At 73.7% G+C, this 57,671-nt stretch carries 36 protein-coding genes (2 of these 36 cut by a window edge); 21 read left to right on the top strand and 15 right to left on the bottom strand.

Going from position 1 to position 57,671, the window contains the following annotated elements; genetic code table 11:
- The 8 genes from BJ999_RS27415 to BJ999_RS27380 all read right to left on the bottom strand — a co-directional run.
- Positions 1-905, bottom strand: the beginning of a protein-coding gene (locus tag BJ999_RS27415; protein ID WP_179835939.1) for an FAD-dependent oxidoreductase. The gene continues 1,543 nt to the left of window position 1, outside the view; 905 of the gene's 2,448 nt are visible here — the first part of the coding sequence; it begins with the start codon at positions 903-905; its stop codon lies beyond the left edge, outside the window.
- 3 nt (positions 906-908) lie between these two features.
- Positions 909-2,003, bottom strand: a complete 1,095-nt coding sequence (locus tag BJ999_RS27410; protein ID WP_179835938.1) for an alpha/beta hydrolase — start codon at positions 2,001-2,003, stop codon at positions 909-911.
- A 134-nt stretch (positions 2,004-2,137) separates the two neighbouring features.
- On the bottom strand, positions 2,138-5,071 hold the full coding sequence (locus BJ999_RS27405) for a helix-turn-helix transcriptional regulator (RefSeq protein WP_179835937.1): 2,934 nt from the start codon (positions 5,069-5,071) through the stop codon (positions 2,138-2,140).
- A 252-nt stretch (positions 5,072-5,323) separates the two neighbouring features.
- Positions 5,324-6,757: a rhamnulokinase gene (locus BJ999_RS27400; protein WP_179835936.1), complete on the bottom strand. Its 1,434-nt coding sequence runs from the start codon at positions 6,755-6,757 to the stop codon at positions 5,324-5,326.
- A 157-nt stretch (positions 6,758-6,914) separates the two neighbouring features.
- Entirely contained in the window at positions 6,915-7,535 is a 621-nt protein-coding gene (locus tag BJ999_RS27395; protein ID WP_179835935.1) for a LutC/YkgG family protein, read from the bottom strand.
- A complete protein-coding gene (locus BJ999_RS27390; RefSeq protein WP_179835934.1) occupies positions 7,532-8,986 on the bottom strand; it encodes a LutB/LldF family L-lactate oxidation iron-sulfur protein in 1,455 nt (484 codons plus the stop codon). The genes BJ999_RS27395 and BJ999_RS27390 overlap by 4 nt, the downstream gene beginning before the upstream one ends.
- A complete protein-coding gene (locus BJ999_RS27385; RefSeq protein ID WP_179835933.1) occupies positions 8,983-9,696 on the bottom strand; it encodes a (Fe-S)-binding protein in 714 nt (237 codons plus the stop codon). Before BJ999_RS27385 ends, BJ999_RS27390 begins: the two co-directional genes overlap by 4 nt.
- A complete protein-coding gene (locus tag BJ999_RS27380; RefSeq protein ID WP_179835932.1) occupies positions 9,693-10,775 on the bottom strand; it encodes a LacI family DNA-binding transcriptional regulator in 1,083 nt (360 codons plus the stop codon). Before BJ999_RS27380 ends, BJ999_RS27385 begins: the two co-directional genes overlap by 4 nt.
- A gap of 301 nt (positions 10,776-11,076) precedes the next feature.
- Between BJ999_RS27380 and BJ999_RS27375 the strand changes: the two genes are divergently transcribed.
- The 17 genes from BJ999_RS27375 to BJ999_RS27295 all read left to right on the top strand — a co-directional run bounded on the left by BJ999_RS27375 (position 11,077) and on the right by BJ999_RS27295 (position 44,918).
- Positions 11,077-12,615, top strand: coding sequence for a sugar ABC transporter ATP-binding protein (locus BJ999_RS27375; RefSeq protein ID WP_179835931.1), 1,539 nt, complete (start codon positions 11,077-11,079; stop codon positions 12,613-12,615).
- 4 nt (positions 12,616-12,619) lie between these two features.
- The gene (locus BJ999_RS27370; protein ID WP_179835930.1) at positions 12,620-13,708 is read left to right on the top strand and encodes an ABC transporter permease; all 1,089 of its coding nucleotides are present in this window, start codon (positions 12,620-12,622) and stop codon (positions 13,706-13,708) included.
- Positions 13,705-14,694 carry an ABC transporter permease gene (locus tag BJ999_RS27365; RefSeq protein ID WP_179835929.1) on the top strand — a complete coding sequence of 330 codons (990 nt, stop codon included), beginning with the start codon at positions 13,705-13,707 and terminating at the stop codon, positions 14,692-14,694. Before BJ999_RS27370 ends, BJ999_RS27365 begins: the two co-directional genes overlap by 4 nt.
- Positions 14,695-14,798: 104 nt before the next feature.
- Entirely contained in the window at positions 14,799-15,884 is a 1,086-nt protein-coding gene (gene rhaS, locus BJ999_RS27360) for a rhamnose ABC transporter substrate-binding protein (RefSeq protein WP_179835928.1), read from the top strand.
- A gap of 61 nt (positions 15,885-15,945) precedes the next feature.
- On the top strand, positions 15,946-16,275 hold the full coding sequence (locus tag BJ999_RS27355; RefSeq protein ID WP_179835927.1) for an L-rhamnose mutarotase: 330 nt from the start codon (positions 15,946-15,948) through the stop codon (positions 16,273-16,275).
- Positions 16,276-16,303: 28 nt separating this feature from the next.
- Positions 16,304-17,470 (top strand): L-rhamnose isomerase, encoded by a 1,167-nt coding sequence (gene rhaI / locus BJ999_RS27350; RefSeq protein ID WP_179835926.1) that lies wholly within the window; start codon positions 16,304-16,306, stop codon positions 17,468-17,470.
- Positions 17,471-17,524: 54 nt separating this feature from the next.
- On the top strand, positions 17,525-19,576 hold the full coding sequence (locus tag BJ999_RS27345; RefSeq protein ID WP_179835925.1) for a bifunctional aldolase/short-chain dehydrogenase: 2,052 nt from the start codon (positions 17,525-17,527) through the stop codon (positions 19,574-19,576).
- 308 nt (positions 19,577-19,884) lie between these two features.
- Positions 19,885-21,300: an L-fucose/L-arabinose isomerase family protein gene (locus BJ999_RS27340; protein WP_179835924.1), complete on the top strand. Its 1,416-nt coding sequence runs from the start codon at positions 19,885-19,887 to the stop codon at positions 21,298-21,300.
- Positions 21,301-21,366: 66 nt separating this feature from the next.
- The gene (locus BJ999_RS27335; RefSeq protein ID WP_179835923.1) at positions 21,367-25,329 is read left to right on the top strand and encodes a family 78 glycoside hydrolase catalytic domain; all 3,963 of its coding nucleotides are present in this window, start codon (positions 21,367-21,369) and stop codon (positions 25,327-25,329) included.
- Positions 25,326-29,048, top strand: coding sequence for a glycosyl hydrolase (locus tag BJ999_RS27330; protein WP_179835922.1), 3,723 nt, complete (start codon positions 25,326-25,328; stop codon positions 29,046-29,048). Before BJ999_RS27335 ends, BJ999_RS27330 begins: the two co-directional genes overlap by 4 nt.
- Positions 29,049-29,151: 103 nt before the next feature.
- A complete protein-coding gene (locus BJ999_RS27325; RefSeq protein ID WP_179835921.1) occupies positions 29,152-31,890 on the top strand; it encodes a family 78 glycoside hydrolase catalytic domain in 2,739 nt (912 codons plus the stop codon).
- 11 nt (positions 31,891-31,901) lie between these two features.
- Positions 31,902-35,081: a family 78 glycoside hydrolase catalytic domain gene (locus BJ999_RS27320; protein ID WP_179835920.1), complete on the top strand. Its 3,180-nt coding sequence runs from the start codon at positions 31,902-31,904 to the stop codon at positions 35,079-35,081.
- Entirely contained in the window at positions 35,078-38,032 is a 2,955-nt protein-coding gene (locus tag BJ999_RS27315) for a glycosyl hydrolase (protein WP_179835919.1), read from the top strand. Before BJ999_RS27320 ends, BJ999_RS27315 begins: the two co-directional genes overlap by 4 nt.
- 91 nt (positions 38,033-38,123) lie before the next feature.
- Positions 38,124-40,166, top strand: a complete 2,043-nt coding sequence (locus BJ999_RS27310) for an alpha-L-rhamnosidase-related protein (RefSeq protein WP_179835918.1) — start codon at positions 38,124-38,126, stop codon at positions 40,164-40,166.
- A gap of 75 nt (positions 40,167-40,241) precedes the next feature.
- Entirely contained in the window at positions 40,242-43,436 is a 3,195-nt protein-coding gene (locus tag BJ999_RS27305) for a family 78 glycoside hydrolase catalytic domain (RefSeq protein ID WP_179835917.1), read from the top strand.
- Positions 43,437-43,534: 98 nt separating this feature from the next.
- Positions 43,535-43,987, top strand: a complete 453-nt coding sequence (locus BJ999_RS27300; RefSeq protein WP_179835916.1) for a MarR family winged helix-turn-helix transcriptional regulator — start codon at positions 43,535-43,537, stop codon at positions 43,985-43,987.
- Between the two features lie 139 nt (positions 43,988-44,126).
- Complete coding sequence (locus BJ999_RS27295) at positions 44,127-44,918, top strand: aldo/keto reductase (protein ID WP_179838851.1); 792 nt, start codon at positions 44,127-44,129, stop codon at positions 44,916-44,918.
- 12 nt (positions 44,919-44,930) lie between these two features.
- On the opposite strand, the gene BJ999_RS27290 is transcribed toward BJ999_RS27295, so the two are convergent.
- Positions 44,931-45,734 (bottom strand): SAM-dependent methyltransferase, encoded by an 804-nt coding sequence (locus BJ999_RS27290; RefSeq protein WP_218935258.1) that lies wholly within the window; start codon positions 45,732-45,734, stop codon positions 44,931-44,933.
- A 116-nt stretch (positions 45,735-45,850) separates the two neighbouring features.
- On the opposite strand from BJ999_RS27290, the gene BJ999_RS27285 reads away from it, so the two are divergent.
- Together BJ999_RS27285 and BJ999_RS27280 are read left to right on the top strand one after the other, a co-directional pair.
- Entirely contained in the window at positions 45,851-46,069 is a 219-nt protein-coding gene (locus BJ999_RS27285) for a hypothetical protein (protein WP_179835915.1), read from the top strand.
- Positions 46,070-46,108: 39 nt separating this feature from the next.
- Positions 46,109-47,014, top strand: coding sequence for a ribokinase (locus BJ999_RS27280; protein WP_229810512.1), 906 nt, complete (start codon positions 46,109-46,111; stop codon positions 47,012-47,014).
- Position 47,015: 1 nt separating this feature from the next.
- Here the strand turns inward: BJ999_RS27280 and BJ999_RS27275 are convergent, their stop codons facing one another.
- Complete coding sequence (locus tag BJ999_RS27275; protein ID WP_179835914.1) at positions 47,016-47,444, bottom strand: PH domain-containing protein; 429 nt, start codon at positions 47,442-47,444, stop codon at positions 47,016-47,018.
- A gap of 64 nt (positions 47,445-47,508) precedes the next feature.
- Between BJ999_RS27275 and BJ999_RS27270 the strand changes: the two genes are divergently transcribed.
- A complete protein-coding gene (locus BJ999_RS27270) occupies positions 47,509-48,435 on the top strand; it encodes a Ppx/GppA family phosphatase (protein WP_179835913.1) in 927 nt (308 codons plus the stop codon).
- Positions 48,436-48,456: 21 nt separating this feature from the next.
- On the opposite strand, the gene BJ999_RS27265 is transcribed toward BJ999_RS27270, so the two are convergent.
- The 4 genes from BJ999_RS27265 to BJ999_RS42410 form a co-directional block, all read right to left on the bottom strand.
- A complete protein-coding gene (locus BJ999_RS27265; protein WP_179835912.1) occupies positions 48,457-50,487 on the bottom strand; it encodes a protein kinase domain-containing protein in 2,031 nt (676 codons plus the stop codon).
- Between the two features lie 128 nt (positions 50,488-50,615).
- Complete coding sequence (locus tag BJ999_RS27260; RefSeq protein ID WP_179835911.1) at positions 50,616-53,885, bottom strand: error-prone DNA polymerase; 3,270 nt, start codon at positions 53,883-53,885, stop codon at positions 50,616-50,618.
- 33 nt (positions 53,886-53,918) lie between these two features.
- The gene (locus BJ999_RS27255; protein WP_179835910.1) at positions 53,919-55,442 is read right to left on the bottom strand and encodes a DNA polymerase Y family protein; all 1,524 of its coding nucleotides are present in this window, start codon (positions 55,440-55,442) and stop codon (positions 53,919-53,921) included.
- Complete coding sequence (locus BJ999_RS42410; RefSeq protein ID WP_179835909.1) at positions 55,439-56,245, bottom strand: hypothetical protein; 807 nt, start codon at positions 56,243-56,245, stop codon at positions 55,439-55,441. The genes BJ999_RS27255 and BJ999_RS42410 overlap by 4 nt, the downstream gene beginning before the upstream one ends.
- Before the next feature lie 144 nt (positions 56,246-56,389).
- Between BJ999_RS42410 and mtnA the strand changes: the two genes are divergently transcribed.
- Positions 56,390-57,442 (top strand): S-methyl-5-thioribose-1-phosphate isomerase, encoded by a 1,053-nt coding sequence (gene mtnA, locus BJ999_RS27245; RefSeq protein WP_179835908.1) that lies wholly within the window; start codon positions 56,390-56,392, stop codon positions 57,440-57,442.
- 13 nt (positions 57,443-57,455) lie between these two features.
- Here the strand turns inward: mtnA and BJ999_RS27240 are convergent, their stop codons facing one another.
- On the bottom strand, positions 57,456-57,671 hold the final stretch of the coding sequence (locus tag BJ999_RS27240; RefSeq protein ID WP_229810511.1) for a serine hydrolase domain-containing protein. Its footprint extends 1,083 nt past the window's final position; the window shows 216 of its 1,299 coding nt (coding positions 1,084-1,299); its start codon lies off the right edge, out of view; the stop codon is at positions 57,456-57,458.

The following is a 57,671-nucleotide window of genomic DNA, read 5'->3' as shown; positions in this document are numbered from 1 at the left end:
TTCAGCAGCAGGTACGTGGTGCCGTACGTGCCGGCGCCCAGCACCAGCCGGTCGCAGGTGATCGTCCGGATCGGCAGGCGGCGCTTCCTGGCGGTCAGATCCGTGTGGTGGACGTAGTCGACCTCGTATCCGCCGCCCCGCCGGGGCCGGATCGCCTTCACCTCGTGGGAGGTGCGGATGTCGGCGCCGTGGTGCGCCGCCGCCGACAGGTAGTTGTGGTCGAGGCTGTTCTTGGAGCCCTCGTTGCAGCCGATGTCGCACTCGCCGCACAGCTTGCACGTCCGGCGGGGGGCGCCGTGCAGGTTGCCGTACGCGGGGTCGGCGATCGGCAGGCTCACCCCGGGCGCGCCGCCCGGCTCGGAGGCGAAGCTGACCGCGAGCGGCGGCAGCGTGCTGTGCAGGCCGAGCTCGGCCGCCGCGTCCTGCATCGCGTGGGTCTTCGGGGTGTCGTCGTAGGGGACCTGGTCCAGCGGGTACGGCGTCGCGCCCATCATCCGCTCGACGGCGTCGTAGTGCGGGTCCAGGTCGTCGCGCGAGACCGGCCACGGCTCGTGCCCCCCGCCGGGCACCGGCCGGTCGTGCACGAACCAGCGCTCGTCCTTGCGCAGCAGCACGTTCGCGTAGATCAGGGAACCGCCGCCGAGGCCGGCGGACACGACGGAGTCGCAGCCCTTGAACCCCCACACGTCGTACATCCCGTACAGGCCGGCGGCCGGGTCCCAGAACGCCCGGCCCATCTCGGCGGGGGAGCGCGGGAAGCTGCCGGGCGGGTACGGCTGCCCGCGCTCCAGCAGGACGACCCGCCGCCCGGCCTCCGCCAGCCGGTACGCGGTGACGGATCCGCCGAATCCGGATCCGATCACGACCGCGTCGGCGTGCTCGGCCGCGCCGATGCCTCCGGTCATCGCTCAGCCCGCCTTCCGCTTGAGGAAGTCCACGACCTGCGGGAACACCTCGGTGTCGGAGGCGGCGCCCATGAACGGGTCCTGATGGCCGTAGCCGGGCAGGACCGCCAGCTCGTGCAGCCCGGGAGTGACCTTCTCCAGGGTGCGGTGGCAGACGATGTTGGAATCGGTGAACACGTGGTTGCGGTCTCCGGTGAGGAACAGGATCGGCGTCGTGACCGAGGCGGCGCGCGAGAGGTAGTCGTCCGGCAGCGCGGCGGAGCGGGGATCGCGCGGGTGGCGCTTCACCGCGCGGCCGGCCTTCACCATCGCGTGGAGGTGCCGGTAGTAGTTGACGTTGCAGGCCCCGAACAGGTCGGGCAGCCGGCCGTGCGTGACCGGCGACATCTTGGCGTGCGTGAAGATCGGTTTCCCGCCGCCCCACATGAAGCTGAGCATGTGGCAGGCGGGCTCGCCGCACTCGCGGTGGAACGGCGCGACGGCCTTGGCGAGCATCCAGCCGCGCGTCAGCAGCGGAGCGTTCGCGTACCGGGGGTCCAGATGGCAGGGCCCGAGGACGTACTCCATGAGGGCCGGCCCGTACCCGAGCTTGATCTTCGACCAGCGCGGGGTCCGCGGGGTGAGCGAGACGCTGTTGCAGACCAGGCTGGTGACGCCGGTGACGGTGGCGGCGAACAGCGCCATCGAGAACGAGATCGCGCCCACGCAGTGGGAGATCACGTGGACCCGCCGGTCCCCGATGTGGCGCCGCAGCTCGGCGAGCATCGCCGGGTGGTCGTGGAGCGCGATGGCGTCCAGATCGTGGCGCGTGGCCTCGGAGTTGTAGGGGAACCGGCCGCTGATCCGCAGGTCGACCGCCCACACGTCGCCGAACCCGGCGTCGTGCAGGTGGTTCACCAGGTTGGTGTGCTCCGGCATGATGTACATGTCGCTGGACGTGGTCAGCCCGTGCACGAGGAGGACGACGTCGTCGCAGTCGTTCCGGCGGAACCGGGTCAGGTTCAGGCCGAGGCCGTCACCGGTCGCGAAGGGGTGCACGGACACCTCGGCGTCCGCGACGCCCGCGTGCGTGAAGCGCGCGATCCGCTGCTGCTCCATGTCCATCTCCTCCGCTTCCTGACGGTCCAACCCTGCCAAACGCGGATATCGGCGCGGCATCGTGGAGAACCCGTACTTACGGGTGCGGGCTCGCCCGCCCGACGTACGGGACGTACGTGAAGTAAGAGTCGGATCTACTCGGAACGGTTCATCGCGGTCGCGACGCCGACCCGGGAGGAGACACCGATCTTGCCGAAGACGCGGGAGAGGTGGGTCTCGACCGTCCGGACGCTGAGGTACAGCCGCTCGGCGATCTGCTGGTTGCTGTTGCCCTCGGCGACCAGCAGCGCGATCTCGTGCTCGCGCGGGGAGAGCCCGAACGGCAGGTCCTTCCTGCCCTTGGCGCCCCTGGCGGGCGTCCCGGGGGAGGGCACCCGGACGCCGAGCCGGCGCTGCTCGCGGACGACCTGCGCCAGCAGCCCCTTCATGCCGCACGACTCGAAGACCTCCGCGGCGGCCCGCAGCCGGTCCCGGGCCCGGGACCGGTCGCCGGCGGCGGCGTGCGCGAGCCCGGCGGCCAGTTCCGCGCGGCCGGCCTCGGGCCGCCGTCCCGCCTTGGCGAGCAGGTCGGCGGCCTCCGCCGCCAGCGCCGCGGACCCGGCGGGGTCGGCGGGGCGGAGCGCGTGCGCGCGGGTCAGCCGGGCCAGGCCCGCGTCACCGGTCAGCAGCGGGTCGGCGATCGCTTCGGCGATGTCGGCCCAGTTCGCGGCGTCGGCGGAGTCCAGCTGCGCGGCGCGGACCGACGCCAGCGCCTCCGCACAGATCACCAGCGTGCTGAAGTCCAGGCCGGAGGTGCCGTCGCCGCAGGCGGCGATCAGCGCGGTGGCGCCCTCCTCCAGCCGGCCCTCGTTGATCACCGCGACGGAGCGGGCGACGTGCGCCATGTGCGTCCACCACTCGCCCGACCCGGTGTCGTTGGCGACGGCCTCGTCCCCGGCCCGCAGCGCCCGCTCGTGGTCGCCCATCCAGGACGCGATCAGGCACTGCTGGATCAGCCCGTAGGCCAGCACCTCCTGCGAGCGCAGGTCGCGGCCGACGGCGGTGGCCTCGTCGGCGACGGCGGCGGCCTCCTCCAGCCGCCCCAGCTGGGCCAGGACGCGCGACTGCCCGGCCAGCATGTAGCCGAGCACGAACGTCTGCCCGGTCGTGCGGGTGATCGACACCAGCCGCTCGGCGTGCCGCAGCGCCTCGTCGTACATGCCGAGGAACGACTCGGCGAACACCAGCCAGGCGAAGCAGTCCAGGCAGTCGGCGAAGTCGTTGTCGGACGCCGTGGAGAACAGCCGGTCGGCGGTCTGGGCGTGGGCGATCGCCTCCGCGACCTCGCCGCGCCCGTAGGCGACCATCGGGCGCATCGCCGCGACCGCCGCCGTCAGGCCGAGGCCCCACCCGGGGGCGCTGTCGGGGATGGTCTCCAGGATGGCGTGCGAGCCGCGGGTGTCGATCCGCTGGATCCGGTCGGCGACGAGCCGGATCCGCAGCAGCACCGCCTCGGGGGTCTGCCGGTCGGTGCTGCGGCGCAACTCGTCCAGGACCAGCGCGCGGGCCTCGTGGATCCGGCCGAGCTGCCGCTCCATGATCGCGCACATGTGCACGGTGCGGGCGCGGCGGACGGTGTCGTCCGGGGGCAGCAGCCCCAGCAGCGTGCGGGCGGTCTCGCGGCCCTCCTCGGCGTGGCCGCTGACGGCCTGCACCTGGGCCAGCTCGACCAGCAGCTCCACCCGGCCGGGATAGGCGTCGTCGGCGGCGCCGGGCATCAGGTCCAGCGCGGCCTGCAGCCAGTACGCGGCGGTGGCGGGCGCCTGCTGCGCGACGGCACGGGCGGCCTCCACCAGCGTCCGGATCGCCTCGGCGTCGCCGAAACGCGCCGACCGCACCACGTGGTGGGCGCGCACGGCCGCCGGGGCGCCCAGCTCGGCGAGCCGCTCCGACACCCGCGAGTGCGCGGCGATCCGCCAGCCCGCCGCCGTCGAGGCGTAGGCGACGTGCCGCACCAGGGGGTGCCGGAACCGGAACCGGCCGCCCGGCGCGGGACGCACCACGTCGTGGCCGGTCAGCACGTCCAGGGCGGTGAGCGCGGCGTTCTGCTCCATCTCCGCCGCGACCGACGCGAGCGCGGGCTCGAACACGTCCGCGGCCACCGCCGCCGCCTGCGCCATCAGCAGCGCCTGCGGCGGCAGCGCGCTCAGTTCGACCTGCAGCGCCGCCCGCACCGCCGCCGGAACCTCGGTCAGGTTCGCGACGCCCTTCTCCCAGTGCCGGTCCAGGCCGGTACCGGCCGCGGGCGCGGTCCCGCCCGCCATCCTGGCCAGCGCCTCCAGGTAGAACGGGTTGCCGCCGCTGGCCTTGAACAGCGCCTCGCACCGCGCGCGTCCGACGTCCGGGCCGAGGAACTCGCGGACCTCACTCTGGGTGAGCGGATCGACCGTCACCCGCGCGCCCTGCGGGCCCGCCGCGTCCACCAGCGCCGCCAGCCGCGGCGACGCCTGCGCGGGACGGTAGGCGACCGCCAGCAGCACCCGGGCCCGCGGCGGATGCCGGACCAGGTGGTCCAGCAGCTCGATCGTCGCGTCGTCGGCCCAGTGCAGGTCGTCCAGGATCAGCACCAGCCCGGACGGCTCGGCCAGCGCCTCCAGCAGGTGCCGGACGGTGCGGTGCAGCTGGTAGCGCGCCACCCGCGACTCGGGCGAGGCGGCGGGCGGGTCGCCGGACAGGTCGGCGAGCGCGGGGAACACGGTGCCGAGCAGGCGCAGCGCCGCCGGCGGCAGTTCGAGGGCGTGCTCTTCGAGGCGGTCGTCGAGCGCGTCGACCACGGCGCCGAACGGCATCTCCTGCTCGAACTCGGCCGCGCGCCCCGCGACGAACGGCAGCTTGCGGGAGATCGCGCCGTCGGCGAGCTCGTTCAGCAGCCGCGTCTTGCCGGCACCGGGCTCGCCGACCAGCGCGACGAGGCCGTAGCCGCCCTCGACCGCGTCGAGAGCGCGGTCGATCCGCTGCAGCGCGTCCCGGCGCCCCACCAGCGGAGCGTTGCCGGGACTCCCGGCGGCGTGGGCCGCACGACCCTCCATGTCCACACCCCAACAGCGACAGGCGGCCGATACGCCGTGACCATGCTTCTTGTTGTGGTACCTCTGAACGAGCGGGATTTACCTTATCGGGTGGAACGTCAATAAGGCGGAACAACACACCCTGCCTGCGCCTAGCCCACCCGCGACGGCGTCCTCTGGACCGTATGTACATAGCTATGAACGGCCCTGGCGGGTCCCATGTCAACCTCGGGAGGGTAAACCGTCCCGCGACCGTGACATCCCGTCGCCGGGTCAGCCGTCCAGGCCGATCCGCCGTGCGGCCTCGCTCCAGCGGGCCTCGTCGCCCGACGGGGTGTAGCGGCGGAGGTCCTGCGTGGCGGCGACCAGGGCGCGGGACTCGCCCAGGTCCGCGACGGCGCCGTGCGCGCGGGCCTGCGCCAGGACGTTGCCGAGGGCGGTCGCCTCGACGGGCCCGGCCACCACCGGCAGCCCGCTGGCGTCGGCGGTCAGCCGGCACAGCAGGTCGTTGCGGCTGCCGCCGCCCACCAGGTGGACGACGTCGATCTCCCGTCCCGACAGCCGCGCCGCCTGGCGGAGCGTGGCGCGGTGCGCGAGGGCGAGGCTGTCGAGGATGCAGCGCACGGTTTCGGCGCGGGTGGACGGCTCGGGCAGCCCCCGGCGGCGGCAGTGCGCGGCGATGCGGGCCGGCATGTCGCCGGGCGGCAGGAACTCGGGGTCGTCGGGGTCGATGAGGCAGCGCAGGCCGGGCACTTCCGCGGCCGCGGCGAGCAGGGCCGGCAGGTCCGCCTCGCCCCAGGTCCGCAGGGACTCCTGGAGAAGCCACAGGCCCATCACGTTGCGCAGGTAGCGGACGGTCCCGTCGACGCCGCCCTCGTTGGTGAAGTTGGCCTTGCGGCTCTCCTCGGTCAGCACGGGGGCGTCGAGTTCCACGCCGACCAGCGACCACGTACCGCAGGAGATGTAGGCGAAGCGGTCCGTGGCGGCGGGGACGGCGGCGACGGCGGAGGCCGTGTCGTGCGAGCCGACGGCCGTGACGCGCAGGGCGCCGTGGCCGGTCTCGGCCCCCACGTCCGCGCGGAGGGTCCCGATGTCCGCGCCGGGGTCGTGCAGCGGCGGGAAGATCCGCGCGGGAAGGCCCAGCCGGGCGACGAGGTCCGCCGACCAGGTGCCGCCGCGGACGTCCAGCAGCCCGGTGGTGGAGGCGTTGGTGCGCTCGGCGCCGATCTCCCCGGTGAGCCAGTAGGCCAGCAGGTCGGGGATCAGCAGGAGCGTCGCGGCCCGGGACAGGTCGTCGGCCGCGAGCTGGTAGATCGTGTTGAACGGGAGGAACTGCAGGCCCGAGGACTGGTAGAGGACGTCCTCGCCCAGTTCGGCGCGGACCCGGTCCATCACGCCGTCGGTGCGGGCGTCGCGGTAGTGGACGGGGTTGCCGAGCAGGGCGCCGCCGGCGTCCAGCAGCCCGTAGTCGACCGCCCAGGAGTCGATGCCGACCGAGGACAGGCCGCGCGGGGCGGAGCGCAGCCCGTCCAGGACGTTGCCGTAGAGGCCGAGGATGTCCCAGTGCAGGGTGCCGTTGACCCGGACGGGACGGTTGGGGAAGCGGCGGATCTCCTCCAGGGCGAGGGTGCCCGGCCCGACGCGCCCGGCCATCACCCGCCCGCTGGACGCCCCGAGATCGACGGCCGCGAACATCGCTTCGCTCATGCTGTGTCCTCGTGGGGGACGACCCCCCACGCCCCCCGGTTCGCTCCGCTCATGCTGTGTCCTTGTGGGGGGGCGACTCCCCACGCCCCCCGGTTCGCTCCGCTCATGCTGTGTCCTTGTGGGGGGGCGACCCCCCACGCCCCCCGGTTCGCTCCGCTCATGTGAGGATCAGCACCTCCAGAGTCCTGGGCCCGTGCACGCCCTCCACACGCGACAGCTCGATGTCGCTGGTCGCGGACGGGCCCGACACGAACGTCAGCGGGCGCCGCGGATCGAGCCGTTCGAGCGCCTCCGGCACATCGGCGGCGACCTGGCCGGCGTGGACGACGATCAGGTGGTAGTCGGGCACGAGCGACAGGGCGCGCGGCCCCTGGGCGGCGCCGTGGTCCAGCACGATCGTGCCCGTCTCCGCGACCGCGGCCGCGCAGGCGGTGACCGCCCCGGCGAGACCGTCGAGGGAGGCGACCGACGGGTCGCGCACGAGCGCCGCGCCGGTCGCGGACGTCCACTCCTCCGGGAGGCCGGAGGGGACGCCGTAGGTGCCGGGACGGGCCGCGAGCCGTTCGGCGACGGTCGAGGCGACCTCGGACGCGGCGGCGCGCAGGACGGTCGCGCGGTAGTCGGCGACCCGTTCCGCGAACAGGTCGAGGATCGCGTCCTCGTGGTGGCGGCGCAGGTAGCCGCGGTCGATCCTTTCGTAGGAGGCCGCGACCTCGGCGGCGGGGCGGGCGGGCGCGGCCCGCTCGATCCGGCGCAGGATCTCCTCGCGCGCGTTCACCGTTCCCCCTCCTCGTGCCCGCCGCCGGTCCGGGCCCACCAGGCGCGGAACGACTCGGGCGGCGGCGCGGGCGCGTCCCGCGTCTCGGTCCAGGCGCCCAGCGGCCCGGGCAGCCGCCGGATCCGGCCGCCGCGCGCCACGACGCGGCGGCTCGCGGACGCGGCGCGCTGCGCGAGCGCGAGCCGGGTGGGGGAGCGCAGCGTCCACCCGGCCGCCGTCATCGCCACCCGCTCCAGCGGATGGCGGGGCCCCTTCTCCACGGCGCGGGCCCGCAGGTGCACGAGCACCTCCGGGATGTCGATGGCGACCGGGCACGCCTCGAAGCAGGCCCCGCACAGCGTCGACGCGTACGGCAGCGACGCGTCCACCTCCGACCCGATGCCCCTGATCTGCGGGGACAGGATCGCGCCGATCGGGCCGGGGTAGGGCGAGCCGTAGGCGTGGCCGCCCGCGCGCTGGTAGACCGGGCACACGTTCAGGCACGCCGAGCAGCGGATGCAGCGCAGCGCCTGCCGGCCCACCTCGTCGGCCAGGGTGGCGGTGCGGCCGTTGTCCAGCAGGACGAGGTGGAACTCGCGCGGGCCGTCGCCGGGGGACACGCCCGTCCAGGCCGAGGTGTAGGGGTTCATCCGCTCGGCGGTGGACGAGCGGGGCAGCAGCTGAAGGAACACCTCCAGGTCCCGCCAGCTCGGCACGATCTTCTCCACGCCCATCACCGAGATGAGCGTCTCGGGGAGCGTCAGGCACATCCGGCCGTTGCCCTCCGACTCCAGCACGACGAGCGTGCCGGTGTCGGCCACGGCGAAGTTCACGCCCGACACCCCGACCTTCGCCGACAGGAACTTGGCGCGCAGGTGCCGCCGGGCCGCCTCGGCCAGCTCGGCGGGCGCGTCGGTCAGCCCCTCCGGCGCGTCCTCCATCGCGCGCAGGAAGATGTCGCGGATGTCGGAGCGGTTGCGGTGGATGGCCGGGACGAGGATGTGCGACGGCCGGTCGTCCCCGAGCTGGACGATCAGCTCCGCCAGGTCGGTCTCGTAGGCGGTGATCCCCTCCTCGGCGAGGAACTCGTTGAGGCCGATCTCCTGCGTCGCCATCGACTTGACCTTGACGACCTCGGTCTCGCCGGTCGCCTTCACCAGGTCCGCGACGATCCGGTTCGCCTCGGCCGCGTCGCGGGCCCAGTGCACCGTCCCGCCGGCCTCGGTGACCTTCTCCTCCAGCAGCCGCAGGTAGTGGCCGAGGTTCGCCAGGACGTGGTCCTTGATCTGCTTGCCCGCCTCGCGGAGCGCGGGCCAGTCGTCCAGCTCGGCCACCGCGGCGGCGCGGCGCCCCCGGATCGTGGTGGTGGCGTGCGCGAGGTTCCCGCGCAGCCGCGGGTCCGCCACCGCGCGGCGCGCGGCGTCCGGGAACGACGGCATTCCGAGATAGGTCGGCATCGCGGGCGAGGTCATGCGGGCTCCTCCTCCGTCGAGGCGAGGATCTCGGCCAGGTGGACGGTCCGCACTCCGGCGCGGGTGCGGGTGAGGGCGCCGCCGATGTGCATCAGGCAGGAGTTGTCCGCCGCGCACAGCGTCTCGGCCCCGGTCTCCCGGACGGCGGTGACCTTGTCCGCGCACATCGCGGCCGACACCTCGGCGTTCTTCAGCGCGAACGTCCCGCCGAACCCGCAGCACTCGGCCGCGTCCGGGAGCTCGACCAGGTCGATGCCGCGGACCTCGCGCAGCAGCCGCAGCGGGCGGTCGCCGACGTGCAGCATCCGCAGCGAGTGGCACGTCGGGTGGTAGGTGACGCGGTGCGGGTAGTAGGCGCCGACGTCGGTGACGCCGAGGACGTCCACCAGGAACTCCGTCAGCTCGTACACGCGGGAGGCGACCCCGGCGGCGCGCGGCGCCAGCCGGGGGTGCCAGTCGCGGATCATCGCCCCGCAGGACGCGGACGGCGTCACGACCGCGTCGTAGGGCTCGAACGTCTCCGCGAACCCCTTCACCAGGGGCAGTGCCTGCCGCCGGTAGCCGGTGTTGAGGTGCATCTGCCCGCAGCAGGTCTGCGACTCGGGGAACTCGACGTCGTGGCCGAGGCGCCGCAGCAGCCGCACCACCGCCTTGCCCGTCCCCGGAAACAGCGTGTCGTTGACGCAGGTGAGGAACAGCGCAACTCTCACAGTGCGTGCCTCCCGAGGGCGGGGCCGCCCAACGCGGAGCGGCTGGACTCGCGGACGACCAGCTCGGGCTGGAACATCACCTGCTGGTGGGCGTGCCCGCCCGTCTCGTCGCACTCCTCCAGCAGCAGCTCGGTCGCGATCCGGCCGAGCTGGTAGGTGGGCTGCCGCACCGAGCTGAGCGGGACGGCGGCCGCGGCCGAGAACTCGATGTCGTCGTACCCGATCAGCGCGACGTCATCCGGCACCTTGATCCCGGCCTGCAGCAGGACGCGCAGCACGCCGAGCGCGAGCAGGTCGTTCGCGCAGAAGATCGCGTCCGGCAGCGGCGGGCCGGCCTCCAGCAGCCGCCGGGCCGCCTCCTGCCCGGCCCGGGCGTTCATCGCCCCGACGGCGACCTCGCGCATCGCGTCGCGGCCGAGCCCGGCGGCGCGCACCGCCCGCAGCGCGCCCTTGCGCCGGTCGGCGCACTGGCGCAGCACAGTCGGCCCGGTGACCAGCGCCAGCGTCCGGGCCCCCGCGTCCAGCAGCTCGGCGGCCGCGAGCTCGCCGCCCGCGACGTCGTCAACGGCGACCGAGCACTGGTTGGCGCGGGGCGTCGGGTGGTCGAGCAGCACCACCGGGACGCCCCGCTCGCGCAGCCGGTCGGTGGCCTCGCCGTCGTCGCCGACCGGGGTCAGCAGGACCCCCCGGACGCGCTGCTCGGCGAACACCCGCAGGTTGCGCCGCTCCCGCTCGTCCGACTCGCCCGAGGAGGACAGGATCACCGAGTAGCCGCGCTCGCTCGCGATGTCCTCCACGCCGCGCGCCACGTCGGTGAAGAACGGGTTGGCGAGGTCGAGGACCATCAGCCCGATCGTGCTGCTGTGGCCGGCGCGCAGCGTGGACGCCGAGCCGTTGCGGACGAAGCCGAGATCGCGGATCGCCTGCTCGACGCGGGCGCGGGTGGCCTCGGCGACGCGCTCGGGCCGGTTGAGCACGTTGGACACGGTGCCCGGCGAGACGCCGGCGTGCGCCGCGACCTGCTTGATGCCGACCGTCCGGCCCGGCGGCGCGGAGCGGCCGGTCTCGTCTGCGCCCAATCTGTGTGCCCCCGAGTCGTCCGCTGGTGTGTCGCCGCTCACTTTGGGTCATCCGATTAAAACGTGTCAACCCGGGATCGGGATCAACCGGGCGCGAAACCCGAGCGGCCGGTCCCGGCCGCGATCGACTTCTGAACGTCGCCGACCCTTGTGCGTACGGGCTTTCCGCAGCGTCGGCCGGGGACCGCGGCACATTCCCCTCTTGACGGGTGCTCCGGGTCACATCTAGCGTCCTCCGCAACATCCTGTTAAAACGTTTTTCATCTGTTCTTCACAGACGTCCCCCGCGAGGAGGGCCGCGATGAGTGCACCGGGCCGCTCGGCGCCGCCGACATTGGCACTGGTCAACGTGAGTAAGTCGTTCGGCGCGGTCCGCGCGCTGCAGGGGGTCACCCTGGAGCTCCACGCGGGCGAGGTGCACGCCCTTGCGGGCGAGAACGGCGCCGGCAAGTCCACAGTGGTAAAAACGTTCGCAGGCGTGCACCGCCCCGACGCGGGCGAGGTGCGGGTGGACGGAGAGCCGGTGGCCTTCCACGGCCCCGCCGACGCGCAGGCCGCCGGCGTCGCGGTCATCTACCAGGAGCCCACGCTGTTCCCCGACCTGTCGGTCGCCGAGAACATCTTCATGGGCCGGCAGCCGCGCGGGGCGCTCGGCCGCATCGACCGCCGCGCCATGCACGCCGAGACGGCGCGGCTGTTCGAGCGGCTCGGCGTCGCGCTGGACCCGCAGCAGCCCGCCCGCGGGCTGTCGATCGCCGACCAGCAGGTCGTCGAGATCGCCAAGGCCATCTCCCGGGACGCGCGGGTGCTGATCATGGACGAGCCGACCGCGGCCCTCACCGGCCAGGAGGTCGCGCGCCTGTTCGCCGTCACCCGCAACCTCCAGGAGCACGGCTGCGCGGTGCTGTTCATCTCGCACCGGCTCGAGGAGATCTTCGAGCTGTGCCGGCGGGTGACGACGCTGCGCGACGGCGCCTACGTCGGCACCGACATGGTCGCCGGCATCACCCCCGACGACCTCGTCCGCCGGATGGTCGGCCGCGACCTCGACGCGCTCTACCCCAAGCAGGACGTGACGCCCGGCGAGGTCGCGCTGAAGGTGAGCCGGCTGACCCGCGAGGGCGCCTTCACCGACGTCTCCTTCGAGGTCCGCCGCGGCGAGATCGTCGCGCTGGCCGGGCTGGTCGGCGCCGGCCGCAGCGAGGTCGCCCGCGCCGTCTTCGGCGTGGACCGCTGGGACGCCGGGACCGTCGAGGTCGGCGGGCGCGCGCTTCCGGCGGGCAGCCCCACGGCCGCGATGTCGGCCGGGCTGGCCCTCGTCCCCGAGGACCGCCGCCAGCAGGGCCTGGTCATGGACATGTCGATCGAGCGGAACATGGGTCTCACCCAGCTGCGGACGCTGCGCCGCGAGACCGGGCGCGGGGGCCTGATCTCCCGGAAGGTGGAGCGGGACCGCGCCGCCGACTGGGGCCTGCGCCTCCAGTTGAAGTACGCCCGGCTCAGCGACGCCGTCGGCGTCCTGTCGGGCGGCAACCAGCAGAAGGTCGTGCTCGCCAAGTGGCTGGCCACCGAGCCGGCCGTGCTGATCGTGGACGAGCCGACCCGCGGCATCGACGTCGGCACCAAGGCCGAGGTGCACCGGCTCCTGTCGGAGCTGGCCGCGCAGGACCTGGCGGTACTGATGATCTCCTCCGACCTGCCGGAGGTGCTCGGCATGGCCGACCGCGTGCTCGTCATGCACGAGGGCCGGCTCACCGCCGAGATCGCCCGCGCGGACGCGACCGAGGAGAGCGTGATGGCCGCCGCGACCGGCCGCCCCGGAACCGGAAAGGCGGCCTGAGCCGATGACCGTCCTCACCCAGTCCCCGGCCAGGCCGGAGTCGGGCGGACCGCCGGGCGGCGGGCGCCGCCTCGTCGACATGGTGCTGCGCGCCCGCGAGCTGAGCATCCTCGGCGCGCTCGTCGTCCTCGTCGTGGGCACCACCATCGCCAACCCGCGGTTCATGTCCGGCCAGGGCATGAAGGACATCTTCCTCAACGCCTCGATCCTGGTGCTGCTCGCCGTCGGGCAGAGCATGGTCGTCGTCACCCGCAACATCGATCTGTCGGTCGGGTCCGTCGTCGGGCTCGTCGCGTTCAGCGCCGGGAGGTTCGCCTCCGGCGGGGACCGCAACGTCGTGCTGGTCGTGCTGGTGGGCGTCGGGATCGGCCTGGTCTGCGGGCTCGTGAACGGGCTGCTCGTCAGCTTCTGCCGCGTGCCGGCCCTCGTCGTCACCCTCGGCACGCTGTACGTGATCCAGGGGCTGGACTACCGCATCGCGCACGGTGACCAGATCGGCGCCGCGGACCTGCCGTCCTCGCTGCTGAGCCTCGGCAACGACGGGATCCTCGGCGTCCCCTACCTGCCGATCATCACCGTGGTGGTGATGCTGGCGGTCGGCTACTACCTGCGCTCCTACTCCTCCGGGCGCGAGTACTACGCGATCGGGTCCAGCCCGGAGGCCGCGATGCTCGCCGGCGTGCCGATCCGCCGCCGCGTCCTCACCGCCTACCTGGTCAGCGGCGCCCTCGCCGGGCTCGCCGGGGTGCTGTGGCTCGCCCGGTTCGGCACCGTCGTCGCCGACGCCGCGAACGGCTGGGAGCTGAAGGTCGTCAGCGCCGTCGTCGTCGGCGGCGTCGCCATCACCGGCGGCGTCGGCACCGTGTACGGGGCGGCGCTCGGCGCGCTGCTGCTCACCACCATCGGCAGCGTGCTGGTGGTGCTCAAGGTCAACTCGTTCTGGCAGGACGCGATCACCGGCGTCCTGCTGCTGCTGGCCATCAGCGTCGACCGGCTGCTGGCGCTGCGGGTCACCCGGGCGCTGAAACAGCGGTCCCTGGCGTCGGCCGCGCACCGCGCCGCCGCGCCGGAGAGCAAGGAGGGACGGTCATGAGCCGCCTGATGCGGTGGGAGACCGCCGTCACCGCGCTGCTGGTCGTGGTCTTCGCGAGCGGCGCCGGGTTCTCGCCGGACTTCGCGAACAACGACAACCTGTCGTTCGCGCTGGACGACCTCAGCGAGATCGCGCTGATCGCGCTGCCGATGACGCTGCTGGTCGTGTGCGGGCAGGTGGACCTGTCGGTCGCCTCGGTACTCGGGCTGTGCAGCGCCCTCACCGGCAAGCTGTGGGACGGCGGCATGGCCATCGAGGCGATCATCCCGCTGGTGCTGGTCGTCGGCGTCGTGTGCGGGCTCGTGAACGGCCTGCTGGTGACCAGGCTCGGGCTGCCGTCCCTCGCCGTGACGATCGGCACGATGACCCTCTACCGGGGCCTGGCGTACGTGACGCTCGGCACCGGGGCGATCTCGGAGTTCCCCACCGCCTACACCGACCTCGCGACCTCCTCCATCCCCGGCACCCCGATCCCGTACCCGGTCGCGCTGTTCGCCGTGCTCGCCGCCGTCACCGGCGTCGTCCTGCACGCCACCGGCGTCGGGCGGTCGCTGTTCGCGATCGGCGCGCAGGAGGACGCCGCCTACTTCGCCGGCATCCGGGTCAAGCGCCTGAAGCTGATCCTGTTCGCGGTGTCCGGCCTCGTCGCCGGGTTCGCCGGCATCGTCTTCACGCTCCGCTACGGCAGTGCCCGCGCCGACAACGGTCTCGGCCTGGAGCTCACCGTCATCGCGGCGGTGCTGCTCGGCGGCGTCGACTTCGACGGCGGCAAGGGCACCCTCGGCGGCGTCATCGCGGCCGTGCTGCTCATCGGCCTGCTCCGCAACCTGCTGATGCTCAACGACGTCTCCACCGAGGTCCAGTCGATCGTCACGGGCCTGCTGCTCATCATCAGCGTCCTCACGCCGCGGCTGATCGCCGTGGCGCGCGAGGCCCGAGGCCGGCGGCGGGGCGCGAGACCCGCGGTCCCCGCCGCCGCACCCTGACCACACCGCACGACCACGATCACACCGCACGACCATCCACCCCCGCCCCCCGCCGTATGTCCACCCACCCCGGAGCACGACCCGGAACTGTGAAAGGCACCCTGATGACCATTCGTTTGCGCGCCCCGCGCCGGCTGGCGGCCGCCGCCACGGCGGGCGCTCTGGCCCTCAGCCTGGCCGCCTGCGGCGGGACCACCAAGGACTCCGCGTCCGGCTCGGGGGACGCCAAGTCCGGGGGGAACGCCTCCGCGGACCCGAACGCGCCGCTGAAGAAGGGCCTGAAGCTGGCGTTCCTGCCCAAGCAGGTCAACAACCCCTACGAGACCATCGTCGACAACGCCGGCATCGCGGCGACCAAGGAGTTCGGCGGCGAGGCCAAGGAGGTCGGCCCGTCCGACGCCTCGGCGTCCTCGCAGGTCTCCTACATCAACACGCTGATCCAGCAGCGGCACGACGCGATCCTCATCGCCGCCAACGACGAGAACGCGGTGTGCGGGCCGCTCAAGCAGGCGCGGTCCAAGAACATCAAGATCGTCGCCTACGACTCCGACACCAACCCCGCCTGCCGTGACGTGTTCATCAACCAGGCGAGCTCGGAGGAGATCGGCCGCAGCGAGGTCAAGCTGCTCGCCGAGCAGATCGGCTCCGAGGGCGAGATCGCGATCCTGTCGGCGACCGCGAACGCCACGAACCAGAACACCTGGATCAAGTTCATGCAGGACGAGCTGAAGAAGCCCGAGTACTCCAAGATGAAGCTCGTCAAGGTGGCCTACGGCGACGACGACGACCAGAAGTCGTTCCAGCAGACCCAGGGCCTGCTGCAGGCGTACCCGAACCTGAAGGGCATCATCTCGCCCACCACGGTCGGCATCGCCGCCGCCGCGCGCTACATCTCCGGCTCCAAGTACAAGGGCAAGGTCGCGCTGACCGGCCTCGGCACCCCCGACCAGATGCGCAAGTTCGTCAAGGACGGCACGGTCAAGGGATTCGAGCTCTGGGACCCGAAGAACCTCGGCTACCTCGCCGCGTACGCGGCGGCGGCGCTGTCGTCCGGGCAGATCACCGGCGCGCAGGGCGAGAAGTTCAAGGCCGGCAAGCTCGGCGAGCGCTCGATCGGCGCCAACGGCGAGGTGATCCTCGGCCCGCCGACGGTGTTCGACGCCAAGAACATCGACCAGTACCACTTCTGATTCTGAACGAAGCGAACCGGGGGGGTGGGGGGTCGCCCCCCCACAAGGAGACGATCCCTCCATGTCTGGAAGCACGAAGCGCGTCTGCTTCCTGCTGAAGGTCAGGCAGGACCGCCTGGAGGAGTACAAGCTGCGCCACCAGGCGGTCTGGCCCGACATGCTCAGCGCTCTGCGCGACACCGGCTGGCACAACTACTCGCTGTTCCTGCGCGAGGACGGCCTTCTCGTCGGCTACCTGGAGACCGACGACTTCGAGGCCGCCCAGGAGGCGATGGCCCGCACCGAGGTGAACGCGCGGTGGCAGACGGAGATGGCGCCGTTTTTCGAGGACCTCGACGGCCGCCCCGACGAGGGGATGCGGACGCTCCCAGAGGTCTTCCACCTGGACTGACCAGGTGACGGAGAGAAGAGAGGCAAGCGTGAACGACACCAGCGCGGTGAAGGACGCCCTGCGCCGCCAGCAGATCGAGACTCCCTCGTGGGCGTACGGGAACTCGGGGACCCGGTTCAAGGTCTTCGCCCAGCGGGGCGTGCCGCGCACCCCGCGGGAGAAGATCGACGATGCCGCGCAGGTGCACCGGTTCACCGGCGTCGCGCCCAGCGTGGCGATCCACATCCCCTGGGACCGGGTGGACGACTACGCCGCGCTGGCCGCCCACGCGAAGGAGCGGGGCGTGCGGATCGGGGCGGTGAACACCAACGTCTTCCAGGACGACGACTACATGCTCGGCAGCGTCACCAACCCCGACCCCGCCGTCCGCCGCAAGGCCCTCGACCACCTGCTCGAAGCGGTCGACATCATGGACGCCACCGGGTCCAGCGACCTGAAGCTGTGGTTCTCCGACGGCACGAACTACCCGGGGCAGGACGACATCCGCGACCGGCAGGACCGGATGGCCGAGGCCCTCGCCGCCGTCTACGAGCGGCTCGGCGACGACCAGCGGTTCCTGCTGGAGTACAAGCTGTTCGAGCCGGCGTTCTACATGACCGACCTGCCGGACTGGGGCGCCTCCTACGCGCACTGCCTGAAGCTCGGCCCGAAGGCGCAGGTCGTGGTGGACACCGGCCACCACGCGCCCGGCACCAACATCGAGTTCATCGTGGCGTTCCTGCTGCGCGAGGGGAAGCTCGGCGGGTTCGACTTCAACTCCCGCTTCTACGCCGACGACGACCTGATGGTGGGCGCCGCCGACCCGTTCCAGCTGTTCCGGATCATGTACGAGGTGGTGCGCGGCGGCGGCTACGACGCCGAGACGGGCGTGGCGTTCATGCTCGACCAGTGCCACAACATCGAGCCGAAGATCCAGGGCCAGATCCGCTCGGTGATGAACGTCCAGGAGGCCACCGCCAAGGCGCTGCTGGTGGACGCCGCCGCGCTGCGGTCGGCGCAGCGGTCCGGTGACGTGCTGGAGGCGAACGCCGTGTTCATGGACGCCTACAACACCGACGTCCGGCCCCTGCTCGCCGAGTTGCGCGAGGAGATGGGCCTGCACCCGGATCCGGTCGCCGCCTACAAGGCGTCGGGCTACTACGAGCGGATCGCCGAGGAGCGCAAGGACGGCCAGGCGGCCGGCTGGGGAGCATGAGCGTCCTTCCACGCCGCACCTGAGGCCACGCACGCACACATGAGGAGATATCCGATGACCGCCACTCCACCCGAGGTGGAGCATCTGCTGGAACGCGCCAACACTCTCGGCTCGGATCCGCGCAACACCAACTACGCGGGCGGCAACGCGTCCGCGAAGGGCACGGTCACCGACCCCGTGACGGCCCGCGACGTCGAGCTGATGTGGGTGAAGGGCTCGGGCGGCGACCTCGGCACCCTCACCGAGAAGGGCCTGGCCGTCCTGCGGCTGGACCGGATGCGCGCCCTCGTGGACGTCTACCCGGGCGTCGAGCGCGAGGACGAGATGGTCGCGGCGTTCGACTACTGCCTGCACGGCAAGGGCGGCGCCGCGCCGTCCATCGACACCGCCATGCACGGCCTCGTGGAGGCCGCGCACGTCGACCACCTGCACCCCGACTCCGGCATCGCGATCGCGACGGCCGCCGACGGCGAGGAGCTGACGCGGCGGATCTTCGGGGACCGGGTGGCGTGGGTGCCGTGGCGGCGTCCCGGCTTCCAGCTCGGCCTGGACATCGCCGAGATCAAGCGCGCCAACCCCGGTGCCATCGGGGTGGTCCTCGGCGGGCACGGCATCACCGCGTGGGGCGAGACGAGCGAGGAGTGCAAGGCCAACTCCCTCGACATCATCCGCACCGCCGAGGCCTACATCGCCGAGCACGGCAGGGCCGACCCGTTCGGCGAGGTCGTCCACCCGGCGCTGCCCGAGGACGAGCGGCACGCGCGCGCCGCCGCGCTGTTCCCGCTCATCCGGGGCCTGGCGTCCACGGACCGGCCGCAGGTCGGGCACTACACCGACGGCGAGGCCGTCCTGGACTTCGTGTCCCGCGCCGAGCACCCCCGGCTCGCCGCGCTCGGCACGTCCTGCCCGGACCACTTCCTGCGCACCAAGGTCGCGCCGATGGTGCTGGACCTGCCGCCGGACGCACCCCTCGACGACGCCAAGGCGCGCCTGAGGGAACTTCACGCCGCCTACCGCGAGGAGTACGCCGCCTACTACGACCGGCACGCCGGCCCGGACTCGCCGCCGATGCGCGGTGCGGACCCGGCGATCGTGCTGGTGCCGGGCGTCGGGATGTTCTCCTTCGGGGCGAACAAGCAGACCGCCCGGGTCGCCGGCGAGTTCTACGTCAACGCGATCAACGTGATGCGCGGCGCGGAGGCGCTGTCGTCGTACGCGCCGATCGACGAGGCGGAGAAGTTCCGCATCGAGTACTGGGAGCTGGAGGAGGCCAAGCTGCGCCGGATGCCGGCGCCGAAGCCCCTGGCGTCCCGCGTCGCGCTCGTCACCGGCGGCGGTTCCGGCATCGGCGCCGCCACCGCCCGCCGCCTCGCCGCCGAGGGCGCCTGCGTCGTCGTCGCCGACCGGGACGTCGCGGCGGCCGAGAAGGTCGCCGCCGAGATCGGCGCCACCGCGGCGCGCGCCTCCGACGTCGCCGTCGCCGCCGGTGCGGACGTGACCTCGGAGGACGAGATCACCGCGGCCGTCCGGGAGGCGGTCCTGGCGTTCGGCGGCGTGGACCTCGTCGTCAACAACGCCGGCCTGTCCATCTCCAAGCCGCTGCTGGAGACGACCGCCGCCGACTGGGACCTGCAGCACGACGTCATGGCGCGCGGCTCGTTCCTGGTCTCCCGCGAGACCGCCCGCGTCATGGTCGAGCAGGGGATGGGCGGCGACATCGTCTACATCTCGTCCAAGAACGGCGTGTTCGCCGGGCCGAACAACATCGCCTACGGCGCGACCAAGGCCGACCAGGCGCACCAGGTGCGGCTGCTGGCCGCCGAGCTCGGCGAGCACGGCATCCGCGTCAACGGGGTCAACCCGGACGGGGTCGTGCGCGGCTCCGGGATCTTCGCCGGCGGCTGGGGCGCCAAGCGCGCCGCCGTGTACGGCGTCGAGGAGGAGAGGCTCGGCGAGTTCTACGCCCAGCGGACGCTGCTCAAGCGCGAGGTGCTGCCCGAGCACGTCGCCGCCGCCGTCTTCGCCCTCACCGGCGGGGACCTGACCCACACCACCGGACTGCACGTCCCCGTGGACGCCGGCGTCGCCGCCGCGTTCCTGCGCTGAGGAGGACCCGCCCCGTTCGAAGAAGGCCGGCCGGCGGCCCGGACCGCGCGGCCGCGGCGCTCACCCCGCCGCGTCCGTGCCGTCCCCACCCGGGCCGCCGGCCGTCCCTGCTGGGCCCGCTCGACCAAGTGAACCCGAAGGGATAACGATGCCGCCGGCTGAGAAGTTCGCGCGCCCCAACGTGTCCGTCGTCACCTCCCTGGCCCTGGGCCCCGCACCGGGCGGATCCGGCGTCGGCGGGCATGTCCCCATGGACGGGGCGTCTGCCGGGCGCCACACCCTCACAGCCCGTTAGGAGAGGACAAGCAATGGCAGACACCACAGCACCGCCGGTGAAGGTCGGCCTCGTCGCCGGCGGGCTCGGCGCCTACTGGCCGCAGTTCCCCGACCTGCTGCCGCAGCTCAAGCGGTCCGCCGAACGCGTCTCGGAGCGGATGCGCGGGCTCGGCGCCGAGGTCGTCGACGTCGGGTTCATCTCCGACGCGCAGGAGGGCGCGGCCGCGGCCGAGCGGCTGCGGGCCGCGGGCTGCGACATCATCGTCGGCTTCCTCACCACCTACATGACCGCGACGATGTTGGTCCCGGTGGCGCAGCGGGCCGACGCGCCCGTCCTGCTGATCAACCTGCAGCCGACCGAGTCGATGGACCACGCCACCTTCGACACCGGCCAGTGGCTCGCCTACTGCGGCGCCTGCCCGCTGCCGGAGATGGCGAACGCGTTCGCGCGCTGCGGCGTCCCGTTCCGCTCGGTGTCGGGCTACCTGGAGGACGAGCGCGCCTGGGCGCGGATCGGCCGCTGGGTGCGCGCCGCCGGGGTCCGCGCGGCGCTGCGGCGGGGCCGGCACGGGCTGATGGGCCACCTGTACCCGGGCATGCTCGACGTCTCCACCGACCTCACGCTCGTCAGCGCCAACTTCGGCGGGCACGTCGAGGTGCTGGAGTTCGACGACCTGCGGGTCCGGGTCGAGAAGGTCACCGATGCCGAGACGGCCGCCAAGAAGGCCGAGGCGGAGAAGATCTTCGAGCTGGACGCGTCCGTCAACGACGACGACCTGACCTGGGCGGCCCGCGTCTCGGTCGGCCTCGACCGCCTCGTCGAGGACTTCGGGCTCGACAGCCTGGCCTACTACCACCGCGGCCTGGACGGCGAGGTGCACGAGCGGCTGGGCGCCGGGATGATCCTCGGCGCGTCGCTGCTCACCGCGCGCGGGATCCCGGCGGCCGGGGAGTACGAGCTGCGCACCTCCCTGGCGATGCTGGTCGCCGACCGGCTCGGCGCGGGCGGCTCCTTCACCGAGCTGCAGGCGCTGGACTTCCACCGCGGCCACGTCGAGATGGGCCACGACGGGCCCGCGCACCTGGCGATCAGCGCCCGCCGCCCGCTGCTGCGCGGCCTCGGCGTCTACCACGGCAAGCGCGGCTACGGCGTGTCCGTCGAGTTCGACGTCAAGCACGGCCCGGTCACCGCGATCGGGATCATCCAGCGCCGCGACGGCCGGTTCGCGTTCGCCGCGTCCGAGGGCGAGACCGTGGACGGGCCGCTGCTGCGGATCGGCAACACCACCTCCCGCGTCGACTTCGGCTGCGACCCCGGCGAGTGGACCGACGCGTGGTCGGCCACCGGCATCTCCCACCACTGGGCCCTCGGCACGGGCCACCGCGTCGCCGACCTGAAGGCCCTCGCCGACCTCCTGGAGATCGAACTGGTCCACGTGAACCCCTGACGGAACCCTCACGACGCGACGCCGCCACCCCCCACCCCCCCGCGCAGTTCCGAAGGATGTCCCGTCATGCCCAAAATCCCCCTACTACGCGGTGCCGCGTGCGCTGCCGCCCTCTGCCTCTCGCTCACCGCCGTCACCGCCCTGCCCGCCCGCGCGGACGCCTCCGGGCTGCGCGCCACCGGACTGCGGACGGACGCGCTCGACGACCCCATCGGCATCGACGACACGACGCCCACCCTGAGCTGGCGCCTATCGGCCCCCGGCCGCGGCTCCGCCCAGGCCGCCTACCAGGTGGTCGCGGCGACGTCCCGGGACCGGCTCGGCAGCGCCGACCTGTGGGACTCCGGCAAGGTGTCCTCCGGCGCAGCCGACGCCGTCTACCGGGGCACGGCGCTCACCTCCCGCCGCCAGGTGTGGTGGCGGGTCCGGGTCTGGGACGGCTCGGGGCACGCGTCGGGCTGGAGCGCCCCGGCCCGGTTCGAGACGGGCCTGCTCGCCAAGGACGACTGGTCCGCCAGGTGGATCGGCGACGAGCGCTGGCTGAACCGGGCGCCGACCCCCGCCACCGTCGCGCTGCCCGCCGGGACCAAGGCCCGCCACCTGCGGCTGGACGTGACGAAGCTGGGCCTGCCGGTCAAGGAGGGCGCCTCGCTGCTGTCGCGGCTCCAGCTCGCCGAGATCGAGGCGCTCGACCCGTCCGGGGCGAACGTGGCGAAGGGCGCGAAGGTCACCGCGTCCGAGGTCCGCGAGTACCCCGGCAAGTGGATGCCCGAGTTCGTCGCCGACGGGTCCCTCACCACGCAGAAGGCGCCGTTCGGGTACACCAGCCCCGCCTACGGCTCCCAGGACCCCGGCCACCACGTCTGGCTGCAGCTCGACCTCGGCGCCGTCAAGGACGTCGCGACGGTCAAGCTGTACCCGCGCACGGACCTGATGACGAGCGACGGCAGGACGCCGAACTTCCCCGTCGACTACACGCTGCAGACCTCCGACTCGGCGGACGGCCCGTTCGCCACGGCCAAGACCGTCACCGGTCAGGAGCCTCCGCCCGCCTACCAGACGGACCTGCCCCGGCTGCCCCTGCTCGCCCGGCAGTTCTCGCTGAAGGACGAGGTGCGGTCCGCGCGGCTCTACATCACCGCGCTCGGCATCTACGACGCCACCCTCAACGGCCGCCCGGTGAGCGACGCGGTCCTGGAACCGCCGAACACCGACTACCGCAAGCGCGCCGAGTACGCGGCCTACGACGTCACGAAGCTGCTGCGGCGCGGCGGCAACGCGATCGGCGTCCGGCTCGGCAACGGCACCTACAACGTCACCTCCACCAGCGACCGCTACACCAAGTACGTCGGGACGCAGGGCGCGCCGAAACTGCTCGCCCAACTGGAGGTCACCCTCGCGGACGGGACGACCGCCCGGGTCGCGACCGACTCGTCCTGGCGCACCGACCTGGGCCCGACCACGTTCACGCACTGGTACGGCGGTGAGGACGAGGACGCCCGCCTCGCCCGCAAGGGCTGGGACGAGCCATCGGCGGACCTGGCGTCCTGGCGCCCGGCGGCCGAGGCGCCCGATCCCGGCATCGCGCTCACCGCGCGCATGTCACCGGCGATCGTGCCCGTCGGCCGCCGCAGGACCGTGAAGGTCACGCAGCCGAAGAAGGGCACCTACGTCTTCGATCTCGGAGAGAACATCGCGGGCTGGCCGCAGATCCGGGTCCGCGGCCCGCGCGGGACGGAGCTGGCGCTCAAGCCGGGGGAGCGGCTCGGCGCGGACGGCCTCGTCGAGCAGGGCACGATGATCGCCGGCGGCGCGCAGCGCCCCCCGATCGAGGACCACTACACCCTCTCCGGTGAGGGCACCGAGACCTGGCATCCCCGCTTCGTCTACCACGGCTTCCGCTACCTCCAGGTGACGGGCCTGCCGTCCGCGCCGGACGCGGACACCGCGTCGGCCGTCGTGCTGCGCGCGGGCAACGCCTCCGCCGGATCGTTCGAGAGCTCCGACCTGCTGCTGAACGGCATCCACACGATCATCGACCGGTCGATCCAGGGCAACATGTTCAGCATCCTCACCGACTGCCCCGACCGGGAGAAGCTCGGCTGGCTGGAGGAGACCCAGCTCGTCCAGGGGTCGGTCACCCGCAACTACGACGTCGCGGCCTACTACCCGGCGCTGCTGCGCAACATGGCCGAGGCGCAGACCTCCGACGGGCTCGTCCCCGACATCGCGCCCGAGTACGTCCAGTTCTCCGGCGGCGTCCGCGACGACCCCAACTGGGGCAGCGCCATCATCCTGGCCGCCTGGCAGCACTACCGCACCTACGGCGACATCCGCCCGCTGCGCGACTTCTACCCGAACATGCAGCGCTACCTGGACTACCTGACCTCCAAGGCGAAGGGGAACCTGCTCGACTACGGCCTCGGCGACTGGGCCGCCGTCGACAAGACCACGCCGCGCGGGATCGCCGCGACCTACGGCTACCAGCGCAGCGCCGCCGCGCTCGCCTCCGTCGCCGGACTGCTCGGCAGGGACGACGACGCCGCCCGCTACCGCAGGCTCGCGGGCGACATCGCGGGCGCCTTCAACGCCGAGTACCTGGACGAGGCCGGTCACACCTACGGCTCGGGCAGCCAGGCAGGGGACGCGTTCGCGCTCGACCTCGGCATCGTCCCGGAGGCGAACCGGCAGGCCGTCCTCGACCACCTCGTCGCCTCCATCAAGGGCAAGGGGTACCACCTCACGGTCGGTGAGATCGCCCTGCCCGCGCTGTTCCGGGTGCTGTCGGCGGCCGGGCGCGACGACGTCATCCTCGGCGTCGCGCAGCAGGTCACCGACCCCAGCTACGGCTACCAGGTCGTGCACGGCGCGACCGCGCTCACCGAGTACTGGGACGGCCCGACCGGCTACGGCTCCCAGAACCACTTCATGCTCGGCGCGATCGACGAGTGGTTCGGCGCCGGGCTCGCCGGGATCGGCCAGGCCGCCGACTCGGTCGCGTTCGGCAGGCTCGTGGTCCGGCCCGCCGTCGTCGGCGACCTGACCCGCGCCTCCTCCGACTACCGGACGCCGCGCGGCACGGTCTCCAGCGCGTGGCGCCGCTCCGGGCACGACCTGCGGCTCGACGTGACCGTCCCGCCGGGCGCCCCCGCGCGCGTGGAGGTGCCGCTGCTCGGCGCCGCCGGCGCCAAGGCCCCGGCGGGCGCCCGGTCCCTCGGCGTCCAGGACGGGCGCGCCGTGTACGAGGTCGGATCCGGGTCCTGGACGTTCACCGTCCGCACCCTCGGCTCCGTGCGACAGGACCGGACCCAGCTCGCCGTCGAACCCCCCTTCGGTGCCGACGTCCCCGTCATCGACGGCGAGTCCTCGAAGGCCCGATTCCGCGTCACCAACCTTGAGCGCCGCGCCGTCACCGTCCCGGTGAAGGCCGCCGCGTCGGACGGCTTCACCGCCGCCGCCCCGGAACGGGTCACGATCCCCGCGGGCGGCTCCACCGAGGTCCCGGTCACGATCGGGCGCACCGGCGGCGCGACGGACGGGACCGTCACCCTCACCGTCGACGACGAGAGCGTGCGGGCTCCGGTGCGCGTCACCGGCAACCTGGTGCGCGTCGCCGAGATGTCGGCCTCCAGCACCCACAGCGGCTCGTCGCCGATGTGGACCAACGACGGCGGCACCGACTCGGGCGTCTGGCTGAACGGCGTCGGCGGCTGGAACGACGACACCGCCGGGGACTTCCCCGACACCCTCACCGCCACCTGGGACGAGCCGCGCCGCGTCGGCCGCGTGAAGGTCTTCACGCTCGACGACCCGGCGCACCCGGCGGCCAAGACCGGCATCCGCGACTTCGACCTCCAGGCCCGGGTGGACGGGACGTGGACGACGGTCGCGACCGTCACCGGCAGCACCGCCGGGACGGTCGAGAAGACCTTCGCGCCCGTCCGGGCGTCGGCGCTCCGGCTCCTCGTCCACGACTCCAACGACCACAACTACAGCCGCGTCATCGAGCTGGAGGGCTACGCCTCATGACCCATTCCAAGGCCCGGCTGGTCGCGCTGCCGGCGGCCGCGCTCCTGGCCCTGTCCGGGCTCGCGATCGCCGGGGCGGCCGAGGCCGCTCCGCCGTCGGGGCCGGACGCGCCGGCCCTGACCCGCGGGACCTTCGCCGACCCCCCGGCGTCCGTGCGGCCCAAGTACCGCTGGTGGCAGCCGCTGGCCCACACCGACGACGAGGAACTGGCCGACGAGCTCGAACAGATCAGGAAGGCGGGCGGCGGCGGAGCCGAGGTCGCCCCGTTCAGCGTGGAGGGCACCGGCAACAACTCCCCGGAGTTCCTGAAGACCTACGGCTGGGGCACCCCGCTGTGGGCGCAGAAGACCCGGACGATGCTGGCCGCGGCCAAGTCCAAGGGGCTCGGCCTTGACTTCACCATCGGCCCCCGCTGGCCCGCGACCGTTCCCACTGTGAACGACGTCAACGATCCGAGCGCGCAGCAGCAGGTCGTCTTCTCCCACGAGTTCCGCAAGGGCGGCACCAGCAGGTCCGGTGCGCTGCCGGCCAACTTCAACGTCGCGCCGCCCGCCGGCGCGAAGAAGACGCTCATCGCCGCGCTCGTCGCCAAGTGCTCCGACGCCGACTGCGCCACCTCCACCGGCTCGCGGATGCTGGATCGCGCCGGCGTCACCGACGTCACCTCGAAGGTGGACGCGCAGGGCGGCCTCACGGTCGACTTCCCCGGCGACGGCGAGAGCACCTACGCGCTGATCGCCTTCTACCAGACGCCCAGCGGGCAGTCCCTTTCCGGCTACACCGCGACCGGCACCAACTACGCCCTCGACCCGTTCAGCGAGGCCGGCGCGAAGGCGACCACGGACTTCTACGACGAGCACATCCTCACCCCCGACGTGCGGAAGCTGCTCGCCCAGATGGGCGAGAGCGACCTGTTCGAGGACTCGCTCGAACTGGGCACCACCCAGAAGTGGACGTCCGAGCTGGTCGACCAGTGGACGAAGCGGCGCGGCTACTCCCCGGTCGAGGTGCTCCCCGCCCTGGCGGGCGCCGGCGACCAGGGCATCACCGACAAGCCGTTCTTCGACTTCGGCGGCGGCGTCGGCGCCCGGGTCCGCACCGACTACCGGCAGACCCTCAGCGACCTCTACATCCGCAACCGGCTCGACGTGCTGCGCGAGTGGGCCCACAAGCACCACATCAGCACCCGCATCCAGCCCTACGGCATCCCGGTGGACGTCGCGGAGGCCGCCTCGCACGTCGACGTGCCCGAGGGCGAGTCCCTGGCGTTCGGGCAGTCGGTCGGGGCCTACAGCAACGTGCAGGACTACCGGGTCGTCGCCACGGGCGCACACGTGTCCGGGCAGCCGGTGGTGTCCGACGAGTGCTGCGCCTTCTCCGGCTCGGTGTGGGGCTCGACGGCCGGCGCCGGATCGGACGCCTCGAACCTCCAGGCGGTCTACCGGGGCCTCGCCGGCGGCGTGAACCAGGTCGTCTGGCACGGCTTCCCCTACCTGAGCAGGGGACCCGCGGGCGCCGGGCCGCAGTCGGCCTGGCCCGGCATGACCTACGGCGGCAACACCTCCTACTCGGAGGCGTTCGGTGACAAGGGCGGCCCGAACTGGGCCGACTACCGCGCGGTCAACGACAACCTGGCCCGGATGCAGCTCGTGCTGCGGCAGGGCAAGCCCCGGTTCGACCTGGCCGTGTACTGGCAGGACTTCGGCATGAACGGCACCGGCACCACCGGGAGCGGGTCGAACAAGCTGATCCAGAGCTCCTCGGCGCTGGCGTCGGCCGGATACACCTACGAGTACCTCAGCCCGGCGCTGCTCCGCCGCAAGGACGCCGCCTACTCCCGCGGCGCCCTGTTCGGCGACCGCTCCGCCTACCACGCGGTGCTGCTGAACGACCAGAAGACGATGCCGGTGGACGCCGCGGAGAAGCTGGTGCGGCTGGCGCGGCAGGGGCTGCCCGTCGTCATCGTCGGGGACGTGCCGAGCACCGTGCCCGGTGGCGGCGACGCCGTGCGGCAGGACGCGCGGCTGAAGTCGGCGATGACCGAACTGCTCCGGCAGCGCGGCGTGGTGCGGGTCGCGAGCGAGGCGGACGCGCCGGACGCGCTGCGGCGCCTGCGCGTCACGCCGGCCGCCACTCCGCACGACGGCTCGGGCGCGATCCTCGACGTGCGCCGCCAGGCGGGCTCCACCGACTACTACTACCTGTACAACCAGACGAACACCGCGACCGCGCAGAAGATCACCCTGACCGGCGACGGCGTCCCCTACCGGCTGGACACCTGGACCGGCAAGATCACCCCGATCACCGACTACACGTCCGGCCACGGCACCGTCACCGTCCCGGTCCGGCTGGCCGGAAACGACGCCACGGTCATCGCGGTCACGCCGCGGCACGACGCCACCTTCACCGGCGGCCCGCACGGCCCCCGCCCGCCGGGCGGACAGCGTGCGGCGGCCGTCCCGCAGCCGGTGAAGCTCGACGAGTGGTCGCTGGCGGTGGACTCCTGGGGCCCCGGGCCCTCCGGCAAGCCCGGTGACACCGCGCACAGGGCGCTCGGGCCGGTCACGGTGAAGGCCGGGGCGGGCGGCGCGCTGCCCGCCTGGTCGGCGATCACCAAGGCCAACGGCTATCCCGTGGACCTCGCGGACGTCTCGGGCGTGGGCACCTACACCGCGCACGTCACCCTGGACGACGGCTGGAAGGGCATCGACGGCGCCGCACTCGATCTCGGAACACCGGTGGACACCGTCCGCGTGAACGTCAACGGGCATGATCTTCCGCCGCTGAACCAGGCGGACCTGCGGCACGTCGAGGTGGGCCGGTACCTGCGGCCCGGGGCCAACACGATCACCGTGCGGGTCGCCTCCACGCTGCTCAACGCGGTCCGCGCCGCGCCCGGCACCGGGGCCTCGTCGCGGGCGCCGATGGACTACGGGCTGTTCGGCCCCGCCACCCTCACCCCGTCCGGCGGCGACCGGCCGGTGCTGACCGTCGAGGCGCTCGAACCGGAGCTGCCGCTGGCGGACGGCGGCTACAACCGCGCGACCGTGCTGGTCACCAACGCCTCCGGGCGCGCGGCCAACGTGACGGTCGCCGCGTCCGCCGCCGAGGGGATCAGCGCCGAGCCGGAGCGGGGCCGCGTCACGGTTCCCGCCGGCGGCTCGGTGACGGTGCCCGTCGGGCTGCGCGACAAGGGGGTCGCGTCCGGCGCCAGCACCCTGAAGCTGACCGCGCGCAGCGACGCCGGGCCGTCCGCCGCCACGGCGGTGACCCTGCGGCACTCCGGTGACCTCGCCCTCAACCCGGGCGGCACGCCGTTCCCGCGGGTGGTCGCCGACGCCGGCCAGGACCGGTACCCCGCCAAGCTCGCCGTGGACGGATCGCCGAGCACGTTCTGGGTGTCGTGGGGCCGCGCCGCAGGCCAGGGACCGACCCCCGCCGACCCGGTGCGCTACGGGGTCGACTTCGGCGCGCCGGTCGAGTTCGGCTCGGTCGTCGTGGGCGGGCGCTCCAACTACGGGCCGCGCGACTACGGCGTCCAGGTCTCCTCCGACGGCCGGACGTGGCGCACCGTGGCCACCGCCGCGGACACGCCCAAGGAGGGCGGGACGACGACCTTCGCCAAGGTCAGCGCCCGCTACGTGCGCCTGGACATCACCAGAAGCTGGGACGGCGTCGGCGCGAACGTCCAGATGAGCGGGTTCTCGGTACGGCCGTAGGACGGAAGGGCCGGGGCGGACGACGCTTAAGGCGGGCGCGGTCCGCCCCGGCCCCGTCCGGCGGGTTCTGCAAGCCGCAGCAACGAACTGGAGGTTGCTTCTCGTGATTCGCCGTGATGTGACGGGTTCCGCCGATCGCCGTGTCGTCGCCGTCGCCGTCGCCGCCGTGACGGCGGCGGTCGTCACCGGGCTGCCGGGGACCGCGCAGGCCGCGTTGAAGGCAGGGCACGCGCCGCAGGCCCCGGCGGGGCTGACCGTGGGAGACCAGGCCCGCCCGCTGAGTGTGGAGGGGGCGCCGCTGTTCGGGTGGACGCCCCGTGACCGCGACCCCGGGGAGGTGCAGAGCGCCTACGAGATCACCGTGCGGGGGCCGTCCGGCAAGGCGGTCTGGGACAGCGGGCGGGTCCGGTCGGGGAGCCAGGAGTACGTGAGGTACGCCGGGCCGACGCTCGCGCCGGAGACGTCCTACACGTGGACGGTCCGGACCTGGGACGGCTCCGGAAAGCGCTCTCCGTGGGCGCGGCCCGCCGCGTTCGACACCGGGCTCGCCGACCGGGACTGGCAGGCCACCTGGATCCGGCGCACCACCGCGGAGGCCGACGACTACACCCTCGCTCGCAAGGACTTCACGGTCGGCGCGTCGAAGGTCGTGCGGGCCCGCGTGCACATCGCGGCCGGTCAGCAGTACGAGCTGCACCTGAACGGCGAGGCCGTCGACCGCGGCCCCGCCTTCGAGTACGCCGACGACGGCTTCTACAAGACCGTCGACGTCACCTCGAAGGTGAAGGCCGGGCGGCCCGCCACGATCGGCGCGCTCTACCACTGGTACGGGTCGGGGCAGGGACGCCCGAAGGGCGAGCCCGGCCTGCTCGTCAGGCTGGTCATCGACCACGCCGACGGGACGCGCCAGGTCGTCGTCACCGACGGGACGTGGAAGGTGACGCGCGCCCCCTGGAAGAAGGCGCCGAAGCGCAACGGAGACGCCGGCGACTACGTCGAGGACATCGACGGCACCGCCGTCCCGCTCGGGTGGGACGAGCCGGGCCACGACGCGTCCGCCTGGCAGGACCCCCAGGTCGTCGGGGTCCATCCCGCGTCCGGGTTCCAGCACCTGCGCGGACAGGAGACCGACCTGTCGTACCGGACCGTCCGGCCGGTGAAGGTCACGCGGCTGGGCTCGGGCGCGCTGGTCGCCGACTTCGGGAAGGTGATCCCGGCCGTGCCGGTGGTGCGGTTCCGGAACGGCGTCGCCGGACGGCACGTCGACCTGCACGCCTCCTACGTCCTCAACGACGACGGGACGGTCTCCCGCTCCAAGGACGACAACCAGGACACCGACCTCAGCTACGGCTACACCCAGCGCGACGGCGACCAGACCTTCCGGCCCCTCACCTATGTCGGCTTCCGCTACCTGGAGATCGCACCGGACTCCGGGGCCGGGGCGGACGACGTCTCCGCCGTCCTCCAGCACAACGAGGTGACCCGCAACAGCCGCCTCCGCACGTCCAACGCGGGAGTGAACGCCGCCTACGACCTGATGGCGCGGTCGGCGCTGTACGGGTCGCAGTCCCAGTTCCTCGACACGCCGACCCGTGAGAAGGGGCAGTTCCTCGGCGACTCCGCCGACACCTCGCTGGCCATGATGGGCGCCTACGGGGAGCGTCGGCTGACCCGGCAGGCGATCCGCGAGTTCATCGCCTCGCAGGCGCGGTACTGGCCCGACGGGCGCCTCAACGCCGTCTACCCGAACGGCGACGGCAAGCGCGACATCCCCGACTACACCGAGATGTTCCCCGGCTGGATCTGGGACTACTACGAGCAGTCCGGCGACTCGTCCACCCTGGCGGAGGCGTACCCCGCGATGAGCGCGGTCGCCGGCTACGTCCGCCGCTACATCGCCGGGGGGACGGGCCTGGTCACCAACCTCGAAGGGGGCTCCGGGCAGTACAGGTACGGCATCATCGACTGGCCCGCGACCATGCGCTACGGGCACGACATGGACACGGCCGCCCGCACGGTCGTCAACGTGCTCGGCGTGGACGTCCTGAACGCCACCGCCCGCGCCGCCGAGGCGCTCGGCAGGACCGGGGACGCCGAGGCGCTGCGCAAGGACGCCGGGACGCTCACCGGCAACATCAACGCCAGGCTCCGGCGCCCGGACGGCGTCTACGTCGACGGCCTGACGAGCGACGGCGCCCAGAGCGCGCACGCCTCGCAGATCGCCAACGCCTACGCGCTCGCCTACGGCGTCGCCCCCGCGGGCGGCCGGGACGAGGTCGAGTCCTACATCGCCGGGCTCGGCATGCAGATGGGGCCGATGACCGCGCACCGGCTCCTGGAGGCGCTCGGCGGGCGTCCCGCGGACGTCGTCACCCGCCTCACCGACGAGGAGGGGCCGGGCTGGGGCAACATCCTCGCGCGCGGCGGCACGTTCACCTGGGAGTCGTGGGACGCCCCCGAGACCGGGCAGAGCTTCTCCCACCCGTGGGGCGCGACGTCGCTGGTCGAGGTGCAGCGGACCCTGCTCGGCGTCTCGGTGACCGCCCCCGCCTCGGCGGCCGTCCGGATCAGGCCGCCGCTGACCGGGCTGGACCGCGCGTCCGGGACCGTCCCGCTGCAGCGCGGAGACGTCGGTGTCACCTGGAAGCGGGACGGGCACGGCTTCTCGCTCGACACGGACGTCCCGGTCAACGTCCGCGCCGAGATCCACGTCCCCGCGCGTTCGGCCGGTGACGTGCGCGTCTCCGGACCGGGCGGCGCCCGCTTCACCGGCATGAAGGGCGGCTACGCCGTCTTCGAGGCCGGCTCCGGGCACCTCACCTTCCGTTCCGAGCACCGCTGAGGAGCCGGGCGATGACCGAACGAATGAGCGGGATGAGCCGGCGGGGCTTCCTCGGGGCTTCGGTGGCCGGAGTGGCGGGCACGGTCGTCCTCGGGTCCGCCGGCGGCGCCGCGTCGGCGTCGTCGCCGGCGGCCCGGACGCCGTCCGGGCTGCTGACCTCCCTGATGCCGGACGGCCTCGGCGTCACGGCCCGGCCGAGGCTCAGCTGGCAGGTCGCCGACCTGGGCCCGGGGACGAGGCAGACGCACTACCAGGTGCAGTTCGCCACCACGCCGGCCCGCCTGGAGCACGGCCCGCACGCGTGGGACAGCGGGAAGGCCGCGTCGGCGGCGTCCGTCGCCGTGCCCTACGGCGGCCCGGCGCTGTCGCCGCGGACGGCGTACTGGTGGCGGGTCCGGACGTTCGACGGGCACAGGGCGTCCCGCTGGTCCGAGCCCGCCCTGCTGGCCACGGGCGTCGGCGAGTGGTCCGCCGAGCCGATCTGGACGACGGCCGCGCGGGCACCCGGCGACGGCGTGCTCAGGGCCCGGCTGCAGATCACCTCGGTCGCGGCGAGCCTCTGGTTCCGGGCGTCCGGGTCGAGCGCCAACTACCTGTGGCAGCTCCGCGCCGGATCTCCGGGCGTCCTGAAGAAGCACGTCTGCGTGAACGGCGCCTACCAGGTTCTGGAGGAGAAGCGGCTCCCGATCCCCATCGAGACGGGCCGCTGGTACGACGTGGCGGTCGAGATGACGGGCTCCACCTTCCGGACGTCCGTCGACGGAGCCGAGGTCGACACCGCCACCGACGCCACGCACCGGACGGGCACGGTCGGGATGCGCAACGGCTCCACCGAGGCCAACGTGTGGGACCGCGTCACCTTCACCGGCCCGGACGGCGAAACGATCCTCGACGAGGACTTCGCCGACGGGCGCGGCACCTTCGGCGCCGGCACGGTCGCCGGCGGCGCCCTGACCCTCGCCAAGGGGCAGTCGACGCTGTCCTCGGCCGGGTCGCCCGACGACGACTGGGCGTTGCTGCGCACCGAGTTCGTCCCGGAACGCAAGCCGATCGCGGCCGCCGTGCTCCATGTCGCCGCCCAGTCCCCGGCGGCCATCCGCCAGTATCCGGCCAAGATCTGGGTGAACGGCGAGGTGGCAGGCTTCGCCTCCATGCGAGGCGGGGCGGGGGCGCCGAAGTACCACTCCTTCGACCTGACCGAGGCGCTGGAACCGGGCCGGCGCAACGCGCTCGCCGCCCTGGCGTACACCACCGAGGACAAGCGCTTTCTCGCCGAGCTCGTCGTCACCTACGCCGACGGGACGTCCACCACCGTCGGCAGCGGCCCGGCGTGGAAGGCGCGCCGCCAGGCCGGGCTGCTGCGCGACGGCGGGACGATCGGCTCAGGCTTCTACGTGGGTCCCCAGGAGTACTGGGACATGCGGCAGGAGCCGGCCGGCTGGACGGGGCCCGGCTTCGACGACTCCGGCTGGGAACCGGCGGCGGTGAAGGCGGCCATCGACGGACTGGAGCCCGCGCTCGTCGAACCGGTCGGGCTGCACGACACCGGACCCGCGTCCGTGCGGAAGGTCTCCTCGGGCACCTGGCTCGTCGATCTCGGACGGGAGATCGCGGGCGGTCTGCGCCTGTCCGTGCGGGGCAGGGCCGGGCAGACCGTCGAGGTCCGGCTCGGCGAGGAGCTGAACGCCGACGGGACCGTCAAGCACGCGCTGCGCGCCGGCGTCACCTACAAGGAGGTCTGGACGCTCCGCGACGGCCTCCAGACCATCGAGCACTGGGGCTACCGAGGGTTTCGCTACGCGCAGCTCATCTGCGACGACGCCCTCGACCTGTCGCAGGCCGTCACCGGACGCGCCTGGCGGGCCGCCTGGCGCGACTCCGACGCGTCGTTCTCCAGCTCCAGCCCCGACCTCGACCGCGTGTACGAGCTGTGCCGGTACTCCATCGAGGCGACGCGCGGCGACCTCTACACCGACACGCCGACACGCGAACGCGGCCCCTACGAGGGCGACGCGCTCATCAACCAGGCGTCCGAGTACGCGGTGCAGCGCTCGTTCGCGCTGGCCCGCGCGTCCGACGCCCACCTTGCCCGCAACCCCACCTGGCCGACCGAGTACCGGCTGATGAACGTCATGTGCGCCTGGCAGGACTACCTGCACACCGGTGACCCGGAGCAGCTCGCCGCGGACTACGCGATCCTCGCGGCCAAGCACCTGACGTCGCACCTCGGCGACGACGGGCTCGTCCACAAGAACCCCGGCTCGCCGACCCAGGATCTGGTCGACTGGCCCTCGTCCAATCGTGACGGGTACGTGTTCACCGACGTGAACACGGTCGTGAACGCCTGCCAGTACGCGGCGTTCACCGCCATGGCCGGCATCGCGAACGCTCTCGGCAAGACCGCCGACGCCACGAGCTGGCAGGGGCGCGCCGACACGCTGGCCAAGGCGATGAGGGAGAAGCTGCTCGACGCGTCCAACGGGCGGTTCTTCGACGGAGTGGGCACCACCCACAGCGCGCAGCACGCCACCGTGTTCCCGGTCGCGCTCGGCGTAGCGGGGCCCGGCACGGTTCCCGATTCCGTCGTCCGCGCACTCGGCGAAACCCTCGCGGACGGCGGCATGAAGGTCAGCGTCTACGGCGCGCAGTTCCTTCTGGACGCCCTGTTCGCCACCGGCCAGGCCAAGGCGGCGATCGCGCTGATGACGGCCACCGGCATGAGCTCGTGGCTGCACATGCTGGACGACCTGGGCGCGACCATCGTGGCGGAGGCGTGGGACCCGTCCCTCAAGCCCAACATGACGTTCTCGCACGCCTGGGGCTCGGCGCCCGCGAACGTCATCCCGCGCCATGTCCTCGGTGTGCGGATCACCGCGCCGGGAGCCGCCGAGATCGAGGTCCGGCCGCGTCCCGGCAATCTGAGCCGGATCTCCGGGCGGGTCCCGACGATCCGCGGCCCGGTCTCCGTCGCGCTCGACCGCGGCGAGCGGTACCGCCTGGACGTGGACGTGCCGCCCGGCACGGTCGCCCGCGTGGTCGTGGAGCTCGGCGACGACGACCCCCGCGCGTTCCGCGTCACCGGACCCCAGGCCCGCGCCCCCCGCGCCACAGGCCGGGACGCCACCGGCCGCCTCCTCACCATCGGCCCGGTCGGCTCCGGCCGCATCACAGTGACCAGGAGAAGACAGTGAACGACGAACGCACGGGGCAGGGGTTCACCCGCAGGCGCGCACTCCAGATCGGCGCCGCGGCCGCCGTCGTGGCGGGCGCGGGCCCGGTCCTCGGGGGCGAGGCGGCCGCCGAGGCCGCGCCCGGCCTCCCTGCGGGGCCGGCGGCGGGCGGGTTCGCCCGCCCCGGCGCGGCGGTGCGGCCCCGGTTCCGCTGGTGGTGGCCGGACGGCCTGGTCGACCCGGCGGAGATCCGGCGCGAGATCGACCAGATCGCGGACGCCGGGTTCGGCGGCGCGGAGATCGTCGCGGTGCACCACAGCATCCGCGACAAGTCCGTCCTGGACCCGGCGGGCCACGGCTGGGGCACCCCGGCCTGGAACGCCGGCGTGGAGGCCGCGCTCGACCAGGCGGGGCGGCGCGGCGTGACCGTCGACCTGACGATCGGCCCTGCCTGGCCCGCCGCCGTTCCGACGATCACGCCGGACGACGAGGCGGCCGTCCAGGAACTGGCGTACGGGACGGTGCCCGTCGCGGGCGGCGCCACCCATGACGGCCCGGTCCCCGAGCCGGTCACCGCGCCCGAGGGCGGCGTGACGAGGCGGCACCTCGTCGCCGTCCACGCCTTGCGGACCGCCGCCGCGAACAACACCCGCAAGGAGACCGGCCTAGACCCCGCGTCGTTCACCGACCTGACCTCGAGGGTCACGGGGGAGCGGATCACCTGGACGGCCCCGGAGGGCGGCGACTGGCTGCTGTTCTCCTACTGGCGGCGCGGCAGCGGGCAGCGGCCGGAGTCCGGCCCGCACTCCTCCCCGGACAGCTGCGTCGTCGACCACTTCAGCCGCGCCGGGACCCGCGCCGTCACCGCGTTCTGGGAAGCGCGCCTGCTCACCCGCGACATCCGCAAGCTGATCAGGCGGGCGGGCGCGACGCTGTTCGAGGACTCGATCGAGCTGGAGACGGCTGCGCTCAACTGGACGCCCGACCTGCCCGCCGAGTTCCGGCGCCGCCGCGGCTACGACCTCATGCCGTACCTGCCGGTGATCGTCCGCCTCAAGGAGAACACCAAGTTCGCCTACGACGCGGCGACCACCGCCCACGTCCGCCACGACTTCTGGCAGACGGTCTCCGACCTGTTCAACGAGTTCCACTTCGAGGCGATCGCGAAGTGGGCGCACTCGATCGGGCTGGAGTACCGCGCGCAGCCGTACGGGCTGGAGACCGACGCCATCCACACCGCCGCGATCCTGGACGTCCCGGAGGGCGAGTCGCTCGGGTTCAAGAACCTGGACGACTACCGCGCTCTCGCCGGAGGCCGCGACATGGGGGGACGGAAGGTCCTCTCCTGCGAGGCGGGGGCCTACCAGGGCGGCGCTTACAACACCACCTGGGGCAAGTTCCTCCGCACCATGGGCGGAGCCTATGCGGCCGGGCTCAACCAGACCGTCCTGCACGGCTTCTCCTACGCCACCGCGCCGGGGGCGGCGTGGCCGGGATTCGCGGCCTTCACCCCATACAACGGCGGCGTCGGGTTCTCCGAGTCGTGGGGGCCGCGCCAGCCGACCTGGCGGCACGCCCCCGACGTGGCCGGCTACCTGGCGCGCGTCCACCTGGCCATGCAGGCCGGCACGAGCCGCATCGACGTGGCCGTGTTCCGCCAGAAGGGCTACACCAAGACCGGTATCGGCGCCGGGTGGTTCACCAAGAGCGGCGTCCCGCTGGGCTGGACGCACCAGCTCATCAGCGCGCCGCTGCTCGACCTGCCGTCCGCGACCGTGTCCGGCGGGCGGCTCGCCCCCGGCGGTCCCGCCTACAAGGTCGTGTTCGTCGAGGGCGACCGTTTCGGTGGCAACGAGTGCACGCTGCCGCTCGGCACCGCCCGCACCATGCTGAAGCTGACGAAGGCGGGCCTGCCGCTGGTGTTCCTCGGCGACTGGTCGGCCGCGACCGTCCCCGGCCTGGCGCGCGACGGCGAGAACGAGCAGCTGCGCGCCGTCCTCGCGCAGGTGTTCGCCCAGCCGCGCGTCCGCGTCGTGGCCGCCGAGGCCGACGTGCCCGGGGCGCTGGCCGACCTCGGCCTGCGCCCGACGGTCGCCTACGCGGAGGCGTCCACGCTCCTCACCGCCCACCGGCGGGACGGCCGCGCCGACTACTTCTACCTCTGCAACGGCAAGCACGCCGAGACGGTCAAGCCGCCGGTCGCCGCGATCGACCACGAGGTCACCTTCACCCGGTCCGACCGCGAGGCCGTCCCGTACCGGCTGGACCTGTGGACGGGCGAGACCGAGCGGGTCGCCGTCTACCGCGAGGAGGGCGAGACGATCACGCTGCGGGTGGCGCTGCAGCCCGCCGAGGCCACCGTGATCATTCTGGCGCGCGGCGGGGAGGCCCCGTCCGCCACCGCCTCGCAGGCCGAGCTCCGCGTCGACCGGCAGCGCCTGGTCGCCCGCGCGGGGGCCGCCGGCGCCTACTCCACCACGCTGCCCGGCGGCCGCACCGTGCGGACGATGATCGGCCCCGTGCCCGAGGCGCGGACCCTCACCTCCTGGCGGCTCCAGGTGGAGGACATGACGCCGGACGGCGTGAAGCGGCACGACCTGGAGCTCGACGGGCTCAAGCCGTGGCCGGACATCCCCGAACTCGCGGACGTCTCCGGCATCGGCACCTACAGCACGACCGTGGACTGGACGGGCGGTGGCGCGGTGCTGGAGCTCGGCGAGGTCCTCGACACCTGCCGCGTGACCGTCAACGGCCACCGGCTCCCGGTCAGCGTGATCGTCCCGGTCGTGGACATCGGCCCCTGGCTGCGCCGCGGCGCCAACACGATCGAGGTCGAGGTCGCCACGACGCTGAACAACCGGCTCCGCGTCTCCGATCCCGGCGTGTACGGCGGCGCGTCCCGCCAGAGGTACGGGCTGATCGGGCCGGTCCGGCTCGTCCCCTACGGCGAGGCGGTGGTCCCCGCCCGCTGAACCCCGGACGTGCGGGAGGGCGTTGGCCCGCCCTCCCGCACGGTGGACCCCTCATCCCCTGTCCCGTCAAGACCGGAATCGCGAGGAACCCATGCACACCAGCGTATCCAGGCGCCGCCGCGGCGTAGTCGCCGTCGCTCTCGGGCTGTCCGCCCTCACCGCCGCCCAGGCGGCCCCGCTCGGCACCGCCTACGCCGAGCCGGGCCGCGACGCGGCCCCGTGGCAGCGCTACAACTTCTCCCCTTCGTCACGGACGCTCCACCCGGTGTCGGTCTTCAGGTCCAGCGGCACCGTGGCGGACCCGGGCGCCGTCCTGAAGGGCGGCACGACCACCCTGGCCGGGGCCGGATCGTCCGTCACGCTCGACTTCGGCAAGGAGGTCGGCGGACTCACCACGCTGCACTTCGCAGGGTCGGACGGCCCGCAGAAGGTCGGCGTCGCGTTCTCCGAGTCGTCCACCTACGCGGACACGACGAGTGACGCCTCGACCGGAGGCCCCCGCAGCCGCGACGGCGCCGTCTCAGTGGACGTCGACGGCGCCACGTCCTACACCACGCCCCCCGAACTGCTCCGGGGCGGCTTCCGCTACCTGACGATCTTCCTGTCCTCCGGCGGCCGGGTCGACCTGGACAAGGTGTCGCTGTACTTCACGCCCGCGCCGACGATGAAGGACCCGTCGAAGTACGCGAACTACTTCTATTCGAGCGACGAGCTGCTCAACCGCATCTGGTACGCGGGCGCCTACACCGTCCAGCTCAACACGATCTCCCCGAAGACGGGCCGGGTCTGGGGGCCCCCGGCGGCGCTGTGGGACAGCACCGGCGACATCGGCGTCGGCGACACCATCCTCGTGGACGGCGCCAAGCGCGACCGGACGGTCTGGCCCGGCGACCTCGGCATCGAGATCCCGAGCGCCTACGCGGCGTTCAACGACACCGAGTCCGCCCGCAACGCGCTCACCGTCGTCTACCAGCACCAGCGCGACACCGGCGAGCTGCCCTACGCCGGGCCCGAGCTGGACAAGTGGGGCTCGGACACCTACCACCTGTGGACGCTCGCCGCGAGCTGGGACTACTACCGCTACACCGGCGACACGGGCTGGGTGTCCGGCGTCTGGGACCGGTACCGGAAGGGCGTCGACTTCATCACCCGGAAGATGGACGACAAGGGCCTGGTGTCCATCACCGGGACGTCCGACTCCGTCCGGATCCTGGCCAAGGGCGAGAACCTCATCGCGAACGTGCTGATGTGGCGCGTCCTCGACACCGGCTCGCAGCTCGCCAAGGCGCAGGGCGACGACTCCCTGGCCGCGTCCTACGCCGAGCGGGCCGCCGCGCTCCGCACCGCCATCAACGCGAACTTCTGGGACGAGGCAGTCGGCGCGTACAAGTTCTATCCGAACTCGACGATCCACCCGCAGGCGGACAACTCCCTCGCCGTCTGGTACGGCCTTGCGGACCGGCGGCAGGCGCGCCGCATCAGCGAGTCCCTCAAGGGCAACTGGAACGAGATCACCTCGACCGCCCCCGAGAACAAGGGCAACCCCGGTGTCTTCTCCGGATCCATGGAGGTGAACGCCCACTTCGCCGCCGGCGGCCAGGCCGCCGACCAGGCCGGCATGGACATCATCCGGCGCCAGTGGGGCTACATGCTGAACCACCCGGAGGGGACCGGCAGCACCTTCTGGGAGTCGTTCCGCAACCCGGGGGACGGGTGCGTCTTCTGCAGTTCCTACGTCAGCCTCGCGCACGCCTGGGCGACGGGCCCGACACCGGCTCTCACGTTCTCCGTGCTCGGCCTGAACCCCACCGGCACGGGCGGACGGTCGTTCGACTTCGTCCCGCACCCGGCCGACCTCACGTTCGCGCAAGGCCGCATCACCACGCCGGTCGGCGCGGTCGACGCCTCCTGGAAGGTCGCCGGCGGGACGTACACCGCGCACCTGAAGGCTCCGGGAACCACCGTCGGCCGCGCCGGCGTGCCGACGTTCGGCGCCCGGATAGAGGTCCGCGTCGACGGACGCCTCGTCTGGGACGGCACCCGCGCACACGCCAAGGGCGTCCACACCGACGGCGAGTACGTGTACATCGAGGGCCTGCGCGGCTCGCACCGCCTGCAGAGCGACCGCGCATGACCGCCACCTCTCCTGCCGCCCCCGTCCCTCCCGCTCACTTCACCCTCCGCTCCACCCACCCCTGAGGAGCCCAGCATGAACGAGTTGTCGCGCAGAAGGTTCGTCCAGGCCGGCGGTGTCGCCGCCGCGGCGGTCACGGCGAGCGGCGCGGTCGCGGCGCCCGCCCTCGCGGCGCCCGCGGCCGCCCCGCACTGGGCGCTGCGCCCCATCGACCTGCGGGTCGACCATCTGCCGTCGCCGCTCGGCATCGACGACACGGCGCCGACGCTCGGCTGGCGTTTCGCCGCCGGGCCGCGCGACGCCGTCCAGACGGCCTACCAGGTGCGGGTGGCGAGCGCGGACGCCCGCCTCGCCCGCCCCGACCTGTGGGACTCGGGCAAGGTCGCCGGGGGTGCCGTCTCGACCGTGTACGCGGGACGCGCGCTGAAATCCCGGCAGCGGGCCTCATGGCAGGTCCGGGTGTGGGACGGGCAGGGCCGCGCGTCCGCGTGGAGCGAGCCGTCCCACTTCGAGATGGGCCTCCTCGCCCCCGCCGACTGGACGGCCGGGTGGATCGGGAACGCGGTGTGGTCGGCCGACCCGGAGCCCGCGCCCGCGACGGTCGCGTTCGCCGCCCGCACCGCCCGGTACGTCCGGCTGGACGTGACCCGGCTGGGGCTGCCGCTCAAGGAGGGCTGGCCCTACAAGGTGTCGCGGCTCCAGCTCGCCGAGGTCCAGGTGCTCGACGGGGCGTCCGGCCCGAACCTGGCGGCGAAGGCGCCGGTCACCGCGTCGGAGAGCTACACCGTCGGTGGCCAGTGGGAGCCGAAGGCCGTCACGGACGGCAACCTCACCAGCGACGCCGCGCCCTTCGGCTACACGAGCCTGGAGCGCAAGGACCAGGCCCTCGACGCGCCCATCTGGGTCCAGATCGACCTCGGCAGGGAGCAGCGGTTCGACCGGGTGCTGCTCTACCCGCGCACCGACGAGACGACCGACGACGGCAGGACCCCCAACTTCCCGGAGGACTTCACCGTCCAGACCTCCAGCGACGGCACGGCGTTCGACACGGCCGCCACGGTCGAGGGACAGCAGGCGCCGCCGCCGCTGCGCCGGCAGCCCGAGGCCCTGCCCGTCTTCAGGCGCGAGTTCACGATCGGCAGGCGCGTCCGCGCGGCCCGCCTCTACGCCACGGCGCTGGGCGTCCTGGACGTCACCGTGAACGGGCGGCCCGTGAGCGACGCCGTCCTCGAACCGCCCTACAGCAAGTACAAGGAACGGATCGTCTACACCACCTACGACGTGACCGGCCTGCTCCACCGGGGCGGCAACACGGTCGAGGTGGAACTGGGCACCGGCATGGCGCACGTGCCGCCGACGCCCGGCCGCTACGAGAAGCTGACCCGGTCGGACGGCAGACCCGCTTTCCTGGGCCAGCTGGAGATCACCTACACCGACGGGTCGCGCGAGGTCGTGACGTCCGACGCGTCCTGGCGCACGGCGCTCGGCGCGACCACGTTCACCAACTGGTACGGCGGCGAGGACCACGACGCGCGCCGTACCCGGCGGGACTGGACGGCCGCGGTGCGCGTCGCCGCGCCCACCGCCCGGCTCGCCGCCCGCATGGCGCCGGCGATCGTCCCCGTCGGCACCCTGCGCACCAAGAAGATCACGAGCCCGAAAGACGGCGTCCACGTCGTCGACCTCGGCACCAACTTCGCGGGCTGGCCGCGGCTGAGCGTCAGCGGCCCGGCCGGGACGAAGGTGACGATGCGCCCCGGCGAGCTCCTCAACGCCGACGGGACCGTCAGCCAGCACACCACCGGCTCGCCCATCTGGGACACCTACACCCTCTCCGGCGACGGCACCGAGACGTGGCATCCCCGGTTCTGCTACCACGGCTTCCGCTACCTGCAGCTCGAAGGGCTGCCGGGGGAGCCGGACGACGGCACGGTCACCGGGATCGTCCTGCGCGCGGGCAACGCCAGGGCGGGCTCGTTCACCAGCTCGCACGGCCTCCTCAACGACATCCACAAGATCATCGACCGGGCCGTGCAGAGCAACATGTACTCCGTCCTCACCGACTGCCCGCACCGCGAGAAGCTCGGCTGGCTGGAGCAGGCCAACCTGGTGTTCCCCGCCGTCGCCCGCAACTACGACGTCACCGCCTACTACGGCGAACTCGTCCGCGACATAGCCGAGGCCCAGACCGCGGACGGTCTCGTCCCCGACATCGCGCCCGAGTTCACGGTGTTCTCCGGCGGGTTCAGGGACGACCCCAACTGGGGCAACGTCATCGTGTTCGCGCCCTGGCAGATGTACCGCGCGTACGGCGACGAGGCGACGCTGCGCACCTACTACCCGAACATGGTCCGCTACGTGGACTACCTGTCCGCCAAGGCGAAGGGGCACCTGCTCGACTACGGCCTCGGTGACTGGATCACCTTCGACGACAGCACCCCGAAGGGGGTGACCGCCACCTTCGGGTACCACCGCGCCGTCACCGCCCTCGCACGGATCGCCAAGGTCGTCGGAAAGGGCGCCGACGCCGCGCGTTACGAGACGCTCGCGGGGGAGATCGGCTCGGCGTTCGACGCGAAGTACGCCACCGGCGACACCTACGGGTCCGGCAGCCAGGCGTGCGACGCCCTCGCCCTCGACATGGGCGTCGTCCCGGCGGGCAGGAGGGACGCCGTCCTCGCCCACCTGGTGAAGAGCATCGAGGCGAAGGGCTACCACCTGACGGTCGGTGAGATCGCGCTGCCGTCGGTGTTCCACGTGCTGTCCGCCGCAGGGCGCGACGACGTCATCCACGCGGTCGCGACCCAGACCGGCAACCCCAGCTACGGCTACCAGGTCGTGCACGGCGCGACCTCGCTGACCGAGAACTGGGACGGGCCCACCTCGGGCGCCTCGCAGAACCACTTCATGCTCGGCGCGATCGACGAATGGTTCCACGCCGGCCTCGCGGGGCTCGGCCAGACCGACGACTCGATCGGGTTCGCGACGCTCCTCGTCCGGCCGGCGGTCGTCGGGGACGTCACCCGCGCCGCCGCGACCTACGAGACGCCGCGCGGGCACGCCGCGTCCTCGTGGCGCCGCACCGGCAAGAAGCTCCGCATGGACGTCACCGTCCCGCCGAGCACGCGGGCCCGCGTGGAGTACCCGCTCCTCGGCGGATCCGCGAGGCCGAAGGCGCCGAAGGAGGCCACGTGGATCGGCGTCCAGAACGGCCGCGCCGTCTTCGAGGTCGGCTCGGGCGACTGGACCTTCGAGGGGAGCGTGTCCTGACGGCCGGATGAGCCGGTTCGCGTCCGCCCTCCGGTGCGCTACTGTCACGGTTATTGACAGTCAAGGATCTTGACCGTAGTGCATCGGAGGGGGAACGCATGGACGCCGGGCGAGGGGAGCCCGACCTGGGCATGCTGGCGGGTCGGCTGACGCGGGCGCTCCAGGAGGAGCTGTTCCGCCGGCTCGCGGAGGAGGGGCACCCCGGCGTCCGGCCGCGCCACGGCACCGTCCTGGCCTTCCTCGAACCGGAGGGCCTGCGCGCGACCGAGCTGTCGGCCCGCTCGGGGCAGCACAAGCAGATCGTCGGCACGATCGTGGACGAGCTGGTGGAGCTCGGATACGTCCGCCGAGAACCCGATCCGGGCGACCGCCGCGCCAAGCGGGTCGTGCCCACCGAGCGCGGCCGCGACGAGATCACCAAGGCCCGCGCGATCCTTTCCGGCATCGAGGACCGCCACCGGCGGGCCCTCGGCGACGAGCGCTTCGGCGTCTTCAAGGAGGCGCTCGTCGAGGTCGCCCGGTCCCAGAGCGACTGGAACCGGGGCGCCTAGCCCCGCCCGCGGGCCGGGCGCGCGAGCGGCCCGGCCATGTTTGGCGGCACGTCTCCGGGCAGGAGAGCGCACGGCACACAGTCGAGGAAGGAGGGACACCGTGACCGTACCGAACGTGGATCTCATCGACGGGACCGCGATGCCGCAACTCGGCTTCGGGGTCTTCCAGGTGGGCGACGACGAGGCCGAGAGCGCCGTGACGATCGCCCTGCGGAACGGCTACCGCAGCATCGACACCGCCAGCGCCTACGGCAACGAGGAAGGCGTGGGGCGCGCGCTGCGCGCCTCGGAACTGCCGCGCGAGGAGCTGTTCGTCACCAGCAAGGTCTGGAACAGCGAGCAGGGCTACGACGACGCGATGCGCGCCTACGACGCGAGCCTGCGCCGCCTCGGCCTGGAGTACCTCGACCTCTACCTGATCCACTGGCCGATGCCGGGCCGCGACCTGTACCTGGAGACCTGGCGGGCGCTGGAGCGGCTGAAGCACGACGGGCGGGTCCGGTCGATCGGCGTCTCCAACTTCACCGTGCCGACGCTGCGGCGCGTCATCGACGAGGCCGACGTCGTCCCCGCCGTCAACCAGATCGAGCTGCACCCGTACTTCCAGCAGGACGGAATGCGCGCCTTCCACCGGGACCACGGCATCCGCACCGAGGCGTGGGCGCCGCTCGGGCAGGGGCACGGGCTGCTGGACGACCCCGCGCTCGACCGCATCGCCCGAGCCCACGGCCGCACCCCCGCGCAGGTCGTGCTCCGCTGGCACCTGCAGATCGGGAACGTGGTCATCCCGAAGTCGGCGACGCCGTCCCGGATCGCCGAGAACATCGACGTCTTCGGCTTCGAGCTGACGCCGGACGACCTGAAGACGCTCGGCGAGATGGACAAGGGCATCCGGTTCGGGCCCGACCCGGCGACGCTCGAGACGGACTAGCCGGCTCCAGGATCAGCGCAGCTCTCCGACGCCGACGAGCCCGGCGAACCGCTCTCCGTCGGTTCTGACGCCCCCGTCCAGCCATTCGCGCGGCCCGGTGAGCCCCGGGTGCAGCAGGTCGAACCCGTCGAAGAACTCCAGGATCCGGGCGCGGGGACGGGCGCCGAGCCGCGCGCTGGCGCCCTCGTAGACGCGCTCGGCCTCCGCCATCCGCTCGGGGAAGGCGTCCGAGGCCAGGTGCGAAAGGATCAGCCGGCTGCCGGGCGCCAGCGCGTCCCGGTAGCGGGCGACGAGCGCGTGCGGGTCCTCCGCGTCGTCCACGAAATGCAGCACCGACACCAGGAGCAGCGCCACCGGTTCGGAGAAGTCGAGCAGGCCGGCGACGACCGGATGGCCGAGGACGTCGTCCGGCCGCCGCAGGTCGGCCTCGGCGAACCCGACGTTCCCCGCGTCGGCGAGCAGGGCGCGGCCGTGCGCGCAGACGACCGGGTCGTTGTCGACTTGGACGACCCGCGCGTCCGGGCGGGCCCGCGTCGCGGCCTCGTGCACGTTCTCCCGCGTCGGCAGTCCCGACCCGAGATCCAGGAACTGCCGAAGGCCGGCCTCGGCGGCGTCCCGCACCGCGCCGCCGAGGAAGGCGCGGTTGAGCCGGACGCCCCGCACGACGCGCCCCTCGGAGATCTTCACCACGCGCTCGGCGGCCTCCCGGTCGGCGGCGAAGTTGTCCTTGCCGCCGAGCCAGTAGTCGTACATCCGCGCCACGTTGGGCGAGGACGTGTCGAGACCGGCGGAGGCGCCGTCCGAGAAGTCGGTCACCGGGTCATGATCGGACAACCGCCCCCGCGCGGCAACACGAACGCGGCACTCCGGCCGGTGGCCGCCGGCAGACCCCAAGATCGTGACTGTGTGCGACCGAGCGTAACGTTCCGTGCATGGGGGAGGATCGGGGGAGCTGGACGGGGCCCGGCGGCTTGCGGGTGACGGCGGTGCGGCTGACCGGTGCGCACCGGGCGTGGGCGGAATTCGCCGGCGTGCGGGGGGCCACGGCGCTGCTGGTGACGCGGGACGGCGTGCCCGTCGGCCGCGGCTACTACCCGTCGGTCGAGGATCTCGCCGAGGTCGTCGACCTGGCGGAGCTGCGCTCGGGCTAGCGGTTGCGCGAACGCCCTCGCGCGTGTAGTCGGTTACTGGTGGGACAGCGCAGGTGTGACGTCGCCGTGGTGGGATCGCTCAACGCCGACCTCGTGGTGGGCGTGGAGCGGCGGCCCGCGCGGGGGGAGACCGTGCTCGGATCCGACCTGGCCACGCACCCGGGCGGCAAGGGCGCCAACCAGGCGGTCGCCGCGGCGCGGCTCGGCGGCCGGGCCGCGATCGTCGGCCGGGTCGGCGACGACGGGCACGGCGCCCTGCTGCGCGACGCGCTGGCCGCCGACGGCGTGGACCTCGCGCACCTGGCGGCCACGCCGGGCGTCCCGACCGGCGTCGCGCTGATCACGGTCGGCCCGGACGGCGACAACAGCATCATCGTCTCGCCGGGCGCCAACGCCCGGCTCGGCCCCGCCGACGTCGAGGCGGCCCGCGCGCTGATAGAGAGCGCCCCGGTCGTGTCGTTCCAGATGGAGGTGCCGCTGCCCGCGGTGGAGGCCGCCGCCGGCGTCGCCGCCCGGGCGGGCCGCCGGGTCGTGCTCAACCTCTCGCCGTCCGCGCCCGTGCCGGACGAGCTGCTCGCCCTCTGCGACCCCCTCGTCGTCAACGAGCACGAGGCCGCCTTCCTGCTCGGCGGGGACGGCGACCCCGGGCGGATGGCGGCGGCGCTCGCCGGGTCCGGGCCCCGCTCGGTCGCGGTCACGGTCGGCGCCGACGGCGTCGTCGTCGCCGACGGGCGGGGCACGACCGCCCTTCCGTCCCCGCGGTCGGAGGCGGTCGACACCACGGGCGCCGGGGACGCCTTCACCGCCGCGCTGTGCCTGCGCCTCGCCCGCGGCGACTCCCTGCGGGACGCGGCCCGCTACGCCACCCGCGCCGGCGCGGCCGCCGTCCGCCGCTCCGGTGCGCAGAGCTCGTTCCCCACGCCGGACGACCTGCCCGCCCTCTAGGTCACCGGTCGGTGCGGGCGCGCAGCCGGTACAGCTCGTCGGCGGCGTCGTGGACGTCCGCGCCCAGGTCGAACGCGCTGAGCAGGTACAGGTCGTCGGCGGTCTCGATCTCCAGGATCCGCGTGTGCAGCAGGAGCCGGCGCCGCTCGTCCACCCGGATGCAGACCACCTCGTCCCAGCGCAGGCGGTGGCGCCTGGCGTAGCCGGTCACGACGGTGAGGCCGTCGCCGTCGGCGGCGAGCCGGACCGGGGCGATCAGGTCGCGCAGCGCGAGCACGTTCAGGCCGATCGCCGCCGCGCCCGCCAGGAACCGGAACTGGGGGTCGTGGGCGTACAGCACGAGCAGCGCCGTGACGGCCGCCGCGGCGGCGCACTTGACCACCACATGACCTGGCGGTACGCGCCACCGCCGCTCCTGACCCGGCTCCATGCCGCCGACCCTAGCCGCAGCCGGGGCCTGCCCGCGCCATGGATCGGTCCGATAGCGTCGGGCCATGCGACTCGGTGTGCTGGACGTGGGTTCGAACACGGTGCATCTCCTGGTGGTGGACGCTCATCAGGGCGCGCGGCCCCTTCCCGCGTACTCCCACAAGGCCGACCTCAGGCTCGCCGACCATCTGGACGGGGAGCGGCTCTCCGAAGAGGGCGAGACGCTGCTGCGCGACTTCGTCGACGAGGCGCTGCAGATCGCCGAGGACAAGGGCGTGGAGGACCTGGTCGCGTTCGCCACCTCCGCCGTCCGGGAGGCCTCCAACGGCGAGGACGTGCTGGCGCGCATCCGCGAGGACAAGCGGATCGACATCCGGGCGCTGTCCGGCGAGGAGGAGGCACGGCTGACGTTCCTCGCCGTCCGGCGCTGGTTCGGCTGGTCCTCGGGACGGCTGCTGGTGGTGGACATCGGCGGCGGCTCGCTGGAGGTCGCCTCCGGCATCGACGAGGAGCCGGACGCGGCGTTCTCCCTGCCGCTCGGCGCCGGGCGCCTCACCCGCGACTGGTTCACCGCCGACCCGCCGCCCGCCGAGGAGGTCCGCAACGTGCGCCGGCACGTGCGCGCGGAGATCGCACGGCGGGTCGCGGACGTCGCCCGGTACGGGGCCGCCGACCACGCGGTCGCCACGTCCAAGACGTTCAAGCAGCTCGCCCGGATCGGCGGCGCCGCCCCGACGGCCGACGGCCCCTACCAGCGGCGCGTCCTCGCCGGCGAGGCCCTCACCGACTGGACCGACAAGCTCGCCGCGATGCCCTCCGCCGAGCGCGCCGAGCTGCCAGGCGTGTCCGAGCGGCGCGCCCCCCAGCTGCTCGCGGGCGCGATCGTCGCCGACGCCGCGATGGACCTGTTCGAGCTGCCGGAGCTGGAGATCTGCCCGTGGGCGCTGCGCGAGGGCGTCATCCTGCGCCGCCTCGACATGATCACCGGCTGAGCGCGGGGACCGGGACCGGCCTCACGACCAGTTCGGGTGGCCGAGCACCCCGCCCTCGGGCGTGACGGCGCGGTCGCCGGTGCCGTCCGCGCGGACGGCCCGGATCACCGGGTCGGTGACCGCGCCGCGCACGTAGGCGAGCCAGCGGCCGCCGTCCGACCACGCCGGGTCCATGTCGCGCGCGGTCCCGGACGTCAGCGCGTGCGCGCCGGACCCGTCGGCATTCATGATCCAGATGTTGCTCCCGGTGGCCGGGCCCCGCACGAAGGCGACCTTGGACCCGTCGGGAGACCATTCCGGGTCGACCGCGCGCACGCCGTCCTTGCTCAGCCGCGTCCAGGCGCCGCCCGGCCGGTCCGCGTCCATGCTGTACATCTGCTCCACGTCGGCGTCGCGCTTGCTCCAGAACACGAGCCTGCCCGTCGACGACCACATCGGGTCGTCCTTGAGCGAGCCGTCCGTGGTCAGCTGGGTGGCCGGGCCGCCTCCCACGGCGACGGCGAAGATCTGCCGGACGCCGTTCCTCTCGCCCATGTAGGCCAGGCGGGCGCCGTCGGGCGACCACGTCACGCGGGTGCCGCGCACGATGCCGGTCACCTTCCGGGCGCCGGACCCGTCGGCGTTCACCACCCAGGCCTCGGCGCTCCTGTCGCCCATCCTGGTGAACGCCACGCGCTTGCCGTCCGGTGACCGCTCGGGGAGGACGTCGCAGCTCGGCCCGCCCACCAGCGTCTTCGCGGACGCGTCGCCGGGCCGGTAGACGCCGATGTCGGCGTTGCACGACGTCGGCCACCCGGGCGCGGTGTCGATCCGGACGAACATCGGCGTGGTCGGGAACGCCGCCGAGCCCGCCGACGCGTTCCGCGCGCCGCCGGACTCCCGGCCGGTGTAGTAGACGGCGCCCGCCACGATCCCCGCGACCAGCACCCCCGCAGCGGTCGACGCGGCGAACACACTGCGCCGCGACGGGCCCCGGCCCCTGGCCGGGGGCACCGGGAACCCCCGCGCGGTGGGCGGGTCGGTACGGCGCTCGTACACGGGTTCGGTCCGCGGCTCGGTCCGGGGCTCGGTCCGGGGCTCGGTCCGCGTCTCGGGCCGGGGCTGCGGGACCGGGACCGGCGCCGGGACGTCCTGGGACGTGGCCGACGGGTCGGCGGCGGGCGGGACCACCGGGGTCCCCGCGGGCGGGGAGGTCCACATCTCGCCCAGCTCGGTCGTCACGGCGGCCTCGCCGGATCCGCCGACCAGCGCCAGGAGCAGGTCCCGGGCGCTCGGGCGCTGCGCGGGGTCCTTGCGCAGCGACGCCTGGACGAGCCCGGCCAGCGACGGCGGCAGGTCGCCGATCTCGGGGTCGGCGTGCACGGCGCGGGCCGCCATGATCTGGAAGGAGCCCTGCCCGAACGGGTTGCGCCCGCTGGCGGCGAACGCCACCAGGCAGCCCCAGGCGAACACGTCCACGGCCGGGGTGACCTGCTGCGTGGTGATCTGCTCGGGCGCGATCCAGCCGGGCGTGCCGACGACCTGCCCGGTCCGGGTGTGGGAGGAGGCCATGTCCAGCGCGCGGGCGATCCCGAAGTCGATCACGCGCGGCCCGGAGATCGACAGCAGCACGTTGCTCGGCTTCAGGTCGCGGTGCACCAGGCCCGCGCTGTGGATGGCGACGAGGGCGGCGGCAACGCCGACCGCGACGCCGTGCAGCATCCCCGGCGACAGCGCCCCGTTCGCGCTGACGTGCTGGAGCAGCGACGGCCCGTCGATGTACTCGGTCACCATGTAGGCGAGCCCGAGGTCCTCGCCGTGCTCCAGGACCTGCGCCGTGCAGAACGACGCGACGCGCTGGGCGTTGGCGGCCTCGTCGTGGAACCGCGCGAGGAACGTCTTGTCGCCCGCCAGTTCGGCCCGCACCACCTTCACCGCCACGGCCCGCCCGTCGGCGTCGCGGCCGAGGTAGACGGCGCCCATCCCACCCTCGCCGATCCTGGCCTCGATCCGGTACGGGCCGATCCGGCTGGGGTCGTCCGGCCGCAGCTCACCCAGGGAGGTCGCGTCCATGGAGTCTCACCTTCCGCCCCCACGGAGCCACGTCTTGGCGACCGCCCCACGGCGGCACGCGGCCCCAACGCCTCCATACGATGACAGAGGAGGCGGTGAGGTTCTAGCGCGGGCCGTCCGATCTCGTCTCAGTGGAAGTTCCGGGCCCGGACGCGGCCGGGGACCGGCAGGCGTCGCAGCCGGGTCGCGCGCACGTTCACGACCCCGTCCACGCGCTCCAGGCGGCCGCTGACCAGCAGCGCCTGCGAGTCGACGGCGAGGCCGCGGTGCCGCTGGAACACCTGCGGCGGGCACACCACGTTGATGATGCCGGTCTCGTCCTCCAGGGTCATGAACACGATGCCGCCGGCCGTCGGCGGGCGCTGCCGGTGGGTGACGAGCCCGGCGACGACGACGTTGGTCTCGCCCGGCGTCCCCGCGAGCCGCGCGGACGGCAGCGCGCCCAGCTCGTCCAGCGCCTCCCGGACGTGCGCGACCGGATGGGTGTGGGAGACGCCGGTCGCCCACAGGTCGGCGAGGGTCTCCTCGATCGGCGTCATGGCGGGGAGGGCGGGAGCGGACGCGCCCGGTGTGACGCCCTCGATCCGCCCCGGTCCGGAACCCGCCAGCGCGCCCGCCGCCCAGAGCGCCTCGCGCCGCGACAGGCCGAACCGGTCGAACGCGCCCGCCGTGGCGAGCGCCTCCAGGGCACCGGCCGACAGCGGCACGCGGCGGGCGAGGTCCTCCATGCTCGTGTAGGGGCGTCCCTCCGCGATGGCCTCGGCGGTGTCGTCACCCAGGTTGCGGATGCCCGACAGCCCCAGCCGTATCGCCGGCTGCGGCGCGGCGGGCGCGTGGGGATGGCCGGAGTCGACCTCGACGGGCTCCTCCAGAGTGGGATGGACGCCGCTGGCGTTGATGTCCACGCCCCGGACCACGACACCGTGCCGCCGGGCGTCGGCGAGGAGGCTCTGCGGGCTGTAGAACCCCATCGGCTGGTTGCGCACCAGGGCCGCGGTGAACGCGGCGGGGTGGTGGCGCTTCAGCCAGGCGCTCGCGTACACCAGATGGGCGAAGCTCTGCGCGTGCGACTCGGGGAACCCGAACCCGGTGAAGCCGAGGATCTTCTCGTACACGCTCTCCGCGATGGGGGCCGGGATGCCGCGCTCGGCCATCCCGTCGAGCAGCCGCCGCCTCAGCCGCTCGACGCGCTCGGGGGCGCGCTTGGCGCCCATCGCCTGCCGGAGCTGGTCGGACTCGGCCGGAGTGAAGCCCGCGCAGTCGACGGCGAGCTGCATCATCTGCTCCTGGAACAGCGGCACGCCGAGCGTCCGGGACAGGGCCGGCTCCATCAGCGGGTGCGGGCACTCGGCGGGCTCCAGGCCCTTGCGGCGCCGCAGGTAGGGGTGCACGGACCCGCCCTGGATCGGCCCCGGCCTGATCAGCGCCACCTCCACCACCAGGTCGTAGAACTCGCGGGGCTTGAGGCGGGGCAGCGTCGCCATCTGCGCCCGCGACTCGACCTGGAACACCCCGACCGTGTCGGCGTCGCACAGCATGTCGTAGACCTCCGGGTCGTCCGGGGGGATCGACTGGAGGTCGTGCCGGCGCCCGTGGTGCTCGGCCACCAGGTCGAAGCAGTCGTGCAGCGCCGCGAGCATCCCGAGGCCGAGGAGGTCGAACTTGACCAGGCCGGCCGCAGCGCAGTCGTCCTTGTCCCACTGCAGGACGCTGCGGCCCGGCATCGCCGCCCACTCGATCGGGCAGATCTCCCCGACGGGCCGGTCCGCGATGATCATGCCGCCGGAGTGGATGCCGAGGTGGCGGGGGAGCGCCAGCATCCGCTCCGCCAGTTCCCTCACCGGCGCCGGGATGCCGGTCTCCGTCCCGACCGGGTCGCGCGGGTCGATGCTCTTCGACCACGCGTCCTGCTGGCCGGGGGAGAAGCCGAGGGCGCGTGCCGCGTCCCGGACGGCCATGCGCGGGCGGTAGCTGATGACGTTCGCGACCTGCGCGGTCCGCTCCCGCCCGTACTTCTCGTAGACGTACTGGATGGCCTCCTCGCGGCGCCGGTGCTCGATGTCCAGATCGATGTCGGGCGGGCCGTCCCGCCCGGGCGACAGGAACCGCTCGAACAGCAGGCCGTGCCGGACGGCGTCGACCCCGGTGATGCCGAGCGCGTAGCAGACCGCCGAGTTGGCCGCCGACCCCCGCCCCTGGCACAGGATCCCCCTGCTCCGGCAGAACTCCACGATGTCGTGCACGATCAGGAAGTAGCCGGGGAAGCGGAGCTGCTCGATGACGTCCAGCTCCCGGGCGATCTGCTCGTAGGCGCCGGAGATCCGCTCCCGCTCGGGCGGCCCGTACCGCTGGAGCGCGCCCTCCTTCACCAGGAGCCGCAGCCAGCTCGCCTCGTCGTGCCCGTCGGGGACGGGCCAGTCGGGCAGCCGGGGCGCGACCACGTCGAAGTCGAAGCGGCACTCGTCCGCCAGCGCGACCGTCCGCTCGCGTACTCCGGGGAACCGGGCCAGCCGTCTCGCCATCTCCGCGCCGCCGCGCAGGTGCGCGGTGCCGCTCGCGGGAAGCCAGCCGACCATGTCGTCCAGGCCGCGCCGGGCCCGGACGGCGGCCATGGCCTGCGCGAGCCGCGCGTCGGCGCCGGGCGCGGCGAAGTGCACGTTGTTGGACGCCACCACGTCCACCCGGGCCCGGCGCGCCAGCTCGAACAGGGCGTCGTTGCGCAGGTCGTCGTCGGGCTGGTCGTGGTCGACCAGCTCGACGAACACGTTCTCGCGGCCGTAGGCGCCGACCAGCTCGCGCAGCTCCCGTTCCGCCGCGTCCGGGCCGCCCGCCTCCAGCGCGGCCGGGACCGGGCCCTTCCGGCAGCCGGTGAGGACGGCCCAGTGGCCGCCGTGCGCACCGGCCAGCGCCTCCACGTCGTACACGGGACGGCCCTTGCGCCCGCCCGCGAGCTGCGCGGACGTGATCGCCGAGCAGAGCCGCGCGTACCCGGGGGCGCCCCGGGCGAGGACCAGCAGGTGCCGGCCCGCGGGGTCGGGCTCGCCGGTCCGCGGCCCGGGCAGGCCGAGGCCCAGCTCCGCGCCGAACACCGTGCCGATCCCGGCCTCGCGCGCGGCCTGCGCGAACTGCACGGCCCCGTACATCCCGTCGTGGTCGGTGACCGCCATCGCCCGCACGCCGAGCCGCGCCGCCTCGGCGACCAGCGACCCGGGGTCGCTCGCACCGTCCAGGAAGCTGAACGAGGAGTGGACGTGCAGCTCCGCCCACGGCACCTCCGCCTCGGCGCGGCGGGGCGCGCCGGCCGGCTCCGGCGGCGGCTCGGGCGCCCGCTCGCCGGGCCGCCACGACAGCCGCTCCTCGAACTCCCGCCACGGGATCGGCGGATTGTGCCATCCCATCAGCCGAGGTGCCCATGGGTCATGGACGGCCGCTCAGTCATAAACCGCCTCGACGTGCCAGCGCCCGCCCTCGACGGCGAGCAGGTAGGCGGCGCCGTCGTCGGTGGTGACCTGGAACCGGGCGCGGCGGCGCGCGGCGGCCGGGTCCCACCAGCGCTCGTCCGCCGGCCACGGGCCGGTCCAGCCGGTCACGGCGGCGGGACGCCCGCGCACGGAGAGCGTCGCGGGCGGCGCGGACACCTCACACCGCGCCGACACCACGACCGCCGCGCCGGACGCGTCGGCCAGCTCGGCGGGAGCCGGCGCCGCCGGGACGACCGCCGGCGCGGGCCCGGAGACGCTCCCGGGCCACGGCCCCTCGCTCGGCTCGGCGGGGGCCAGGTCGCCGACCGGGACGCGGACGACCCGCTCACCCGGCCCGCGCCCGCCCACCAGCACGGGCCGCGCGATCCCGTGGTGGCCGAGCAGCGCCTGGATCCGGTCGGCCGCCCGCGCGATGCGGTCGGTGACGGTGGTGCGCCCCCAGAGCCCCTCCTGGCGTCCGAGGTCGGGGACGAGCTGGTCGGGCGCCAGCTCGACCCACGTCACGCCGCCCCAGCCGTCCTCGCCGCCCCCGTCCTGCCCGGCCGGCCGGTGGGCCGACAGCTGCCACCGCACCCGCTCGGCGACGGCCAGCGCCGACAGCCCGTCGTGCCGCCACAGCCGCCGCAGGACGTGCCCGTCGGCGAACCCGACCGCGACCTCCAGCCGGACGCACGCCAGCCCGCCCGCCGCGAGGCCCTCGTGCAGCTCGCCCGCGAGCCGCTTCGCCGCGAACACGACCCGCTCCGCCTGCTCGGCGGGCGGGTCGAAGCCGCCGCGCACCGACAGGTCGGCGGCGGCGCGGACCGGCGCGAGCGGGCGCGGTTCCTCGCCCCGCGCCAGCCGGTGCGCGAGCGCCCCGTCCGTGCCGAACCGGCCCGCGACGTGCCCGGACGGCAGCGCCGCGAAGGCGCCGAGGGTATTGACGCCGAGCCGTCGCAGCAGGTCGGCCAGCTCCGGCCGGTCGAGCACCGACAGCGGGTACGGCGCGAGGAACGCCGCCGCGCCGCCCTCGGGCACCACGACGCCGCCCTGCCCCGCACGCGCCGCCAGCTCGGCCGCGAACAGCCCGTCCGCGACGCCCGAACCGCAGTCGTGGCCGGCCTCGACGACCGTGTCCTGCACCAGGACGCGCAGCGCGTCCTCGCCCCCGTAGAACCGGGCGGGGCCGCGCGCCGGGATCGCGCAGAGCCCCGGCCGCACCACCTCCACGCGCGGCGTCAGCTCCGCGACGGCCTGCGCGACCGCCTCGAAGCGCCGTCCCTCCGCGTCGGTGTCGCGTTCGCGCACCACCAGTTCGGGACACCGCCGCTGGGCGTCGCGGAGCCGCTGCCCGCGCCGCACCCCCTCGGCGCGCGCCGCCGCCGAGCAGGCCGCCACCCGCCCCTGCACGACCACGGCGCCCGGTGCCGCCGCGTCGATCCCGACCGCGGTGACCGGCCAGTCCGGGCACCACGCCACGAGGACCCTGGTCACGCGATCCCCTCCTCGGCCGGCACCCGCACGAGCGGCGGGGGGCCGGACGGCCGCGGGTGGACGGGCGCGCCGGCGGCCACGGAGCCGGGCACGAGTTCCAGCGGCGGCCGCGCGGTCTCCACCGGCCGGACGGTGCCGTCGGCCGCGGGGAGCCAGAGGGCCGCGCGGCGGCCGGAACCGGGGGCGTCGCGGCCCTCGGCGACGACCTGGACGCGGCGGCCGGTGAGCCGGCCGTGCCCCTCGGCCAGGCCCTCCCAGACCGGGTCCTCCACGCGGAGGCGGAGCCGGGTGCCGGGCCAGTCGCGGGCGAACGCGCCGGTCAGCGTGAGGACGCAGCCGTGCTTGCGGGCCAGCGCCGACAGCCGGCGCACCGCGGCGGCGCCGGGCCGCTCCGGCGGGCACAGCAGGACCAGCTCGACGGCCTCGGCCAGGGCGGCGACCACGTCCGGCCAGTGGTCGCCGGGCTCGTCGACGAGCAGCAGCCGCTCGGGCGCGGCGCCCATGCCCGCCGCGGCGGCCACGCCGAAGCCGGGCAGGCCGACGACGGCGCACCAGCCGCCGGCGCCGTCCTCGCCGCCGTGCCGGGACACGCCCGCGGCGAGCGCGACGCCGAGAGAGGCGGCGCCGGGACCGTCAAGCCCGACCACCGAGCCTGGACGCAGCCCGCCGCCGGGGACCACGGTCCGCAGCGCGGGCAGCACCGGCACCGTCGCGTGCGGCGCCGCCGCTCCGGCGCCCTTGAGCGCCGCCGGTCCGGTGTCCTCCAGCACCGCCGCAAGATCCCGCAGGGCCGCCTCCGGCACGCTCGCCCTCCTCTCACCGCCTCCCGCACAAATCTCGAACACAAGTTCGACTGTGTCAAGTTGTCGCAGGTCACGCGGCGGAGCCGGCAGCGCCGAAAGCCTGATAGGGGCGGGCTTCACGGCATTTTTGTGCATGATGGAGACATGACGATCGATGCGCCGACCATCGAATGGACGGGCGACGCCCTGCGGCTGCTGGACCAGACCGTCCTGCCCCACCGGGTGGAGTTCCTCGCGGTTCAGGACGTCGACGCACTCGTGGACGCGATCCGGCGGCTGGTGGTGCGGGGCGCCCCCGCGCTGGGCGTGGCGGGCGCGTTCGGCGTCGCCATCGCGGTCCGCCAGGCCGCGCGCGAGGGCTGGGACGGCGCCGGACGCGACGCCGCGATCGCCCGCGTCCGGGAGGCCCGCCCGACGGCGGTGAACCTGGCCGCGGGGGTGGACCGGGTCCTGCCGTTCGTTCCGCGGGGCGCCGACGCGGTGGCGGCCGAGGCCCAGGCCCTGCTGGACGAGGACGTGCGCGGCAACCGGGCCATCGGGGCCTTCGGCGCCGACTGGATCCTCGCCCGGGTCGGGGACCGGCCCCTGCGCGTCCTGACGCACTGCAACGCCGGCTCGCTCGCCACCGCCGGCTGGGGGACGGCCCTCGGCGTCGTCCGGGAACTGCACGGCCGGGGACGCGTCGAGCTCGTCTACGCGGACGAGACCCGCCCCCTCCTGCAGGGCGCGCGGCTCACCGCGTGGGAGCTCGACCAGGCCGGCATCCCCTGCCTGGTGCAGGCGGACGGGGCCGCGCCGAGCACCGTCCTGCGCGGCCTGGTGGACGTCGCGGTCATCGGCGCCGACCGGATCGCCGCCAACGGCGACACCGCCAACAAGATCGGCTCGGTCGGCGTGGCGCTGGCCTGCCGGGAGGCCGGGATCCCGCTGGTGGTCGCCGCGCCGTGGAGCACGGTCGACCTCGCGCTCCCCGACGGCGCGGGCGTGCCGATCGAGGAGCGCGACGCCGGGGAGATCCTGGCCTGGGGCGGCGCGCGGACCGCCCCGGACCGGGTGGGCGCGTTCAACCCCGCGTTCGACGTCACTCCCGCCCGCCTCGTGACCGCGCTGGTCACCGAGACGGGCGTGCTGGAGGTCGCGGCGGGCGCGACGCCCGCCCGGCGGGCCGCCGCCGGATCCGGCCGGGGCCGGTACTAGCGCGGGCGGGCGGTCAGAAGTACGTGCCGAACAGGTCCGTGGCCGGCCAGGTCGTCACCGCGTTCGCGACCTTGTGCAGCGGGGCGCTGAAGTCGTCGTAGTCGTAGGTGAGCCCGGACGGGTCGTCGCGCTGGTCGAACAGCAGCGCCCAGGTCACGCCGTCGTAGCGGCGCGTCACGATCGTGCTGGTCCCGTCGAGGGCACCGGAGTGCCAGGTGTTCCGGCCTCC

This window comes from Actinomadura citrea, from assembly GCF_013409045.1.
GTDB classification, from domain to species: Bacteria; Actinomycetota; Actinomycetes; order Streptosporangiales; family Streptosporangiaceae; genus Spirillospora; species Spirillospora citrea.
Note: the sequence above shows the minus strand (reverse complement) of the source record. Positions and strands in the feature narration are given on the sequence as shown.

Bases quoted from the DNA above. Each gene is read 5' to 3' on its own strand.
- BJ999_RS27320 (WP_179835920.1), top strand. From the start codon at position 31,902: ATGACCGAACGAATGAGCGGGATGAGCCGGCGGGGCTTCCTCGGGGCT.
- BJ999_RS27260 (WP_179835911.1), bottom strand. From the start codon at position 53,885: ATGGGATGGCACAATCCGCCGATCCCGTGGCGGGAGTTCGAGGAGCGG.
- BJ999_RS27410 (WP_179835938.1), bottom strand. From the start codon at position 2,003: ATGGAGCAGCAGCGGATCGCGCGCTTCACGCACGCGGGCGTCGCGGAC.
- BJ999_RS27375 (WP_179835931.1), top strand. From the start codon at position 11,077: ATGAGTGCACCGGGCCGCTCGGCGCCGCCGACATTGGCACTGGTCAAC.
- BJ999_RS27295 (WP_179838851.1), top strand. From the start codon at position 44,127: ATGCCGCAACTCGGCTTCGGGGTCTTCCAGGTGGGCGACGACGAGGCC.
- BJ999_RS27365 (WP_179835929.1), top strand. From the start codon at position 13,705: ATGAGCCGCCTGATGCGGTGGGAGACCGCCGTCACCGCGCTGCTGGTC.
- BJ999_RS27370 (WP_179835930.1), top strand. From the start codon at position 12,620: ATGACCGTCCTCACCCAGTCCCCGGCCAGGCCGGAGTCGGGCGGACCG.
- rhaS (WP_179835928.1), top strand. From the start codon at position 14,799: ATGACCATTCGTTTGCGCGCCCCGCGCCGGCTGGCGGCCGCCGCCACG.
- BJ999_RS27405 (WP_179835937.1), bottom strand. From the start codon at position 5,071: ATGGAGGGTCGTGCGGCCCACGCCGCCGGGAGTCCCGGCAACGCTCCG.
- mtnA (WP_179835908.1), top strand. From the start codon at position 56,390: ATGACGATCGATGCGCCGACCATCGAATGGACGGGCGACGCCCTGCGG.
- BJ999_RS27300 (WP_179835916.1), top strand. From the start codon at position 43,535: ATGGACGCCGGGCGAGGGGAGCCCGACCTGGGCATGCTGGCGGGTCGG.
- BJ999_RS27275 (WP_179835914.1), bottom strand. From the start codon at position 47,444: ATGGAGCCGGGTCAGGAGCGGCGGTGGCGCGTACCGCCAGGTCATGTG.
- BJ999_RS27310 (WP_179835918.1), top strand. From the start codon at position 38,124: ATGCACACCAGCGTATCCAGGCGCCGCCGCGGCGTAGTCGCCGTCGCT.
- BJ999_RS27340 (WP_179835924.1), top strand. From the start codon at position 19,885: ATGGCAGACACCACAGCACCGCCGGTGAAGGTCGGCCTCGTCGCCGGC.
- BJ999_RS27285 (WP_179835915.1), top strand. From the start codon at position 45,851: ATGGGGGAGGATCGGGGGAGCTGGACGGGGCCCGGCGGCTTGCGGGTG.
- BJ999_RS27330 (WP_179835922.1), top strand. From the start codon at position 25,326: ATGACCCATTCCAAGGCCCGGCTGGTCGCGCTGCCGGCGGCCGCGCTC.
- BJ999_RS27265 (WP_179835912.1), bottom strand. From the start codon at position 50,487: ATGGACGCGACCTCCCTGGGTGAGCTGCGGCCGGACGACCCCAGCCGG.
- BJ999_RS27345 (WP_179835925.1), top strand. From the start codon at position 17,525: ATGACCGCCACTCCACCCGAGGTGGAGCATCTGCTGGAACGCGCCAAC.
- BJ999_RS27270 (WP_179835913.1), top strand. From the start codon at position 47,509: ATGCGACTCGGTGTGCTGGACGTGGGTTCGAACACGGTGCATCTCCTG.
- BJ999_RS27335 (WP_179835923.1), top strand. From the start codon at position 21,367: ATGCCCAAAATCCCCCTACTACGCGGTGCCGCGTGCGCTGCCGCCCTC.
- BJ999_RS27390 (WP_179835934.1), bottom strand. From the start codon at position 8,986: ATGACCTCGCCCGCGATGCCGACCTATCTCGGAATGCCGTCGTTCCCG.
- BJ999_RS27400 (WP_179835936.1), bottom strand. From the start codon at position 6,757: ATGAGCGAAGCGATGTTCGCGGCCGTCGATCTCGGGGCGTCCAGCGGG.
- BJ999_RS27305 (WP_179835917.1), top strand. From the start codon at position 40,242: ATGAACGAGTTGTCGCGCAGAAGGTTCGTCCAGGCCGGCGGTGTCGCC.
- BJ999_RS27355 (WP_179835927.1), top strand. From the start codon at position 15,946: ATGTCTGGAAGCACGAAGCGCGTCTGCTTCCTGCTGAAGGTCAGGCAG.